Below are 46,796 nucleotides of genomic sequence, written 5' to 3' on the forward strand. Positions count from 1 at the left end.
TCAAGTACACTAACCCGTGCGATCGCGAGATCGCACAGAGCTCCACACGAACCAGGTGGAGCTCGGGAAAGTATGACTTCTGATCGGAAGAGGCCTTGCTTCTTCTGGATCAGATCAAGCGCGAAAAGGGCGTTTGGTGGATGCCTTGGCAGTAAGAGGCGATGAAGGACGTGATACTCTGCGATAAGCCATGGGGAGCTGAGAATAAGCTTTGATCCATGGATCTCCGAATGGGGCAACCCACCTGACAGTTTGTTATAATTGCCGCTTGCGGCAGCCTATAATGAGCTGAACCAGGTACTTCTCACCTGAATACATAGGGTTTGAAGAGCAAACCCGGGGAACTGAAACATCTAAGTACCCGGAGGAAAGGAAATCAACAGATACTCCGCTAGTAGTGGCGAGCGAACGCGGACCAGCCGAGCAATGAGAGTGACCGGAACATGTTGGAAAGCATGGCCACAGCGGGTGACAGCCCCGTACGGGAAGCTCGATTTGACGTATTAAGTAGGGCGGGACACGTGAAATCCTGTCTGAAGATCGGGGGACCACCCTCGAAGGCTAAGTACTCCTTACTGACCGATAGCGAACCAGTACCGTGAGGGAAAGGTGAAAAGCACCCCGACGAGGGGAGTGAAACAGTACCTGAAACCGAACGCCTACAATCAGTCGGAGGCTCCTTGCGAGCTGACGGCGTACCTTTTGTATAATGGGTCATCGACTTGGTCTCACGAGCAAGCTTAAGCCGTTAGGTGTAGGCGCAGCGAAAGCGAGTCTTAATAGGGCGCATGAGTTCGTGGGATCAGACCCGAAACCGAGTGATCTAGGCATGACCAGGATGAAGGTAAGGTAACACTTACTGGAGGTCCGAACCCACACCTGTTGAAAAAGGTCGGGATGAGTTGTGCCTAGGGGTGAAAGGCCAATCAAACTCGGAGATAGCTGGTTCTCCGCGAAATCTATTTAGGTAGAGCGTCATCCGAATACCCTCGGGGGTAGAGCACTGGATGGGTAATGGGGCCCCACAGGCTTACTGATCCTAACCAAACTCCGAATACCGAGGAGTACTAGATGGCAGACACACGGCGGGTGCTAACGTCCGTCGTGGAGAGGGAAACAACCCTGACCTACAGCTAAGGCCCCCAATTCGTGGCTAAGTGGGAAAGCAGGTGGGACGACCAAAACAACCAGGAGGTTGGCTTAGAAGCAGCCATCCTTTAAAGATAGCGTAACAGCTCACTGGTCTAAACAAGTTGTCCTGCGGCGAAGATGTAACGGGGCTCAAGCCACGAGCCGAAGCTTAGGATGTGCATAGCACATGGTAGCGGAGCGTAGTGTGACATAATTCCATGTCTCCTTACTGCCCTCGGGCAGATTGGAGACACGGAGTTTTCTGTGAAGCCGGGGCGTGAGCCATCCGGTGGAGAGATCACTAGCGAGAATGATGACATGAGTAGCGACAAACAGGGTGAGAGACCCTGTCGCCGAAAGTCCAAGGGTTCCTGCTTAAAGCTAATCTGAGCAGGGTGAGCCGACCCCTAAGGCGAGGCCGAAAGGCGTAGTCGATGGGAACCAGGTTAATATTCCTGGGCCAGGAGGATGTGACGGATCTCGACGGTAGTTCGTCCTTATCGGATTGAACGGGCTGCTTAGAGGTTCCTGGAAATAGCCCTCCATGAGATCGTACCCTAAACCGACACAGGTGGACTGGTAGAGAATACCAAGGCGCTTGAGAGAACGATGTTGAAGGAACTCGGCAAAATACCTCCGTAAGTTCGCGAGAAGGAGGCCCGGTTTTTACGCAAGTAGAGGCCGGGGGCACAAACCAGGGGGTGGCGACTGTTTACTAAAAACACAGGGCTCTGCGAAGTCGCAAGACGACGTATAGGGTCTGACGCCTGCCCGGTGCCGGAAGGTTAAAAGGAGAGGTGCAAGCCTTGAATTGAAGCCCCGGTAAACGGCGGCCGTAACTATAACGGTCCTAAGGTAGCGAAATTCCTTGTCGGGTAAGTTCCGACCTGCACGAATGGCGTAACGACTTCCCCGCTGTCTCCAACATCGACTCAGCGAAATTGAATTGCCGGTCAAGATGCCGGCTTCCCGCGGTTAGACGGAAAGACCCCATGAACCTTTACTATAGCTTCGCACTGGCATCAGGATTGCGATGTGCAGGATAGGTGGTAGGCTTTGAAGCAGTGACGCCAGTCGCTGTGGAGCCATCCTTGAGATACCACCCTTCGCACTCTTGATGTCTAACCGCGGCCCGTTATCCGGGTCCGGGACCCTGCGTGGTGGGTAGTTTGACTGGGGCGGTCGCCTCCCAAACAGTAACGGAGGCGCGCGAAGGTTGGCTCAGAGCGGTCGGAAATCGCTCGTTGAGTGCAATGGCAGAAGCCAGCCTGACTGCGAGACTGACAAGTCGAGCAGAGTCGAAAGACGGCCATAGTGATCCGGTGGTCCCGAGTGGAAGGGCCATCGCTCAACGGATAAAAGGTACTCTGGGGATAACAGGCTGATGGTGCCCAAGAGTCCATATCGACGGCACCGTTTGGCACCTCGATGTCGGCTCATCTCATCCTGGGGCTGAAGCAGGTCCCAAGGGTATGGCTGTTCGCCATTTAAAGAGGTACGTGAGCTGGGTTTAGAACGTCGTGAGACAGTTCGGTCCCTATCTGCCGTGGGTGTAGGATACTTGAGAGGAGTTGCCCCTAGTACGAGAGGACCGGGGTGAACGATCCACTGGTGGACCAGTTGTCGTGCCAACGGCAGTGCTGGGTAGCTATGATCGGAAAGGATAACCGCTGAAGGCATCTAAGCGGGAAGCCCCCCTCAAAACAAGGTATCCCTGAGGACCGTGGTAGACCACCACGTCGATAGGCCGGAGGTGTAAGCGCAGCAATGTGCTCAGCTGACCGGTACTAATGGTCCGATAGGCTTGATTTGATCCAGTAGAAGCAAGGTCGAAAGACCGACTGGACCAGAAGTCACACACACAACACGACCTGGACAATCCTGATGTTCGCACCCCCGCCCGAAAGGGCCGCGGGGTGTTCCTTTCTCGGTTTGGTGGTCATAGCACGAGCAAAACACCTGGCTCCATTCCGAACCCAGCCGTTAAGTGCCGTAGCGCTGATGGTACTGCGTCTTAAGACGTGGGAGAGTAAGTCACCGCCAAACCTAGCAAGGAACACCCGATCTCTCGACGATGATCAAACAAAGAAATTGGCGCGGGATGGAGCAGCCCGGTAGCTCGTCAGGCTCATAACCTGAAGGTCGTAGGTTCAAATCCTACTCCCGCAACCAAACACAAGCCGCAAAAACGCCGCCCAAAAAGGGCGGCGTTTTGCTGTGGGGGCCTCATGCCGCGAGCAGCGCCTCGGCGGTCGCTTCGTCCGTGATCAGCCCGTTCACCAGCCGGCCCAGCAGCGCCGCGCGGATGGCGGCGACCTTGGCGGGGCCGAGGGCGACGGCGATGACGCGCTGGCGCACCGGGTCGGGGAGCGGGGCGCTGGCGAGGCGGGCGGTGAAGGCGCTGTCGACCAGGCGGCCTCTGGCGTCGAAGATCCAGCCGATGATCTCGCCCGTCGCGCCCTTGGCGCTGACCTCCTGCCAATCGGCGTCGGTGAGGAAGCCGTCGGCGTAGACCGGGGCGGTGCGGTCGACGTGGCCGATGCCGACGAGCGCGACGTCCGCCTGCGCGCAGAGTTCGAGCGTGCTGCGGACCGCCTGCTGGCTGTGCATGTGCCGCAGGTCCTCGATGTCTTGCGCTAGGACCGGGAGCGGGAACGGGTAGTGCTGTGCGCCGACGCGGTCGGCCATGCGGATGGTGGCGTTGTAGGAGGTCGCCGAGCCGTCGGACATGATGTTGCCGAGCAGCGAGACCAGCTTGTGCTGCGGGCAGTCCATCCGCGGCATCTGCTCGACGCACGCCTTCAGCGCCCGCCCGGTGCCGAGCGCGATGACCTGCGGCGTCTCCCTCTTCAGCACCCGCTCGAGCTCGGCCGTGGCGGCGATGGCGACGCCGGTGAGCAGGTCGGGCGCGGCGGGATCGGAGGGGACGACGTCGCACTGGACCAGGGCGAATTGCTCCGTCAGGGCCCGGGCGAGGTCCATGCAGCGGCCGATCGGGTGGTCGATGCGCACCTTCACCAGCCGTTCCGACACCGCCAGCGACACCAGCCGCTGCGCGCGCTGGCGCGAGACGCCGAGCTTGCGGGCGATCTCGTCCTGCGTGTTGCCGGCGACGTAGTAGAGCCACCCGGCGCGGGCGGCGTCGTCGAGGCGCGTGTCGCCGGGGGTCACGCGGCCGATCCCCTGGCGGCGCGCAGCAGGGCCGGCGGGAAGTCGGCCCAGCTGTCGAGGGCGATCACGCCGGGCGGCAGGTCCATGTCGCCGCCGGCCGAATGGCTGCCGCCGCCATAGAGCATCGTGACCATGCCCGCGGCCCGCGCGGCGGCGAGGCCCGGGCGGCTGTCTTCGATGACGAGCGACCGCTCCGGCGCGGCGCCCATCTTGGCGGCGGCGAAGAGGAACAGGTCGGGCGCCGGCTTGCCGCGCGCGACCTGGCTGGCGGTGAAGACGCGGGGGCCGAAGTGACGGGCGAGGCCGGTGATCTCGAGCGAGCGCGCGACCCGGGGCGGGCTCGAGCTGGTGGCGACGCAGGCCGGGCGATCGAGCGCCGTCAGCACCGCCTCGATCCCGCGTGTCGTGCGCAGGTCCGTCTCGAAGCGCTCGAGCAGCGTCTCCCGGTAGCTCGCCTCGAAGCCTTGGGGCAGCGCCCGCCCGTAATCGGCGCGGATGGTGGCGGCGACGGTGGGGAAGCTGCGGCCGAGGAAGTGGCGGCGCACGTAATCCATGTCGAAGTCGATGCCGAGGGCGGCCGCGGCCTCGATCAGCACCGTGGCGCTGAGGACCTCGCTGTCGATGAGCACGCCGTCGCAATCGAAGATCACGAGGTCGATGGCCTCGGGGCCGATGTCTGCCAGCTGCACGGCCTGCCTCCTTTTTGCCGCCTATCAGGCACGGGCGCGCGCGGAGGCGTCAAGCCATTCCGCCGCACAGGCGCTACGCGGCGCGAAAGCGTTGGACATCGGCCGCGCCTGCCGTAGGTTTGCGCTCCATCAAGGAGGGGGCGGGCATGGCGCCGATCGTCAAAGTCGAAGACCTCACGAAGCGCTACGAGTCCGGGTTCACCGCGCTCGAGGGCGTCGACCTCGAGATCGAGGAAGGCGAGATCATCGCGCTTCTCGGCCCCAACGGCGCGGGCAAGACGACCCTGATCTCGACGATCTGCGGCATCACCATGCCGACCTCGGGCAGCGTCAGCGTCGGCGGGTACGACACGGTGCGCGACTTCCGCAAGGCGCGGCAGATGATCGGCCTCGTGCCACAGGAGATCAGCCTCGAGCCGTTCGAGAAGGTCGTCGCCACGGTGAACTTCTCGCGCGGGTTGTTCGGCATGAGCCCCAACCGGGGCTTCGTCGACGACCTGCTGCGCAAGCTGTCGCTGATCGACAAGCGCGACACCAAGGTCAAGGAGCTGTCGGGGGGCATGCGGCGGCGGGTGCTGATCGCCAAGGCGCTGGCCCACGAGCCGCGCGTGCTGTTCCTCGACGAGCCGACCGCCGGCGTCGACGTGGAGTTGCGCAAGGACATGTGGGACATCGTCGCCGAACTGAAGGCGCAGGGCGTGACGATCATCCTGACGACGCACTACATCGAGGAGGCCGAGGCCATCGCCGACCGTATCGCGGTGATCGACAAGGGGCGGATCCTGCTCGTCGAGAACAAGGCCGACCTGATGACCCGCCTCGGCGCCAAGGAGCTGCGCATCGAGCTGGCCGAGCCCGTCGACGCGATCCCCGACAGCCTCGCGCGCGAGGGCCTCGAGCTCGCGCCGGACGGGCGGGCGCTGATCTACATCTACGACACCCGCAGCGAGCGCACCGGGATCACCCGGCTGCTCGCCGACCTGCAGGCGGCGGGGCTTCAGCTCGCCGATCTGCAGACCAAGCAATCCTCGCTCGAGGAAATCTTCGTCGGTCTCGTCCACCAGGCCGATGCCGCGCCCGCGAAAGAGCCCGCCGCATGAACCACAACGCCATCGTCGCCATCTACCAGTACGAGATGGCCCGCTTCTTCCGGACCCTGCTGCAGAGCTTCATCTCGCCGGTGGTCTCCACCTCGCTCTACTTCGTCGTTTTCGGCGCGGCCATCGGCAGCCGCATCGAGGAGGTCGAGGGGGTGAGCTACGGGGCGTTCATCGTGCCCGGGCTGATCATGCTGTCGGTGATGCAGCAGGCGACGTCGAACGCCAGCTTCGGGATCTACTTCCCGAAGTTCATCGGCACCATCTACGAGCATCTGTCCGCGCCCATCGACTTCCTCGAGATCACCATCGGCTATGTCGGCGCGGCGGCGACGAAGGCGCTGTTCATCGGGGTGGTGATCCTGATCACGGCCGGCTTCTTCGTGGACCTGCAGATCCAGAACTGGCCGGCGATGATCGCCTTCCTGATCCTGACCTGCATCTCGTTCTCGCTGCTCGGCTTCATCATCGGCATCTGGGCGAAGAACTTCGAGCAATTGCAGCTGATCCCGCTGCTCGTCATCACGCCGCTCGTGTTCCTCGGGGGCTCGTTCTACTCGATCTCGATGCTGCCCCCGGCGTGGCAGACGGTCGCCTACTTCAACCCGGTGGTCTACCTCGTCTCGGGCTTCCGCTGGTCGTTCTTCGGCATGTCGGACGTGCCGGTCCTGATCAGCCTCGGGGCCATCGCCGGCTTCACCGCGCTCGGGCTTGCGGTGGTGGCCTGGATCTTCCGCACCGGCTGGCGGCTGCGGCAATAGCGCGGGTGACGCCGGGGCAGGGCGGCAACAGCGCGTGTATCGACCGGCGGCCACCTTGTCCGGCCTGCGGGCGGCGCATATGTCAGGCCGCATGAGCCGCCGTCTGCCCTTCCTGCCCGATATACCCAAGGTTTGCGTCGTCCAGCTCCAGGGCCCGATCGGCATCGGCCCCCGCGGACTGTCCGACGCGACCGTCGCGCCGCTGCTGGAGAAGGCGTTTCGCGCCAAGCCCGACGCGGTGGCGCTGCAGATCAGCTCGCCCGGCGGCTCGCCGGTGCAATCCTCGCTGATCGGCGGGCGCATCCGCAGGCTGGCCGACGAGCGCAAGGTGCCGGTCGTCGCCTTCGTCGAGGACGTCGCGGCCTCGGGCGGCTACTGGCTCGCCGCGGCGGCCGACGAGATCTACGCCGACGCCTCCTCGGTCGTCGGCTCCATCGGGGTCATCTCGGCGGGCTTCGGTGCGCAGGAGTTCATCGCGCGCCACGGCATCGAACGGCGCATCCACACGTCGGGGCGTTCGAAGAGCTTCCTCGACCCGTTCCGTCCGGAGAAGCCCGAGGACGTCGAGCGGCTCGAGCGGCTGCTCGAGGAGATCCACGAGCACTTCGTCGCCCACGTCACCAGCCGGCGCGGCGCGAAGCTGGCCGAGGGGGCGGACCTGTTCACCGGCGAGTTCTGGACCGGCGCGCGGGCGAAGGAGCTGGGGCTGGTCGACGGGATCGGCCACCTCGTCCCCGAGATGAAGCGCCGGTTCGGGCCGAAGACGAAGTTCCGCAAGTTCGGCCAGAAGCGCTCGCTGTTCCAGCGGCTCGGGGCGCATGCGGTGTCCGGCGTCTTCGCCGAGCTCGACGAGCGCGCCGCCTACGCAAGGTTCGGGCTCTGACGTGATCGTCAAGGTCGTCCTTCTCTTCCTCATCGGCATGGCCGTGCTGGCGATGTTCGGCCGGCTGCGCTTCCCGGGCCAGAAACGACTGCAAAGCGCGAAATGTCCGTCTTGCGGGCGCTTCCGCATCGGCAAGGGGCCGTGCCCTTGCAAGAAGGAGCTTTCATGATCTGGGACTGGCTCTATGTCGCCGTCGGGCTGGTGATCCTGCTGCTCGCGGGGGACGCGCTGGTGAAGGGCGCGGTCAACCTCGCGCTGCGCATCGGGATCCCCGCGCTGATCGTGTCGCTCACCATCGTCGCCTTCGGCACCTCCGCGCCGGAGCTGCTGATCGCGATCGGCGCGATCCTCGACGGGTATCCCGGCCTCGCGCTCGGAAACGTGGTGGGCTCCAACACCGCCAACATCCTGCTCGTCGTCGGCGTGCCCGCCATCATCGCGACGATGCACACGTCGCAATGCGACAGCCGCCACAGCTTCATCCAGATGATCTGCGCGACGGCCCTGTTCATCGTGCTGTGCTTCTTCCAGCCGATCACGTGGATCCACGGGCTGATCCTGCTGGCCGCCCTGGCCGCGATGCTGACCCATGCCGGCGTCACCGCCAAGCGGCACCGGGACGCGCAGGACGACGAGATCGAGGGCGTGGAGCCGGGCATCGGCTGGCCGAAGATCCTGTTCTACCTCGCGCTCGGCCTGATCGGCCTGCCGCTCGGGGCCGACCTGCTGGTCGAGGGATCGGTCAACATCGCCCGCACCTTCGGTGTTTCGGAAACCGTGATCGGCCTCACCCTCGTCGCCATCGGCACGTCGCTGCCCGAGCTCGCCACCACCGTCATGGCCGCGATCCGGCGGCAGGCCGACGTGGCGCTCGGCAACGTCATCGGCTCCAACATGTTCAACCTGCTCGGCATCACCGGCATCGCCGCGCTCGTCGGGCCGATCCCGGTCGAGCCGCGCTTCCTGCAGGTCGACCTGTGGATCATGCTGGCGGCCTCGCTTCTGCTCATCCCGTTCGTCTTCCTGCGGGCCGACGTGACGCGGCTCTGGGGCATCGGCCTCACCGGGCTCTATGCCGCCTACCTCGTGGTGATCCTGGCATGACGCGCGCGCTCGTCACCGGGGCCGGCAAGCGGCTCGGCCGGGCGATGGCGCTCTACCTCGCCGGGCGCGGCTTCGACGTGGCCGTGCATTATGCCAGCAGCGCCGAGGCCGCCGAGGACACCGCCGCCGAGATCCGCGCCCTCGGCCGGAGCGCGATCACGCTGCAGGCCGACCTGACGCGCGAGGCGGAGATGCAGGGGCTCGTGCCCGCCGCCGCGGAGGGGCTGGGCGGGGAGCTGACCTGCCTCGTCAACTCCGCCTCCGTCTTCGAGTACGACACGCTCTACTCCGCCACCCGCGAGAGCTGGGACAGGCACCTCGAGAGCAACCTGCGCGCGCCCTTCGTGCTGATCCAGGCGATGGCCGCGCAGGCCCCCGCGCCGGTGAACGACGCGCAGGGCGAGCCCGTCTCGCAGGCGCTCGTGGTCAACATGCTCGACGCCAAGGTGCGCAAGCTGACGCCCGGCCACATGAGCTACACGCTCGCCAAGACCGCCCTCTGGACCCTGACCCAGACGGCCGCGATGACGCTGGGCCCGAAGATGCGCGTCAACGCCATCGGCCCCGGCCCGACCCTGATCGGGGCCAACCAGCCCGAGGAGCACTTCGCCCGGATGCGCGAAGCCTGCATCCTCGGGCGCGGCTCCAATCCCGCCGACATCACCGCCGCCCTCGGCTACTTCCTCGACGCACCGGCCGTCACGGGGCAGCTGCTCTGCGTGGATGGCGGCCAGCACCTGATCTGGCAGACCCCCGACGAGCGACGCCACCGGATATGACGCTGCGGCGACTTGTGCACCGGGTGCCGCGTGGCTTCACGAAAACGTAACACTGGCAATGGCTTGACCGATCAACCCAAAAATTGTCGCGCAGAAACAGATACTTATAGCTGCGCCTAAAAAATAGGCAGACCGATCCGGACACGGAAATCATTGGGAAAATCCAGCCGGCCCAAGGTTCGCCAACAGACTTATCCCCAGTTTCGGTGGAAACCTTAACACTTGCCCCGCCCCCCGCCACATTGCAGTGGTCCTGAAGAATCGACGCGACCCCGCCCATGTCCGCCAAAACCGGTTACGCCTGCATCCGCGCCTACCTGAAGACGCTCGACTCCTCGCCGGGCGTCTACCGGATGCTCGACGACCAGTCCCGCGTCCTCTACGTCGGCAAGGCGCGCAACCTGAAGGCGCGGGTGTCGAACTATTCCCGCCCCTCGCCGCAGCACTCGGCCCGGATCGCCCGGATGATCCGCGAGACCGCGTCGATGATGTTCCTCACGACGCGCACCGAGACCGAGGCGCTGCTGCTCGAGCAGAACCTGATCAAGCAGCTGAAGCCGAAGTTCAACGTGCTGCTGCGCGACGACAAGTCGTTCCCCAACATCCTCGTCAGCCGCGAGCACGACTTCCCGCAGATCAAGAAGCACCGGGGCGCGAAGAAGGAGAAGGGGAGCTATTACGGCCCCTTCGCCAGCGCCGGCGCGGTCAACCGGACGCTGAACCAGCTGCAGAAGGTCTTCCTGCTGCGCAACTGCTCCGATTCCACCTTCGAGACCCGCACCCGCCCCTGCCTGCTCTACCAGATCAAGCGCTGCTCGGCCCCCTGCGTCGGCTACATCGACAAGGCCGGCTACGAGGCGCTGGTCGGCGACGCGCAGCGGTTCCTGTCGGGCAAGACGACGTCGGTGCAGAACCAGCTCGCCCAGCAGATGCAGGAGGCATCCGAGGCGATGGAGTTCGAGCGCGCCGCCGCCCTGCGCGACCGCATCCGTGCGCTCACGCAGGTGCAGTCCAGCCAGGGGATCAACCCGCAGACCACGTCCGAGGCCGACGTGATCGCGCTCCACGTCGACGGCGGGCAGGCCTGCGTTCAGGTTTTCTTCATCCGTTCGAACCAGAATTGGGGGAATCACGACTACTATCCCCGGATCTCGGGAGAGGAGGATCCCGCGGAGATCATCGAGGCCTTCGTCGGCCAGTTCTACGCCAACCGCGAGCCGCCCCGGCTGCTGCTGCTGAGCCACGGGCTCGACGAGCCCGACCTCATGGCGCAGGCGCTGTGCGAGCAGCGCGGCGGCAAGGTCGAGATCAGCGTCCCGCAGCGGGGCGAGAAGGCGGAGCTCGTGGGCTCGGCGCTGCGCAATGCCCGCGAGAGCCTCGGGCGCAAGATGAGCGAGACGGCGACCCAGGGCCGCCTGCTCAAGGGGCTGGCCGACGCTTTCGAACTGCCCGCCGTGCCGCAGCGGATCGAGGTCTACGACAACAGCCACATCCAGGGCGCCTACGCCGTGGGCGCGATGATCGTGGCGGGGCCGGAGGGGCTGGAGAAGAACCAGTACCGCAAGTTCAACATCCGCGGCGACGAACTCACGCCGGGCGACGATTTCGGCATGATGAAGGAGGTGCTCACCCGCCGCTTCAAGCGGCTGCTCAAGGAAGACCCGGACCGCCAGTCCGGCACCTGGCCCGACCTGCTGCTGATCGACGGCGGCGCCGGACAGGTCAGCGCGGTGCACGCGATCATGGCCGAGCTCGGCGTCGAGGACATACCCATGATCGGCGTCGCCAAGGGCGTCGACCGCGATCTGGGCAAGGAGGAATTTCACCGGACCGGGCGCACCGTGAAGGCGCTGCGCCACAACGACCCGGTGCTCTACTTCGTCCAGCGCCTGCGCGACGAGGCCCACCGCTTCGCCATCGGCACCCACCGCGCCAAGCGCGCCAAGGCGGTGAGCGCCAATCCGCTCGACGACATCGCCGGCGTCGGCGCCACCCGCAAGCGGGCGCTGCTGGCGCATTTCGGCTCGGCCAAGGCCGTCGGCCGCGCCGCGCTCGCCGATCTCAAGGCCGTCGACGGCATCTCCGAGACGCTGGCGGAGAAGATCTACGCCCACTTCCACGAGGGCGGCTGACCCTTCCCGCAGGGGCACAAGTGGACTAGATGAGGGCCATGAGATGGACCCTCCCCAACATCCTGACGATCGGCAGGCTGATCGCGGCCCCCGGCATCGCGATCATCTTCCTCTATTTCAACCGCCCCTTCGCGGACTGGTTCGCGCTGATCCTGTTCGGCTCGGTCGCCCTGACCGACTGGATCGACGGCCGCCTCGCCCGGGCCTGGGGAATGGAGACGCGCTTCGGTGCGGCGATGGACCCGATCGCCGACAAGGCGATGGTGCTGGTCGCCCTGCTGGTGATCGCGGGCTACTCGGCGATGAGCCCGTGGATCGTCATGCCGGCGACGCTGATCGTGTTCCGCGAGGTCTTCGTCAGCGGCCTGCGCGAGTATGTCGGGCCCGGCGCCAAGCTCGCGGTGACCAATCTCGCCAAGTACAAGACCACGGCGCAGATGCTCGCCATCGCGGTGCTGTTCAGCCAGGGCATCTTCCTGCACCACCTGATCGACCGCACCGTCGGCATGTCGCCCGAGCTGGTCGAGTCGATCCTCGCCGGCACCGCGCCCGACGAGGTCGGCCTGCGCGCCTTCGAGGCGGGGCACCTGTGGTCGGGCCGGATCGGCGTGGCGCTGCTCTGGATCGCGGCGATCCTGACGCTGGTGACGGGGTGGGACTACTTCAGGAAGTCGCTGCCCGCGCTGAGGGAGCCGGAATGATCGACGTGCTGTATTTCGCTTGGGTCCGCGAGCGGATCGGCCTTCCGAAGGAACGGCTCGACACCTCCGCCGCGACGGTGGCCGACCTCGTCGTCGAGCTCGCCGCGCGCGAGGAGCGCTACGCGCTGGCCTTCTCCGACACGAGCGCCCTGCGCGTCGCCGTAGACCAGGAGCTCGCCGACTTCGACGCGCCGCTCGACGGGGTGCGCGAGGTGGCGTTCTTCCCGCCGATGACGGGCGGCTGATGAGCGTCCGCGTCCAGCCCGAGCCGTTCGACGCGGGGGCGGAGCTGAACGCCTTCGCCGCGCGGGCCTCCGGCGCGGGAGCCGTCGTCACCTTCACCGGCCTCGTGCGCGACATCTCCGGCGGGCTCGCCCACATGGAGATCGAGCATTATCCGGGCATGACCGAGCGGGCGATCTCGTCCATCGTCGCGGAGGCCACCGAGCGCTTCGGCCTCGACGCGGCGCTCGTCATCCACCGCCACGGCCGCCTCGCGCCCGCCGAGCCGATCATGATGGTCGCCACCGCCGCCCGCCACCGCGGGTCGGCCTTCGAGGCGGCGGTGTTCCTGATGGACTACCTGAAGTCGCGGGCGCCGTTCTGGAAGAAGGAAGTGACCGCGGACGGCGCCGAGTGGGTGGCGGCGCGGGACGAGGACGAGGCGGCGCTGTCCCGCTGGTAGCGCCTGCGGGGCGGGCGGAGCCTCCGGCGGGGATATTTGCAGGACAGAGGCGGGTGAGGGTGCGCCCCGCTAGCCGAGGGCGGCGCAGGCGGCGTGGCGGGGGCAGGTGGTGACGTGGTCGTTCACCAGGCCGCAGGCCTGCATGAAGGCGTAGACGATGGTAGGGCCGCAGAAGCCGAAGCCGGCGCGCTTGAGGTCTTTCGAGACCTGCGCCGAGAGCGGTGTCCAGGCGGGCACCTCGCTTTCGTCGCGCCAGTGGTTCTGCAGCGGCGTGCCGTCGACGTAGGCCCAGAGCCACTTGTCGAACCCGCCCTGTTCCTCGAGCGCGAGCCAGGCGCGGGCGTTCTTCACGGTCGCCTCGATCTTGCCGCGGTGGCGCACGATGCCGGGGTCGGCGAGGCAGCGGGCGATGTCGGCCTCGCCCCAGCGGGCGACGCGGGCGGGCTCGAAGCCGTCGAAGGCGGCGCGGAAGTTGTCGCGCTTCTTCAGGATGGTGATCCAGGACAGGCCGGCCTGGAAGCCGTCGAGGACGAGCTTCTCCCAGAGCGCGCGCGAGTCCCGCTCGGGCACGCCCCACTCGGTGTCGTGGTAAGCGACGTAGAGCGGGTCGGTCCCGGCCCAGGTGCAGCGCTGCATTCTTTTTCTCCCGAGGGCGGACATTAACGCCATGTTATGCCGCGCCGGTGCAGGCTGCCAGCGATGAGACAGCTCGACACGACACTGCACGCGCAGCAGGTGCGCACGCCGCTCGACTACGCGATGTCGGCGCGCGACCGCGACACGCCGGCGATGGTGGCGCAGGCGCTGCGCGCCGGGGCCTGCGCGCTGGCGTTGCAGCCGGTGGTCACGGCGCCGGGGCGGGAGGTGGCGTTTCACGAGGGGCTGATCCGGCTGACCGATCCGGGCGGGCGGGTGCTGCCGGCGGCGGCCTTCATGGGCGCGGTGGAGGAGACGGCGACCGGGCGCGATCTCGACGCCGCCAGCCTCGGCCTCGCGCTCGGGCTGCTGCGGGCGCGGCCAGGGATGCGGCTGTCGGTCAACGTTTCGGCGCGCTCGCTCGGCGACAGCGCCTTTCGCGCGGTGCTGGCGGAGCTCGTCGCGGACGATGGCACGCTGGGCGAGCGGCTGATCCTCGAGATCTGCGAGCGTTCGGCGATGCTGCTGCCCGAGATCGTCGCGCGGTTCATGGAAGAGCTGCAGCCGCAGGGCGTCGCCTTCGCGCTCGACGATTTCGGCGGCGGCTTCCTGTCGTTCCGGCACTTGCGGCGGTTCTTCTTCGATCTCGTGAAGATCGACCGGGGCTTCATCTCGGGCATCGACGGCGACGCCGACAACCAGGTTCTGGTGCGCGCGCTGCTCGGGGTGGCGCACCAGTTCGACGCCTTCGTCGTGGCGCCGGGGGTGGAGCGGGCGGAGGAGGCGGCGTGGCTCGAGGCGGCCGGGGTCGATTGCCTGCAGGGGTACTTCTTCGGCGCGCCGAAGGTGACGCGGTGAGCGCCTCGTCCCGGGCCCGCGCGCCGCCCGAAAGGCGTTGTTCCGGCGCGGTGAACCTCCTAGACATTGAGCAGATGGCGGGAGGCGGTCCCCCCGCGCTGGCGGCGCGGAGCGGGGGCGCGTCCCGCGGCCAGCCAGTGAGGAGACCTCCATGACCAACGTCGTCATCGCGTCCGCCGCCCGCACCGCCGTGGGCTCGTTCCTGGGCAGCTTTGCCAACACGCCCGCCCACGAGCTCGGCACCGCGGTGCTCGAGGCGCTCGTGGAGCGCGCCGGGGTCGACAAGGGCGAGGTCTCGGAGACGATCCTCGGTCAGGTTCTCACGGCCGCGCAGGGGCAGAACCCGGCGCGCCAGGCGCACATCAATGCCGGCCTTCCCAAGGAAGCCGCCGCCTGGGGCATCAACCAGGTCTGCGGCTCCGGCCTGCGGGCGGTGGCGCTCGGGGCGCAGCACATCATGCTCGGCGACGCCAGCATCGTCTGCGCCGGCGGCCAGGAGAACATGTCGATGGCGCCGCACGCCGCGAACCTGCGGCAGGGCCACAAGATGGGCGACGTCACCTACATCGACACGATGATCCGCGACGGCCTGTGGGACGCGTTCAACGGCTACCACATGGGCTCGACCGCCGAGAACGTGGCCGAGCAGTGGCAGATCGGGCGCGAGCAGCAGGACGAGTTCGCGCTGGCCAGCCAGAACAAGGCCGAGGCGGCGCAGAAGGCGGGCAAGTTCGACGACGAGGTGATCCCCTACACGATCAAGACCCGCAAGGGCGAGACGGTCGTCGACAAGGACGAGTACATCCGCCACGGCGCCACCCTCGAGGGCATGCAGAAGCTGCGCCCCGCCTTCGCCCGCGACGGCTCCGTCACCGCCGGCAACGCCAGCGGGCTCAACGACGGCGCCGCCGGAGCGCTCTTGATGAGCGCGGACGAGGCCGAGCGTCGGGGCATCGAGCCGCTGGCGCGGATCGCCAGCTACGCCACCGCCGGGCTCGACCCGTCGATCATGGGCGTCGGCCCGGTCTACGCGTCGCGCAAGGCGCTGGAGAAGGCCGGCTGGAAGGTCGAGGACCTCGACCTCGTCGAGGCCAACGAGGCCTTCGCCGCGCAGGCCTGCGCGGTCAACAAGGACATGGGCTGGGACCCGTCGATCGTGAACGTCAACGGTGGCGCCATCGCCATCGGCCACCCGATCGGCGCGTCGGGTGCGCGCGTGCTCAACACGCTGCTCTACGAGATGAAGCGGCGCGACGCCAAGAAGGGCCTCGCCACGCTCTGCATCGGCGGCGGCATGGGCGTCGCGATGTGCATCGAGCGCGACTGACGCCTGACAAGTCCGCGGAATCGTGTGACTGTGAGCGCTAGCGGGTCCGGGAGAGGCCCGCTGGCGAGCAAGGACGGGAGGACAGCCATGGGACGTGTTGCAGTGGTCACGGGCGGCAGCCGGGGTATCGGCGCGGCGATCGCGAAGGCGCTGAAGGCGGAGGGCTGCGACGTCGCGGCGACCTATGCCGGCAACGACGAGAAGGCGCGCGCCTTCACCGAGGAGACCGGCATCAAGACCTACAAGTGGGACGTCTGCGACTACGACGCCTGCAAGGCCGGGATCGCGCAGATCGAGTCCGATCTCGGGCCGGTCGAGGTGCTGGTGAACAACGCCGGCATCACCCGCGACGCGCCGTTCCACAAGATGAGCCCGGAGCAGTGGCGGCAGGTGATCGACACCAATCTCAGCGGCCTGTTCAACATGACCCACAACGTCTGGGGCGGGATGCGCGAGCGCAAGTTCGGGCGGGTGGTCAACATCTCGTCGATCAACGGCCAGAAGGGCCAGTTCGCGCAGGCCAACTACGCCGCCGCCAAGGCCGGCGACATCGGCTTCACCAAGGCGCTGGCGCAGGAGGGTGCGCGGGCCGGGATCACGGTCAACGTGGTGGCGCCAGGCTACATCAACACCGAGATGATGAGCACCATTCCCGACAAGGTGATGAACGAGGTGATCCTGCCGCAGATCCCGGTCGGGCGGCTCGGCGAGGCGGAGGAGATCGCGCGCTGCGTGGTGTTCCTGGCCTCCGACGACGCGGCCTTCATCACCGGCTCGACCTTGTCGGCCAACGGCGGCCAGTACCTGATCTGAAACGACCAGGGCCGGCCCTTGGCGGGCCGGCCCCTCATCGGCGCGGTCGCGTCAGCGGCGGCGGAAGAGCCGGGCGACGGCGTTGCGGACGGCGTCTCCCCGCGCGGCGTGTGCGGCATGGATGGCGTCGCGGACCCGCGGGTCGGTGTTGGCTTCGAACATCATTCGTCTCCTGTGAGGCGTGGCCTCCCTGAAACGAAGATGGGGGATGCGGGGGCGCGGCACAAACGCCGTTCGTGCATTGCCATCATGCACCGGGCGCAGCCCTGCCGCGAAGGCGAAAGGCTCACCGCGGAGCGCGTGGAGGGGCGCCCCGGGTGAGCGAGAAGACAGTGGTTGTCAGTGGGGCTGGAGCCGCTCGATCTGTTCTTTCAGAAGAAGCTTCTTCTTCTTCATCTCGGCGATCTCGTGATCGCTCGTTGCGGGGCTGCGTTGGGCGGCTTCGACGGCTGCCGAGAGATCCTGGTGCTTTTTCCTCAGTTCCTGAACGTGCGAATCCAGGCTCATTGGCGTCTCCTTCTCTCTGTGTCTCGTCCCGTCCGGACAGTGCAGCACAGTTTCATCTTTCTGTCACGTCGGACGTGCGGCACCTCGCCGACCGCCGCAAGCATAGGCGCAAGATCTTGCCAATAAGCTAACGCAGCAGGTTCAATCCTGCCGCGTCGCGCACGATGGCGGAAATTTCCGGCAAGTAATCATCCCCGTCGCGCTCGTGCCGGGGGGCGGCGTGGAGGCGGATCGGGTCGGTGAGGCGGAACGGGGTGCGCCCGCCCTTCCTGGCCTGCAGCAGGAACAGGTGCGGCGCGCGGCCGCGGCGGGCGGCGAGGGGGGCGACGACGAGGCTGCCGACGCGCCCGTCGCAGCCCGACAGGATCTCGGGCAGCCGCTCGATGCGCTGGATCAGCGTCAGCCGGCCGCGCGGCGCCAGGCGGCGGATGGCGACGTCGAGCCAGTCGGCCATCGCCGTCTCGCCGCGCAGGGCGGTGTCGCGGCCCGGATCGGCCGAGCCGGTGCCGGCGCCGGGCGCGAAGTAGGGCGGGTTCATCAGCACGTGGTCGAAGCTCCGCGACCGCACCCCGGGCGGCAGGGCGCGCAGGTCGGCCTCCACCACCTCGAGCGGCAGGTCGTTGGCGTCGGCGTTGGCGCGGGCGAGGGCGGCGTAGGCCGGCTGCAGCTCCACCCCCGTCACCCGCACCCCCGGCGCCCGGCGGGCGAGGCAGAGCGCCGCGACGCCGACGCCGCAGCCGAGTTCGAGCGCCGTCTCCCCCGCCCGCGCCGGCACCGCGGCGGCGAGCAGCACCGGGTCGATCCCGGCCCGGTAGCCGACCTTCGGCTGCGCGACGGTCAGCCGTCCGCCGAGGAAGGCGTCGCGCGTGGTGTCAGAGGCCGAGGTCGATGTCATTGTCGCGGCAGACGCGCAACGCGGCCGTGTGATCGTCCGTCCGCACCATGAGCCGGCGCGGCAATATGCCGATGGATCCCTCGAGGATGCTCATATTTACGTCCATCTCGAAGCAGTCTATACCCTCGCCGCCAAGCAGGGCCTTGGCGAAGGCGATCACGGTCGGGTCGGTGCTGCGCAAGAGCTCTTTCATCCGTCCGACCTAGGGTGCCGCAGTCACGATGTCTATCGCAGGGATCACCATGAGCCTGGACGCTGCCGTAACCAAGCCGCACGAGCGGCTCGCCGAGGCGCTGTCGGACGATCTGGCCGCCGTCAACGCGCTGATACGCGAGCGGATGCAGTCGGAGCACGCGCCGCGGATCCCCGAGGTCACGGCGCATCTCGTCGAGGCCGGCGGCAAGCGGCTGCGGCCGATGCTCACCCTCGCCGCGGCCCGGCTCTGCGGCTACGACGGCCCTTACCACGTCCACCTCGCCGCGACGGTCGAATTCATCCACACCGCGACGCTGCTGCACGACGACGTCGTCGACGAGAGCGCCCAGCGGCGCGGCCGGCCGACGGCCAACCTGCTCTGGGACAACCAGTCGTCGGTGCTGGTCGGCGACTACCTGTTCGCGAAGTCGTTCCTGCTGATGGTCGACACCGGCAACCTCGACGTGCTGCGCATCCTGAGCCAGGCCTCGGCGACGATCGCCGAGGGCGAGGTGCTGCAGCTCACCGCCTCGCGCAGCCTCGCCACCGACGAGGCCGTCTACATGAAGGTGATCCGCGGCAAGACGGCGGCGCTGTTCTCGGCGGCGACGGAGGTCGGCGGGGTGATCGCCGGGCAGGGGCCGGAGGTGTGCCGGGCGCTGTTCGACTACGGCGACGCGCTGGGCATCGCCTTCCAGATCGTCGACGATCTGCTCGACTACGAGGGCACCGAGGCGACGGGCAAGAACGTCGGCGACGACTTTCGCGAACGCAAGCTGACGCTGCCGGTCATCAAGGCCGTCGCGCGGGCCGACGCCGAGGAGCGCGCCTTCTGGCAGCGCACCATCGAGAAGGGCCGGCAGGAGGAGGGCGATCTCGAGACGGCGCTGGGCCTGCTCGCCCGGCACGGCGCGCTCGACGAGACCCGCGCCGCCGCCATCGAGTGGGCCGCGCGGGCCAAGGCGGCGCTGGCGCCGCTGCCTGATAGCGCGCTGACGGAGATGCTCGCCGATCTCGCCGACTACGTGGTCGCCCGGATCAGCTGAGCACCGGCGCCGGGGCGACCCACCAGCTCATCTCGGCCACCTGCATCGCCCGCGCGGCGCGGCGGGCGTGATCCATGTCCTTGACGACACCGACGCAGGTCGCCCCCGAGCCTGACATCGTGGCGTACTTCACCAGCGGCTGGCGGCGCAGCCGCTCCAGCGCGGTGCCGATCTCGGGCGCGATGCCGATGGCGGCCTCGGTCATGTCGTTGCGCTGGCCGTCGAGCCACTCGCAGAAGCCGGCGAAGTCGAGCCCGTGGGGCACGTCGTCCATCGGCGCGTTGTTGCGCTTGTCCATCGCCTCGAACACCTGCGCGGTGGGCACGGCGACGCGCGGGTTGACCACCACGAGCGCGAAGTCGGGCAGCTTGGGCAGGTAGGACAGCCGGTCGCCGATGCCGCTCATCCGCAGCGGCGCGGGGCCGGCGTAGCAGACGGGGACGTCGGCGCCGAGCGCGGCGAGGATCGGGTCGCCGTGCTCGAGCGGCGGAACCGACCACAGCTTGGCGAGCAGTTGCAGCGTCGCGGCGGCGTCGGACGAGCCGCTGCCGAGCCCGGCGGCGTGGGGCAGCGCCTTCTCCAGCGTCAGCGCCGCGCCGACGGACACCCCGTGGCGCTCCTGCAGCGCGGAGGCGGCCTGAAGGATCAGGTTGCTGCCGTCGCTCGGCACGCCCTGGGCGAACTGCCCGGTCACGCTGAGGCTGAGCTCGGTCGAGGGGCGCGCGAGGATCTGGTCGCCGACGCCGGCGAAGACGACGAGGCTGTCGAGATCGTGGTAGCCGCCGGCGCGCTGGCCGGTGACGTGGAGGGTGAGGTTGACCTTCGCCGGCGCGGTGACGCGCAGCGGTTCGCCGGGCCTAGAGGCCGTCTTCATGTGCCACCTGGATTGGTTCGTCTTCGGAAATGCGGGCCGTCTCCAGCCCGTGTTCGAGCTTGTCGCGCAGCTGCACCGCCAGCGCCTCCTCGGGCCCGAACGACAGCGCGCGACGCCACTGGAACCGCGCCTCGGTGCGGCGGCCGACGGCCCAGTAGGCGTCGCCGAGATGGTTGACGATGACCGCGCGCGTCGGGTCGAGCTCGGCGGCGCGTTCGAGGTGCGCGACGGCCTCGGCGTAATGGCCGAGCCGGAACAGCGCCCAGCCGAGGCTGTCGACGATGGAGCCGTTCTCCGGACGTGCCGCCGCGGCGGTCCGGATCATCCCGAGCGCCTCCTCGAGGTTGCTGTCGAGCTCGACGAGCGAGTAGCCGAGGTAGTTGAGCACCTGCGGCTGGTCGGGCTCCAGCGCCAGCGCGGCGCGGAAGTCGGCTTCGGCGCTGTCCCAGTCGCCGAGCTTCTGGAAGGTGATGCCGCGGGTGTAGTGGATGAACCAGCGCGTGCGGTCGGCGGCGTCGCCGATCTCGAGCGCACGGCTGTAGGCGGCGTTGGCCGCGCCGTGCTCCCCGAGCTGGCGCAGCACGTCGCCGAGGGAGGCCTGCACCGTCGCTGTCTCGTGCGCCGCGACGAGCGCGCGCAGCACCTCCGCCGCCTCCGCCTTTGCCCCGGCCTTGCGCAGCGCGCCCGCGCGGCCGAGCTCGGCGGCGATGTAGGCGGGGCTGTCGGGGGAGACGGCCCGGTAGGCGTCGCTGGCGAGGTGGAAGCGCTCGAGCGATTCGAGCAGCTCGCCCGACATCAGCGTCGCCGCGTCGTTGCCGGGCGCGAGATGCTCGCTCAGGCGGCTGTAGAGGAGGGTGTAGCTGTCGGCCGTCTCCCCCTGCACCGCGTCGGCGACCGAGAAGAAGGCCTCCGCCAGCCCTTCGCGGGCCGACCCGGCGATCGTCGGGGGCAGCGGTGCGCCCGTCTCCAGCGCGGCGCGCAGCGCGGTGAGGCGGTGGTCGAGCGGGGGCGGGAAGCTGGTGTCGATCAGCCGCGCGGCCTCGGCGGCGCGTCCGAGCCGGCTGAGCACCTCGGCGCGCAGGACGAGCACGCGGCGGGTCCGCAGCAGGCCGTCTTCCGGGGGCAGCGACAGGATCGCCTCGGCGCCGGCGAGGTCGCCCAGCACCGCGCGCCCGAGCGCCTTGTGGTAGAGCCCGAAGAAGGTCAGCCCCGGCGTCTCGATCACCGCGTCGAAGGCGGCCTCGGCCCGGTGCGCATCCTCCAGCCCCACGAAGGCCCAGGCCTGCGCCAGCCCGTCGACGAGCGGGCCGACGCTAAGCCCGGCCTCCAGGTCGTTGAACACCCGCCGCCAGTCGCCCTGCTCGGCGGCGGCGCCGAAGGAGACCATGTTGGCGACCTGGCTGCGCACGCCGAGCACGTGGGCCTGCTCGGCCAGCTCCGCGGCGCGCTCCATGTCGTGGACCGCCACGAGCGCCGCGATGGCGTTCTCGAGCAGGTAGCCGTTGGCCCTGTCGCGCGCGTGCGCCTGCTGGAAGAACTCGGCGGCGGCGCGGAAGTCGCCCGCCTGCGAGGCTTGCCGGGCGGCCAGGTAGACCCCGGCATTGCCCGGCCGGGAGGTGTTCTGGGCGTGCGCCACGCCGGCTGTGCCGGCCGTGACGATGCCGAGGCCGGCCGCCAGGGCCAGCCTTCTGAAGCTGCTCGTGTCCACGTCACTGTCCCGTTTCTTGTCCTGTGACGGGAAGCCTAGACCATCGTCCGCAATTGCGGCAATCCGCGCGCGGATCACAATGCGGGCTTTCGCCGGCGGGCGCGTAATCCCGCCGATGCGGGCGATCCGACGCTACATGTTGGGGTAGTTGGGCCCGTCACCGCCCTGCGGAGTGGTCCAGACGATGTTCTGCAGCGGGTCCTTGATGTCGCAGGTCTTGCAGTGCACGCAGTTCTGGAAATTGATCCGGAATTGCGTCTTGCCCGCCTCCTCGACGAATTCGTAGACCCCCGCCGGGCAATAGCGCGCCGACGGCCCGGCATAGATCGGCAGGTTCTTCTCGACCGGCAGCGAGGGGTCGCGCAGCTTGAGGTGGCAGGGCTGGCTCTCCTCGTGGTTGGTCATCGAGAAGCTGACGTTGGTCAGGCGATCGAAGGACAGCACGCCGTCGGGCTTGGGGTACTCGATCGGCTTGTGGTTCGCCGCCGGCTCGGTCGCCTCGGCGTCGGTCTTGCCGTGCCCGAGCGTGCCGAGCAGCGACAGGCCGAACAGGTTGTTCGTCCACATGTCGAACCCGCCCAGCCCCAGCGACGCGGTGAACCCGTAGCGCGACCAGAGCGGCTTGACGTTGCGCACCGGCTTGAGGTCCTTCGCCACCGGCCCCGCCTTCAGCGCCGCGTCGTACTCGGCCAGCGTGTCGCCCGCGCGGCCCGCCTTGATGGCGGCGGCGGCGGCCTCGGCGGCGTGGATGCCGGAATGGACCGCGTTGTGGCTGCCCTTGATGCGCGGCACGTTGACCAGCCCCGCCGAGCAGCCGAGCAGCACCCCGCCCGGGAACGCCGTCTGTGGGATCGACTGCCAGCCACCCTCGGTGATCGCGCGTGCCCCGTAGGCGACCCGCTTGCCGCCCTCGAGCAGCTCGGCGACCATCGGGTGGTGCTTGAAGCGCTGGAACTCCATGTAGGGGAACAGGTACGGGTTGGCGTAGTTCAGGTGCACCACGAAGCCGACCAGCACCTGGTTGTTGTCGAGGTGGTAGATGAACGAGCCGCCGCCCGCGTTCTTGCCGAGCGGCCAGCCGCTGGTGTGGGTGACGGTGCCCTGGCGATGCTTGGCCGGGTCGATCTCCCAGATCTCCTTCATCCCGAGCCCGTACTTCTGCGGCTCGCTATCCTTGGCCAGCGCGAAGGTCTGGATCGCCTGCTTCGAGAGGCTGCCGCGCGCGCCCTCGGCGAGGAAGACGTACTTGCCGTGCAGCTCCATCCCCGGCTCGTAGCCCGGCCCGGGCGTGCCGTCGGACTGGAGGCCGAACTCGCCCGCGACGACGCCCTTCACGCCGCCGCCCTCGGCCATCACCAGCTCGGAGCAGGCCATGCCGGGGAACACCTCGACACCGAGCGCCTCGGCCTGCTCCGCCATCCAGCGGCACAGGTTGCCGAGCGAGCCGATGTAGTTGCCGTGGTTGCTCATCAGCGGCGGCATGATCGCGTTGGGGATCCGCATCCCGCCGCCCTCGCCGAGAACGTAGAACTCGTCGCGCTCGACCGGCACGGTGAGCGGCGCGCCCTTCTCCTTCCAGTCGGGGATCAGCTGCGACAGGCCCGAAGGATCGATGACCGCGCCCGACAGGATGTGCGCCCCGACCTCGGAGCCCTTCTCGAGCACGACCACCGACAGGTCCGGGTCGATCTGCTTCAGCCGGATCGCCGCTGACAGCCCCGCCGGTCCGGCGCCCACCACGACGACGTCGTACTCCATGGATTCACGTTCGATCTCGGCCATCGCTCGGTGCTCCTGTCAGCCAGCCGGGCAGACGCCCGGCATGTCGGAGCAAAGAGTTAACGGAGCCCGCCAACAGGAGCAATCGCCACTCGGCGTCGCATCGCCGCCGGCAGCGACAGGGGCCGGCGCAGCAGCGCCCAGGCGGCGGTGACGAGCACGATGCTGACATAGCCGTCGACGGCATAGTGGTAGCCCGAGTAGATCGAGAAGAAGAGGATCGCGAGCAGGAACAGCACGCCCGGCACCACGAGGGCCCGATGCCGTTCGGCCAGGTACAGCGCCGTGACCGTCGCCGTGGCGACGTGCACGCTCGGGAAGGCGCTGATACCGCTGCCGGGCGAGGTGTTGCCGGCGAGGTGATCGCGCCAGAGCAGGGACTGGATGGACCCGAGGCCGCTGTCGGCGAGCCCGCTCGCGGCGAGGGCCGCCGTCAGCCCGGCGAAGCGCTCGGTGTCGAGCAGGCGGTCGTAGAAGACCGGCCCGACGGAGAGCCCGGCCAGCGCGACGACGTTGCCGAGCACGGGCCACGCGAAGAGGTAGAGCAGCAGGAAGCGCCGGATCCGCGCCGCGTCGCGGTCGAAGGCGGCGAGCAGGATCGGCAGGCCCATCGCCGGCAGCGCCCAGACCGCGAGGTAGAAGCCGTGCATTCGGGGCCCCGGCAGCCCGACCCGCGCCGCCCAGTCGTGCAGGAGCGCGTAGGGGTCGTGGCCCCCGTGCAGCGCCCGGTCGACGGCCGCGAGCGCCGGATCGGCCCAGAACGGCAGCAGCGCCGGCATCGTCGTCTTCACCAGCGAGAACGCCGTCAGCATCAGGACCACCGCCAGCGTCGCCCCGGCCACGACCCGCGCCCGCGCCGCGACCCGGTGCGCGCCGAACACCCACAGCGCCACCGCCAGCGCGAGCGCCAGCACGGTGGCCCAACTGCCGAGCACGTAGGACAGGAAGCCGAGCATCATCCGCATCTGCCCGAACAGCAGGCCGGGCTGGCCCCGCACCAGGCTCGCCAGCAGCACGGCGAAGGCGAGGTAGCCGACGGTGAACCACATCAGCCGCCGCAGCGGAGCGGCGCCGGCGGGCTCGGCCGAAATCGGAGACGGGACGCTTGACACCGGACTGCCCTCATTGATCAAAGTGCAGATCGTCGCTACCTCGCAGGCAAGCGCATTTCAGGCCGGGAAGAAGGCAAAAACATGGACAAGATACCGCTCACCCGTGCGGGCTTCGACAAGCTCGACGCCGAGCTGAAGCACCTGAAGTCGGTCGAGCGCCCCGCGATCATCCGCGCGATCTCGGAGGCGCGCGAGCACGGCGACCTCAGCGAGAACGCCGAGTATCACTCCGCGAAGGAGAAGCAGAGCTTCATCGAGGGCCGCATCAAGGAGCTCGAGGGGGTGATCTCGCTCGCCGAGGTGATCGACCCGACGCGGATGTCGGGCGCGATCAAGTTCGGCGCGACGGTCGAGCTGGTCGACGAGGATACCGACGAGGAGAAGAGCTACCAGATCGTCGGCGAGTACGAGGCCGACATCGAGCGTGGAAAGCTCAACATGAAGTCGCCGCTGGCCCGCGCCCTGATCGGCAAGGAAGAGGGCGACAGCGTCGAGGTGAAGACGCCGGGCGGCGACAAGGCCTACGAGGTCGTGAAAGTGTCCTACGTCTGACGGCCCGGGAGGGCGGCATGGCCGAGACCGACCAGATCGACCGGCACCCGCCCGGCCGCCCGCGCGCCGAAAGCGCGGCGATGGCGCTCAGCGCGCTGTGGGTGGTGGGCACGGTGCTGCTGTTGCTGCTGATGCCCGGTGATCCCGAGGCCGGGGCCGACCCGCTGCGGCTGGTGCTGGGGATGTTGGCGGTGCTGCTGCCGGTCGCGGTGCTCTGGGGCGCGGTGAGCTCCGCCCGCACCCAGCGGCTGGTGCGCGAGGAGACGGCGCGGCTCGCCGCCGCCGTCGCCGCCCTGCAGGCCGGGGGCCGGGGCGACGGCCCCGCCGCGCCCGATCCCGCCCTCGCGCGCCGCCTCGACGAGCTCGCCGCCGCCGCCAGGCGGACCGAATCGGCCCTCGCCCGGCTCTCCGCCACCCGGCCCGCGCCCGCGCCGCCGCGCAATCCGCCCGCCGCGCGGCCCGCCGCCAAGCCCGCCGCCGCCAGGTCGCAGGCCGCGCCCGACGAACAGCCCAGCCTCGCGCTCGGCGCGCAGGCCGAGGACGACGCGCCGCCGCTGGCCGCCACCGACCTGATCCGCGCGCTGAACTTCCCCGACAGCGAGTCCGACGACGAAGGCTTCGCCGCCCTGCGCCGCGCGCTGCAGGACCGCGTCGCGCGGCAGGTGATCCAGGCGAGCCAGGACGTGCTGACGCTGCTGAGCCAGGACGGCATCTACATGGACGACCTCGCCCCCGACCTCGCCCGCCCCGAGGTGTGGCGGCGCTTCGCGGGGGGCGAGCGGGGCCGGGCCGTGGCGGCGCTGGGCGGCATCCGCGACCGCTCGAGCCTCGCGCTGACGGCCGCGCGGATGCGCGAGGACGCGATCTTCCGCGACGCCGCGCACCACTTCCTGCGCCGCTTCGACCAGATGCTCGTCGCCTTCGAGCCGCGCGCCACCGACGAGCAGATCGTCGCCATGTCCGACACCCGCACCGCCCGCGCCTTCATGCTGCTCGGCCGCGTGACGGGGACGTTCGACTAACAGCCCCGCGCCCCTTCATCTGGCCAAAAATATGCACGGCCCGACGCCGCGGCCGGGCGGGCCGTCTCAGTAGCTGTAGTCGGCGTAGATCCGGCTCAGATCGCCGTTCCAGGGCCCGTGGTACATCTCGAGCAGCTCGTCCGCCGGCGTCTGCCCGGTCTCGAGGCTGTCCTCGAGCGCGTGCAGGAAGTGACGTTCGTCGGCGACCATGCCGCCGAGGCCGGGGCGGGCGCGCGACTTGAGCCCGCCGCGCGCGATGGCGACGACCTCGCCGGCGAGGTCGCGCATCGTCCTGCCGTTCACCTCGGCCGCGAGCCCGCCGACCGACGCCTCCACGCGCCACGCCTCCCGGGTCTCGGCGTCCCAGTCCTTCACCAGGTCCCACGCCGCATCCAGCGCGCCCTGCTCGTACATCAGCCCGACCCAGAGCGCGGGCAGGGCGCAGAGCCGCCGCCACGGGCCGCCGTCGGCGCCGCGCATCTCGATGAACTTCTTCACGCGCGCCTCGGGGAAGATCGTCGTCAGGTGGTCGGCCCAGTCCGACAGGGTCGGCACCTCGCCGGGCAGGGCGGGCAGCTCGCCCCTGAGGAAGTCGCGGAAGGACTGGCCGAGCGCGTCGATGTACTTGCCGTCGCGATAGACGAAGTACATTGGCACATCGAGCGCGTAGTCGACCCAGCGCTCGAAGCCCATGCCCTCCTCGAAGACGAAGGGCAGCATGCCGGTGCGGGCGTCGTCGAGCCCGCGCCAGACGCGCGAGCGCCAGCTCTTGTGCCCGTTGGGCTTCCCCTCGAAGAACGGCGAGTTGGCGAACAGCGCGGTGGCAACGGGCTGCAGCGCCAGCGCCACGCGGAGCTTCCGGACCATGTCGGCCTCGGAGCCGAAGTCGAGGTTCACCTGCACGGTACAGGTGCGGTACATCATCTGCGTGCCGTGGGTGCCGACGCGGCCCATGTAGTCGGTCATCAGCTTGTAGCGGCCCTTGGGCATGCGGGGCATGTCCTCGTGGGTCCAGATCGGCGCGGCGCCGAGGCCGATGAAGCCGACGCCGATCGCGTCGGCGACGTCGCGCACCTCGCGCAGGTGGGCGTTCACCTCGTCGCAGGTCTGGTGGATCGTCTCGAGCGGCGCGCCCGACAGCTCCAGCTGCCCGCCCGGTTCGAGGCTGACATTGGCGCCGTCCTTCTCCAGCCCGATGATGTTGTCGCCCTCGAGGACGGGCGTCCACCCGTAGCGGTCGCGCAGGCCCTCGAGCATGGCGCGGATCGAGCGGTCGCCCTCGTAGGGCAGCGGCTTGAGCGTGTCGCGGCAATAGCCGAACTTCTCGTGCTCGGTGCCGATGCGCCAGTCTTCCTTGGGCTTGCAGCCCTCTTCGAGGTAGGCGGCGAGCTGGTCGCGGTGCTCGATCGGGCCGCCGCCGGACTGGGGTATGGACATGATCGGCTCCGCTCGTCGTCAGGGAAGATACAGGTGTCGCGAAGCGCGATGGGTGTCAATCCACGGTAGGTGTGCGCGCCTGCTTGGCAATGGCCGGCGCCGTCGCGCTGCGCTGCCACAGGATCGTGCGCCCCGTCGGCGGCGTCTCGACGCGCGACACGAGGGTGCCCGGCGACAGGCCCGGCAGCGCGGCGAACAGGTCGAACAGCCCGTCCGCGCCCTCGGCGTCGACGGGGATCGCGAGCTGCTCGCCGTCCTCGCTTGTGAGGATCCAGTGCGCCGGGTGCGCCTGCGGGTCGAGTTCGAGCCGCAGCAGTGCGTCGAGGTCGGCGACGCCGCCGGTGAGCGGGCCGTAATAGACCACCCGGCGCTCGTCGATGGTGACGATGCCGACGCCGCCGCCGCCGCGCGCGAAGCGCAGCCGTTGCAGCGCCGCGTAGCCGAGCGCGACCCCTCCGGCGGCGAGCAGCCAGCCGATCCAGCCGAGGATGCCGAAGCTCGTCAGTCCCAGCCACAGCCCCGCCGCGAACAGCGCGGCGGCGATCATCACCTCGCGCCAGCGCGCCAGGGCGGCGACGGCCTCGGGGCGCAGGAAGTCAGCCAACGGGCCGCACCGGCTGGTGGCCCTTGAACAGGCACAGCGTGTAGTGCCCGATCTGCTCGAAGCCGAGCGCGGTATAGGCACGTACCGCCGGCGCGTTGGCGGCGAACAGGGTCGCGCGGGAGGCGCCCCTGTCCCGCGCCTGGGCGAGGTGCAGCGCCACGGCGCGCCGGGCGTGGTGGCGGCCGCGCGAGGCGGGGGGCGTGTAGACGCCGCCGACCTGCACGATGTCGGGCAGCGTGGCGTTGAAGCCGGTCATCGCGAGCGGCACGTCGCCGTCCATCAGCATCACGTGGCTGCCGCTCTCGGTGTAGGCGACGTGGCGCTGCTCGGCTTCGTCGCGCGCATCTTCCCGGTCCATCCCGAGCGTCGTGCGGTTGTAGTCGGTCATCCACTCGATGAAGGTATCGCGCGGCGCTTCGGCAAGGGGGCGCAGCCGGCCCGGCCCCTCGGGCACCACCAGCCGCTCGAGCGCGAGGTCGAAGTGCGGCTCGTCCGAGGCCAGCATCGTCGGCGCATTGTCCAGCCCGAGCGCGGCGCGCATCCCCGCCGCCTGCTCGGTCGGCCCGATCACCGCCATCACCTCGGCGCCCGCCAGCGTCGCGGCGGCCTCGGCGTAGCGGTGCGAGGGCAGGATCGGCAGCACCGCGCTCTCCTCGGTCATGCCCAGCACGTCGCTGACCTCGCCGTCCGTCTCGCTCAGCCAGAAGCGCATCGCGCGCGGGTGGGCGCCGGCCATGCCGTGGCGCACGAGGTTGGCGAGCGGGAACATCGCCCGCACGAGGTGGCGGCGCAGGAACGCCTCGATCTTCACCCGTTCGCCGGGCCGCGCACGCCGCATCACCAGTCTCCGAGCTGTGTCTGCCAAAGCGTCAGCGCGGCGACGGCGGCGGTGTCGGCGCGCAGGATGCGCGGGCCGAGCGCGACGGGGCGGGTGAAGGGCAGGGCGGCGAGCCGCGCCCGCTCTGCGTCGGAGAAGCCGCCCTCGGGGCCGATCAGGATCGCCCACGGCCCCGGCTCGGCGGGCAGGGCGGCGTCGTCTCCGGCGCGGGTCTCGTCGCAGAGCATGATCCGGCGGCTCGGGTCCCAGCCGTCGAGCAGCCGGTCGAGCCGGGCGAGGTCGGCCACCTCGGGCACGGTGGTGGCGCCGCATTGCTCGGCGGCCTCGACGGCGTGGGCCTGCAGGCGGTCGCGGCGGATGCGCTCGGAGTTGGTGAACTCTGTCTGCACCGGGCAGAGCCGCGCCGCGCCCATCTCGACGGCCTTCTCGACGATGAAGTCGGTGCGCGCCTTCTTGACCGGCGCGAACAGCAGCCAAAGGTCGGGTGGCGGGGCCAGCGGCCGCGTCTGCGCCGCGCAGGCGAGCGTGCCGCCGCGCTTGCCCGCCTCGGCGACGCGCGCCGACCACTCGCCGTCGCGCCCGTTGAACAGCAGCACCTCCGCGCCCTCGCCGAGGCGCATCACCCCGAACAGGTAATGCGCCTGCTCGCGGATGAGGGGAACGGTTTGCCCCGCGCCGAGCGGGTGGTCTACATAGAGCCTGATCCGAGACATGGAGCGGACCTTATGACCGACCACCACGCGACGCCAGAGCCCACTGGACAGGTGGCCGACGCGGTGCGCGGCAACTGGGTCGACCACCGCGCCCCGGCCCGCCCGCGCCCCTACCTGAGGCTGAGCCGCATCGACCGCCCGATCGGCACCTGGCTGCTTCTGCTGCCCTGCTGGTGGGGCCTCGCGCTGGGCTCGCTGTCCAAGGGGGCGTTCACACTGCACGACCTCTGGATCGGGATCGGCTGCGGCATCGGCGCGGTGCTGATGCGCGGCGCGGGCTGCACCTGGAACGACATCACCGACCGCGACATCGACGGCTCCGTCTCGCGCACGGCGCTGCGGCCGATCCCGTCGGGCGCGGTCAGCGTGAAGCAGGCGCTGGGCTGGATGGCGGTGCAGGCGCTGGTGGCTTTGGCGATCCTGCTGACCTTCAACACCAACGCGATCCTGCTCGGCCTGCTGTCGCTGCTGCCGGTCGCGATCTATCCCTTCGCCAAGCGCTTCACCTGGTGGCCGCAGATCTTCCTCGGCCTCGCCTTCAACTGGGGCGCGCTGCTGGCCTGGACGGCGACCACCGGAAGCCTCGCGTGGCCGGCGTTCGTGCTCTACCTCGGCGGCATCTTCTGGACGCTGTTCTACGACACGATCTACGCCCACCAGGACGCCGAGGACGACGCGCTGATCGGCGTGAAATCGACGGCGCGGCTGTTCGGCGACAGCTCGCCGCGCTGGCTGCGCGGGTTCCTGATGGGCACCGTGCTGCTGGTGGGATTCGCCGCGCTGCTGGCGGCGCTCGAGCGCTCGGTGCTGAGCCTGGTACTCGCCTCGGGCGGTGCCTGGGCGATGGGCTGGCACCTCGCCTGGCAGCTCACCCGGTTCGACCCGGACGACAACGCGTTGCTTTTGCGGCTGTTTCGCTCCAACCGCGACGCCGGCCTGATCCCGCTGCTGTTTTTCGCCGCCGCCGGATTAGCCTGATTGCGCGGGCCCGGCGCGCACCATAGACATGCCGGGTCGTGACATAACCACGGATTCCCCCTCCCGATGCGTTCTTTCCTGGTCCCGCTCCTGGCCTTCGTGCTCGCCGCACTCCTCTCCGTCTTCGGCGCGCGCGCCGCGGTCGGCGTCGTGGAGGACCGCTCCGTCGTGGCGGTGCGCGAGGCGATGGCGGCGGAAGGGCAGGACTGGGTCTCGGTGATCGGCGACGGGCTGCAGGTGATCCTCGAGGGGGAGGCGCCCTCGGAGGCGGTGCGATTCCGCACCATGACCATCGCCGGCACCCAGGTCGACGCGAGCCGGGTGATCGACAACATGTCCGTCGCTGACAGCTCGGGCATCGAGCCGCCGGCCTTCGGGGTGGAGATCCTGCGCAACGACGCGGGCGTGTCGCTGATCGGGCTGATCCCGGCGAGCGCCGACCGCGCGCGGATCCAGGCGCGCGTCGCCGAGATCGCCGACGGGCTGCCGGTCACCGACCTGCTCGAGACGGCCGATCACGCGACGCCCGCCGACTGGGAGCCGGCGATGACCTTCGCGCTCTCGGCGCTGCGGACGCTGCCGCGCGCCAAGGTCTCCGTCTCGCCCGGCGCGGTCGACGTCATCGCCATGGCCGAGAGCCCCGAGGCGAAGGAGCGGCTCGAGGCCGACCTGGCGCAGCGGGTGCCGGAGGACGTCGCGCTGGCCGTCGAGGTGAGCGCGCCGCGGCCGGTCATCACGCCCTTCGTCACCCGGTTCATCCTCGACGGCGAGGGCCCGCGCTTCTCCGCCTGCGCCGCCGATACCGAGGCGGCGGCGGCGCTGATCGCCGAGGCGGCGCAGGCGGCAGGCTACGGCCGCCCGCTCGATTGCCCGCTCGGTCTCGGCGTGCCGGCGCTGACCTGGGGCGAGGCGGTGGCCGACGCCATTGCGGCGATCGACGCGCTTGGCGGCGGCACCGTCACCGTCTCGGACGCCGACGTCAGCCTCGTCGCCGCCCTCGGCACCGAGCAGGAGGCGTTCGACCGGGTGGTCGGCGAGCTCGAGAACAGCCTGCCCGACCTGTTCGCCCTCGAGGCGGTGCTGCCCCAGCCGCCCGAGGAGGGCGACGACGGCCCCGTCGAGTTTACCGCCACCCGCAGCCCCGAGGGCGGCGTGCAGCTGCGCGGGCAGGTGGGCGACGACCTCGTCAACACCACCGCCGAGAACTTCGCCCGCGCCAAGTTCGCCGACAGCGACATCACCATGGGCACCCGCCTCGCCGAAGACCTGCCGCAGGGCTGGTCGGTGCGGGTGCTGGCCGGGCTCGAGGCGTTGTCCAAGCTCGAGCACGGCGCCGTCACCGTCACCCCCGACCGGGTCGACGTGCGCGGCGTCAGCGGCCTGCGCGACGCGTCGGGCGAGATCTCGCGGCTGCTGATCGGCAAGTTCGGTGAGAGCGCCGACTTCGAGATTGACGTGACCTACGAGGAAGCCTTCGACCCGCTCGCCGCGCTGCCCACGCCCGAGGAGTGCCTCGCCAAGATCAAGGCGATCAGCGACACCCGCAAGATCACCTTCGATCCCGGCTCGGCCGATATCGACGGCGACAGCCAGCGGGTCGTCGACGACATCGCCGAGGTCCTGCGCCAGTGCACGGACCTCGAGATCGAGGTCGCGGGCTACACCGACAGCCAGGGCCGCGAGGAGATGAACCAGCGCCTCAGCCAGCAGCGCGCCGAGGCCGTGCTGGCGGCGCTGCGGCTGCGCCGCGTGCCCGTCGGCGCTTTTCGCGCCGTGGGCTATGGCGAAGCGGAGCCGATTGCGGATAATGACACCGCCGAGGGCCGCGAGGCGAACCGGCGGATCGAGTTTCGCCTGATCGAACCGGTGGCGGAAGAGGTGGCGGAGACCGACGGGGCCGCGGCCGCAGGCGAAGACGGGGACGATGAACAGAACTGAATTCATTCTGGCCACCGCGGTCATTCTTTTCGTCGCCTTCTGCCTCGGCTGGTTCGCGTCGTGGCTGGTGAACCGCTTCACCCGTGTCACCCGCGCCGACATCGGCGAGCTCGACCGCATGGCGCAGGCGCTGCACGAGGCGGAGGAGACCCGCGATCAGGCGATCGCCTATCTCCAGCAGCGCGAGTCCGACATCACCAACCAGCTGCACCAGACCGAGGCCGAGCTGCGCGCCGCCATGGAGGGCCTGCGCGAGGCCCGGCACGAGGCGGACGAGCTGCGCGCCTATATCGAGCGCTACAACGTCGGCGCCTGATCCAACCGCGCGGCGCGGGCGATCGGCGGCGGAGTTTGCATATTTTCAGCCAGATGAAGGCTCGTCACGCGGGGCGGCGGCGCGGCGGAGGCGGTCGTTGATCGCGCGGCCGAGGCCGTGGGCGGGGATCGGCGCGACGGCGATGCGCCGGGCGCCGGCGGCGTCGAGCGCGTGCAGCGCCGCGAACAGGCGGGCGGCGGCCTCCACGAGATCGCCGGACGGGGACAGGTTGAGCGCACCGGGGCTGGCGGGGCCGAAGCCGAGGTAGGTCTCTCCCGGCGCGGGCGCGTCGGCGTCGAGCCGCAGGGTGCCGCGCGGGGCGTAGTGCGAGGCGAGCTGGCCCGGCGCGGTGATCTCGCCGCCGCCATGCGCGGCGAGCGGCGCGCCGAGGCAGGCCTCCAGCGCCTCGGTCGGCAGTCCGCCGGCACGCAGCAGCGTCGGTTCGGGCAGCAGGGCGACGATGGTGGATTCGAGCCCGACGGGGCAGGGGCCGGCGTCGAGCACCGCGTCGATGCGTCCGTCGAGCCCGGCGAGGACGTGGTCGGCACTGGTGGGGCTGATCCGGCCCGAGGGATTGGCGGACGGGCCGGCGAGCGGCCCGGTCCGCGCCAGCAGGGCGCGGGCGGCGGGGTGGTCGGGCAGGCGCACCGCGAGGGTGTCGCGCCCGTCGGTGACCAGCGGCGACACCGGCGCGTCGGGGCGCAGCGGCAGCACCAGCGTCAGCGGCCCCGGCCAGAAGGTGGCGGCGAGCCGGCCGGCGCCGGGGGGCAGGGTGCAGAGGGTCTCGACCGTGGCGAGGTCGGGGCAATGGACGATCAGCGGGTTGAAGGCCGGCCGCCCCTTCGCCTCGAATACGCGCGCCACGGCCCGGTCGTCGCAGGCGCGGGCGCCGAGGCCGTAGACCGTCTCGGTCGGGAAGGCGACGATGCCGCCCTCGGTGCGCAGCAGCCGCGCGGCCTCGGCGAGACCGGCATCGTCAAGGGCAAGGCGCAGGGTCATCGGCAGGGCTCCCGTCTGGCTGGCGGGGCCGGCATACGCCGCCGCCCGGCCGCTGCCAAGCCGGGGGCGATGACGTGGCGTTCCGGTTTGACGGCTCCGGGGGGCTGTCTAGCGTGGACGCGATTGTTTTCATGGAGTCCACCCGATGCCCTACCGCGCGCCGGTGTCCGAGATCCAGTTCCTGCTCGAGCACGTCATCGACTTCGCCGGCATCGCCGCGACCGACCGGTTCGCCGAGGCGACGCCCGACACGGTGGCCGCGATCCTCGGCGAGGCCGGGCGGCTCTGCGACGAGGTGCTCGCGCCGCTGCAGCGGGTGGGGGACATCGAGCGGGCGCGGCTGGAGAACGGCGTCGTGCGCACGCCGACGGGCTATGGCGACGGCTACCGCGCCGTCGCCGAGGGCGGCTGGATCGGCATCGCCGCCGACCCGGAGCACGGCGGCATGGGCCTGCCGCTGACGCTGGCGAGCGGGGTCAACGACATGATGGCCGGCGCGTGCCTGTCGCTGCAGCTCGGCCCGCTGATGAGCCAGGGCGCGATCGAGGCGCTGTCGCACCACGCCGCGCCCGAGCTGCAGGCGCTCTACCTGCCCAGGCTCGTCTCGGGCGAGTGGTGCGGGACGATGAACCTCACCGAGCCGCAGGCCGGCTCGGACGTCGGCGCGCTGCGCACCCGCGCCGAGCCGGCGGACGACGGCACCTACCGGATCACCGGCGAGAAGATCTACATCACCTGGGCCGACAACGACTTCACCGAGAACGTCTGCCACCTCGTCCTCGCGCGGCTGCCCGACGCCGCGCCGGGCTCGAAGGGGATCAGCCTGTTCCTCGTCCCCAAGCGCCTGCCCGACGCCGACGGCCGCCCGGGCGCGGCCAATGCGCTGCGGGTGGTGAGCCTCGAGCACAAGCTGGGGCTGCACGGCTCGCCGACGGCGGTGATGGCCTACGAGGGTGCGACGAGCTGGCTCGTCGGGCCGCCGCATGGCGGGCTGGCGGCGATGTTCACGATGATGAACAACGCCCGGCTCGGCGTCGGGCTGCAGGGCATCGGCGTCGCCGAGGCGGCGCTGCAGCTGGCGCTGGGCCACGCCTCGGAGCGGCGGCAGGGGCGCGCGGGCGGCGAGGGGACGATCATCGAGCATGCCGACGTGCGGCGGATGCTGGCCCAGATGAAGGCCGAGACCTTCGCCGCGCGCGCCATCGCGCTCGACTGCGCCCGCGCCATCGACATGGAGACCGCGACGGGCGCGCCCGAATGGTCGGCGCGGGCGGCGCTGCTGACGCCGGTGGCCAAGGCGTTCGGGACCGACACCGGCTTCGACGTCGCCTCGACGGGGGTGCAGGTCCACGGCGGCATGGGCTTCATCGAGGAGACCGGCGCGGCGCAGTACCTGCGCGACGTGCGGGTGACGTCGATCTACGAGGGCACCAACGGCATCCAGGCGATGGACCTGGTGGGCCGCAAACTCGCCGACGGCGGCGCGGCGATGCTGGCGCTGATCGACGAGGTGGCCGAGGCGGCGCGCGGGGCCGAGCTGTCCGAGCTCGCCGCGCCGGTGGCGCAGGCGGCCGAGGCGTTGCGGGGCGCGACCGAGGCGCTGGTCGCCGCGCCGCCCGAGGCGCGCTTTGCCGGCGCCGTGCCCTACCTGCGGGCCGTGGCGCGGGTGCTGGGCGGGCATTACCACCTGCGCGCGGCCCGAAGCGGGGTGCCGGCGCGAGTGAAGCTGGCGCGGTTCTACGTCGCGCGGCTGCTGCCCGAACACGCCGCCCTGCTCGCCGGGATCGGCGACGCGGACGCGGTGCTCGATCTCGCGCCGGAGGAGCTGCGGGCGTGAGCCGCGAGACGACCCGGATCGTCACGCCCTGGCCCGAGCCGCCCGAGGACGGGACGGCGCGGGAGGTGGCGGAGGGCGTGCTCTGGGTGCGGCTCGCGCTGCCGATGGCGCTCGATCACGTCAACGCCTACGCGCTCGACGACGGCGACGGCTGGACCTTGCTCGACCCGGGCCTGCACGACGCCCGCACCGTCGGCCACTGGGAGGCGCTGCTGGCGGGGCCGCTGGCGGGCAGGCCGGTGTGGCGGGTGGTCGTGACGCACCATCATCCCGACCACATCGGCATGGCCGGCTGGTTCCAGCGGCGCGGGGCGGAGCTCTGGACCACGCGCACCGCCTACGTCACCGCGCGGATGCTGGTGCTCGACGAGCAGGAGAGCTGGCCCGACGAGACCGTCGCCCACTATCGCGGCGCGGGGATGGACGCGGCGGTGCTGGCCGAGCGGCTGGCGCAGCGGCCGTTCAACTTCGCCGACAGCGTCGCGCCGCTGCGGCTCGGCTACCGTCGGCTCGTGGAGGGCGAGAGGGTGCGCCTCGGCGGGCGCGACTGGGACGTGCGGATGGGCGACGGCCACGCCCCCGAGCATGCGACCTTCTGGAGCCGCGACGACGACCTCGTGCTCGGCGGCGACCAGCTGCTCGGCAGCATCACGCCCAACATCGGCGTCTACCCGACCGAGCCGCTGGCCGATCCGCTCGCCGAGTGGATCGCCGCCTGCCGCCGGCTCGCGCCGCACGCGCGCGCCGACCAGCTCGTGCTGCCGGGCCACCGGCTGCCCTTCCGGGGCCTGCCCGACCGGCTCGCGCAGTTCGAGGCGCACCACGAGCGCGCCCTCGCGCGGCTCCACGCCCACCTTGCCGAGCCGCGCACGGCGGCCGAGTGCTTCCCGCCGCTGTTCCGCCGCAGGATCGGGGCGGGCGAGTACGGGCTGGCGCTGGGCGAGGCGCTCGCCCACTGCCACCGGCTCTGGTACGCGGGCCGGGCGACGCGCGAGCGGCGCGGCGACGCGTGGGTCTTCGCCGCCCGTTGAGCCCTTGCCAGCGCACGCCCCGCATGCTCCGCTCCGGCCCATGACTGACAGCACCATCGCCACCGCCGCCGAGGCCGAGGAGGCCGACGCCCTGCCCCGCGTCCACGAAGTCCACGCCGACCCGGAGACCGGGCAGATCAAGGTGCCCGAGGGGCTCGGCCGCAAAGCGCCCAAGCGCAGCCCGGCGCGCTGGGCCTACGAGCGGCTGATTCTCTACATCCAGAACTTCGAGAAGCAGCTCGACGCCGACCACGAGGTGGCGATGGGCTTCACCGGCGGCGACGCCGGCGTGATCCGGATCGAGGGCATGGGTTACTTCGACCCCGACATCGTCACCTTCTACGGCCGCGACCCGGGCGGCGCGAAGACGCAGATGATCCAGCACGTCTCGCAGCTCAACGTGCTGCTGCGGGCCCTGCCCAAGCACATCGACCAGCCCAAGCCCAACCGCATCGGCTTCCGGCTGGCGCGCGACCTGGAGGAGGTGGAGGAGGACGACGAGGCCGATCCGCCACCTGCGGCAAGCTGACGCCCTCGTGATCGTGACACGGGCGGCGGGATCAAGTAATCGCACCGGCAAGGCAAGCAAACGAGGACGATACGGCATGGCCGACCAGCACAAGCACAAGCATGGCGAGATGGACATCACGGTCCAGGAGCAGACGTTCGACGCCTTCATCAAGTTCGTCACCCGCGGCACGATCCTCATCATCGTCAGCCTCGTGCTGCTCGCGCTGGTGAACGGCTGAGCCACATGCATCGCCGGACGTTCCTTCTCGCGGCGCCCGCGCTGGCGCTGACCGGCTGCGGCGCGGCCGAGCCCGTCTGGGCGCCCGACGCGTTCGTCGCGGCCAATACCTACGTCCATCCCGGCCCGCCGATGCTGACGCTGTTCACGATGAAGAACACCGGCTCCGACAACGGCGCGCATACCGGGCTTATGATCAACGCCAGCCAGCGGGTCATCTTCGATCCGGCCGGCACCTTCGGCCACGAGACCATCCCCGAGCGCAACGACGTCCATTTCGGCATCACCCCGCGCGTCGAGGAATATTACCAGACCTACCACGCCCGGATGACCTACTACCTGCTGCGCCAGGACCTGCAGGTCAGCCCGGCCACCGCCGAGGCGGCGCTGCGCGGCGTGATGGCCTACGGCGCGGTGCCGAAGGCCAAGTGCACCATCGCCACCTCCGAGATCCTCGGCACCCTGCCCGAGCTCGGCGGTATCCGCACGGTGCTGTTCCCCGACAAGCTCTCCGACCAGTTCGGCCGCATCCCCGGCGTGGTCGAGTCGGTGCGGCGCGAGAACGACAGCGACGACAAGAGCCTCGCCGAGCAGGCCTATACCGAGCAGCTGCAGGCCGCCGCGGCCACCGGTGGCTGAGGCGGCCCCGCCTCAGCCGAGCAGGCCCATCCCGTAGAACACGGCCACCCCGGCGAGGATCGCGATCAGCAGGTTCTTCGTCAGCAGCCCCGCCACCAGCGTCGCCAGCGCCGCCGACAGGCGGGCCGGATCGGGCGCGCCGCCGGTGGCGGCGGGCCACAGGATCAGCGGCGCGATCATGCCCGGGATCACCGCGACGGGCGTGTAGCGCAGCAGCCGCAGCACCAGCGGCGGCAGCGTCCGGTCGCCGATCAGGCCCAGGAACGAGAAGCGGATCAGGAACGTCCCGATCCCGAGCAGCAGGATGAGCAGCCAGATCCCCTCGATCATGCCGCCACCCGCCGCCGCTCGCACAGCGTCTCCACCAGCGCCCCCGCCACCATCGCGCAGGCCGCCGCCAAGAGCAGCCCGACGCCCGGCGGCAGGTCGTGGAGCAGCAGCGCCACGATCACCGACGTCACCGCCGCCGCCACATGCGCGAGGGTGCGCAGCATCGGCGCGACCACGGCGAGGAAGGTGATCGGCAGCGCGAAGTCGAGCGCCCACTCGTCGGGGATCGTCGCGCCCACCGCCGCGCCGATGATCGTCCCGCCGACCCAGATCGGCATCACCAGCATCGCCACCCCGAAAAAGTAGGCCACGCGCGCCGGGACCGTCATTCCCGGCTCGGTCTCGTACTGCGCCACCGCCATCGCGTAGGTCTGGTCGAACAGCAGGTAGCTCACCAGCGTGCGCTGCCAGAGCGGCGCGCGGCCCAGATAGGGCGCGAGCGCGGCGGAGTACATCGCCATCCGCAGGTTCACCGCGAGCGCCCCGGCGAGCGCCATCCAGATGCCGGCGCCCTCCACCAGCAGCTGCAGCGCCGTCAGCTGCGAGGCCCCGGCGACGACGAGCAGGGTCATCGACATCGTCTCGACCAGCCGCAGCCCGGCCTCGGTGGCCACCACGCCGAACAGCAGCCCGAAGGGTCCGACCACGAGGGCGAACGGGATGCCGTGCCGGGCGCCCTTCCAGAAGGCGGAATTGCTGGTGGAGGTGGCCATGTGCCTGTTCTAGTCTTAAGCGTCCCGCGTGGGTAGCGGGGCGCAGGAGGATTGGCAATTGGCCCGGATCGACGATCTCTCGGGATACCTCGTCGCCCCCGATCCGGACGGGCCGCGCCTGACGCGCGCGCTCACCGGGCACGACGAGACCGGCCGCGCCGTCGAGGCGCGGGTGATCGAGGAGCGGCCGCTCACGATCTTCCTCAACGGTCGCGAGATCGTCACCGCGATGACGATCGGCGACTATCCGGAGTACCTCGCGCTCGGTTTCCTGAAGAACCAGGGGATGCTCGCCAGCGGCACCGCGATCACCGGCGTCGAGTTCGACGAGGAACTCGAAACGGTGGTGGTGCGCACCGCCGCCGAGACCGATTTCGAGGCGAAGCTGCAGAAGAAGACCCGCACCAGCGGCTGCGCCGTCGGCACGGTGTTCGGCGACATGATGGAGGGGCTCGAGGGCCTGACCCTGCCGCCGCTCGAGGTGCGCACCTCCGAGCTCTACGCGCTGTCGCAGCGGATCAACCGCACGCCGTCGCTCTACCTCGAGGCCGGGGCGATCCACGGCACGGTGCTGTGCCGGGGTGCGCGGCCGCTCGTCTACATGGAGGATGTCGGCCGTCACAACGCCGTCGACAAGGTCGCGGGCTGGATGCTCTCCGAGGGCGTGGGCGCGGCCGACAAGCTGCTCTACACGACGGGCCGGCTGACCTCCGAGATGGTCATCAAGTGCGCGCTGATGGGCATCCCGGCGCTGGCCTCGCGCTCGGGCTTCACCGCGTGGGGCGTCGAGATCGCGCGGCAGGTGGGGCTGACGCTGGTGGGGCGGCTGAAGGGGCGGCGGTTCCTGTGCCTGTCGGGCGAGGAACGGCTGGTGCGCGACAGCGACCTCGCCTCCGTGGCCGACGACGACCCGCACCCGCGCAAGGGCGCGCGGGCATGAGGGCGCCGGTCGGGGTGATCCTCGCCGGGGGGCTGGCGACGCGGATGGGCGGCGGCGACAAGGGGCGGCTGCCGCTCGGGGGCGGCACGATCCTCGGCCACGTCATCGCCCGGCTCTCGCCGCAGGTCGACGCCCTCGCGCTCAACGCCAACGGCGATCCGGCACGGTTCGCCGATCTCGCCCTGCCGGTCCTTCCCGACGGCATCGACGGCCATCCCGGCCCCCTCGCCGGCGTGCTCGCCGGGCTCGACTGGGCGGCGGGCCGGGGCGCGAGCCACGTGGTCAGCGCCGCCGCCGACACGCCGTTCCTGCCCTGCGATCTCGTCCCGCGGTTGCTCCTCGCCGCCGACGACGCCGGCGCGCCGATCGCGCTCGCCGCCTCGCCGGGAGGGCGTCAGCCGACCTTCGGCCTCTGGCCCGTCGCGCTGCGCGACGACCTGCGCGCGGCGCTGGGCGCGGGCGTGCGCAAGGTGGTGCAGTGGACCGACCGCCACGGCGCGGCGACCGCGCGCTTCCCCGACGACGCTGCCTTCTTCAACGTCAACACCCCCGACGACCTCGCCGCCGCGGAGGCGATGCTTTGAAGGTGTTCGGCATCGCGGGCTTCAAGAACGCGGGCAAGACGGGGCTGATGGAGCGGCTCGTCGCCGAGATCTCCGGGCGCGGCCTCGCCGTCTCGACGCTCAAGCACGCCCACCACAGCTTTGACGTCGACCGCCCCGGCAAGGACAGCCGCCGCCACCGCGACGCCGGCGCGCGGCAGGTGCTGATCGCCTCCGACCGGCGCTGGGCGCTGATGAGCGAGACCGACGAGCCCGCGCCGCTCGAGGCGCTGCTGGCGCGGCTCGATCCGGTGGACCTCGTGCTCGTCGAGGGCTGGAAGCGCGCCGGGATCCCGAAGGTCGAGGCGTGGCGCGAGGCGGCGGGGCATCCGCTGATGGCGCCCGACGATCCGTGGGTGCGCGCCGTCGCCTCCGACGTGCCGGTGCCCGTCGCCTGCCCGCGCTTCGAGCTCGACGACACGGCGGCGATTGCCGATTTCCTGCTGCGGGAGGCGGAGCTTTGAAGGCCGACGCCGTGCTCATGGTGGACTGGTCCGCCCGGTCCGCGCCGTCCCCGGCGCGTCCCGTGGCCGACGCCATCTGGATCGGCGAGGCCGACGGGCAGGCGGTCACCGACAGCTACCACCGCACCCGTCACGCGGCGATGGCGGCGCTCGAGGCGCGTGTTTCTCTCGCGCTCGGGCGGGGGGAGCGGCTGCTCATCGGGTTCGACTTCCCCTTCGCCTATCCCGCCGGCTTCGCCCGCACCCTCACCGGCACGGACGACCCGCTTGCCCTCTGGGATTGGCTGGCGGAGCGGATCGAGGACGGGCCGGACAACGGCAACAACCGGTTCGAGGTCGCTGCCGCGATCAATCGCACCCTGACCGGGATCGGCCCGTTCTGGGGCCGGCCCGCGCACTTGGACCTGGCCGACCTGCCGACACACGGCAGCACCCGCACCTGTACCCTCTTCGCCGAGCGGCGCGAGGTGGAGCAGAGGCTGAAGAGCACCCAGCCTTGCTGGAAGCTCTACACGACCGGATCGGTCGGCTCCCAAGCCCTGCTCGGCCTGCCGCGCCTGGCGGCCCTGCGCCGCCGCTTTTCCGGACAGATCGCGGTGAGCCCTTTCGAGCCGGCGGACGCGCCGATCGTGCTTGCCGAGATCTTCCCCACGCTGCTCGACAAGGTCGTGCGGGCGCGAACAGGCTCCGACGACATCCGCGACCGGGTCCAGGTTCGCACCCTCGCCGAGGCCTTCCGGGCGCTGCCGCCCCGCCGACTGGGCGAGATGCTCGGCGAGGGCGATCCGGTCGAGGGCTGGATCCTCGGTATCGGCCACACCGACGAGCTCGACGCCGCGCTGGCCGAGTCCGCCCCCGGCCCGCTCGCGCCGCCGCCGCTGAGCGACGACTGCTTCGCCCTGCCGCGCGGCACCGACTGGACGCCCGTCGACACCGCCCTCGCCGAGCTGCGCGCGCGCATCCGTCCCGTCACCGGCACCGGGGACATCGCCGTCGCCGAGGCCGAGGGCCGGGTGCTGGCGCGCGATGCCGTTGCCCGTCGCGCCCATCCGCCCGGGGCCAATGCCGCCGTCGACGGCTACGGCTTCGCCCACGCCGCGACGGGCGCGGGGCCGCAGGAGCTGCCGCTGCTCGCCGGGCGCGCCGCCGCCGGGGCGCCCTTTGGCGGGCGGGTGCCGGAGGGCTGCGCGCTGCGGATCCTGACGGGCGCGCTGCTGCCCGAGGGGGTCGACACGGTGATCCTCGAGGAGGACACCGCGAGCGACGGCGAGCGCATCGCCTTCCACGGCCCGCTCCGGCGCGGGGCCAACACCCGGCGCGCGGGCGAGGACATCGCCCCCGCAGACACCGTCCTGCCTGCCGGCCGCCGCCTCACGCCGGCCGACCTCGCCACCCTGTCCGCCGCCGGGCTGGGGCGGGTGACGGTGCACCGCCCGCTGCGCGTCGCGGTGCTCTCGACGGGCGACGAGCTTGCCGAGGGCGGCGACGCCGACAGCCCGGCGCAGACCGTGGACGCCAACCGCCCGATGCTGCTCGCCACGCTGGCGCGCTGGGGGATGGTGCCGCTCGACCTCGGCATCGTGCCCGACGACCCCGACGCCGTCCGCGCCGCCCTCGACCGCGCCGCCGGCGAAGCGGACGCGATCCTCACGTCGGGCGGCGCGTCGGCGGGCGACGAGGACCACATGAGCCGGCTGCTGTCGGAGACCGGCTCGATGGCGACGTGGCGCGTGGCGCTGAAGCCGGGCCGGCCGCTGGCGCTCGGCATGTGGGGCGGGGTGCCGGTGTTCGGCCTGCCGGGCAATCCGGTCGCCGCCTTCGTCTGCACCCTGATCTTCGCGCGCCCCGCGCTGCTGCGCCTCGCCGGGGCGGACTGGGCCGCGCCGGAGGGCTTCGACCTCCCGGCCGCCTTCGCCAAGCGCAAGAAACCGGGGCGGCGGGAGTACCTGCGCGCGCGCCTGCGCGACGGGCGGGCGGAGGTGTTCGCGTCGGAAGGCTCGGGGCGGATCACGTCGCTGAGCTGGGCCGAGGGGCTGGTGGAGCTGCCCGACGGCGCGGCGGAGATCGCCGAGGGCGATCCGGTGCGCTTCCTGCCCTACGGGAGCTTCGGGCTGTGAACGTGCGCCACGGGTTCCGGCCACAGGACCGGGGCGAACTGGCGCGGCTCTACTGGCAGGCCTTCGGCGGCAAGCTCGGCCGGGTGCTCGGCCCGGAGCCGCTGGCGCTCGCCTTCATCGCCCGCGTCGCGAGCCCGGCCCACGCGCTCTGCGCCTACGACACCGACGAGACGCTGCTCGGCGTCGCGGGCTTCCATGCCGAGGGCGGCGCGCTGGTGGGCGGCGGCGTGCGGGAGCTGCGCGCGGTCTACGGGATCGGCGGGGCGCTGTGGCGGGCGGCCTGCCTCGGGCTGCTGGTGCGGCCGGTGGCGGGGGACCAGCTGCTGGTCGACGGCATCTTCGTCACCGAGGGCGCGCGCGGGCGCGGCGTCGGCACCGCGCTGATCGAGGCGCTGGCCCGCGAGGCGGCGCGGCGCTCCTGCCCGGAGGTGCGGCTCGACGTGATCGAGGGCAACGAGCGCGCCCGCCAGCTCTACGAGCGGCGCGGCTTCGTCGCGGTGGGGCGGCGGCACAGCGGCGCGCTGCTGCGGGTGCTGTTCGGGTTCGGCTCCGCGACGACGATGGTGCGGCGGGTGGTATGAGGGGCCGAGGGCCCGCCGGTCAGCGCTCGGCGGCCTCTTCCTCCGACATCGGGAAGCGGACGACCTGGAAGTCGCCGTCGAAGGCGACCATCGCCTGCACGCAGGGCGCGGCGCCGTAATCGTCGCAGGTGGAGCCGTGGCGCGACAGCAGGATCACCCGCGTGCCGTGGAAGTCGACCACGTCCCAGGTGAAGCCCCACCACCGCTCCGACGTCTGCCCGTCGATCACGAAGTGGATCGGCGCGCCGCCGGTGCCGTGCCAGGCGCTCATGTTCCACTGGCAGAAGATGTGCTCGAAATCGACCACCTGGTCATCGGCCTTGCCGTCGCCGTCGAGATCGACGCGGGTGACGCCCTCCGGCGCCACCTCGAGCGACCCGGCGTCGAGCGCGGCGCACTCGTTGGCGGCCTCGGTCAGGATCGCCTGCACCCGCGGCGCGAAGTCCTGCGCGGCGGCGGGGGGCGCGGCGAGCGCGAGGAGGAGGGGAAGCGCGCGTCTCATGCCTTGCCCTCGAGCTTCTGGCCGATCTTCGGCTCGGTGCCCGCGCGCAGGCGGGCGATGTTGCTCCAGTGCCGCCCGTAGACGAGGAGCGCGAGGACGATGGTCAGCAGGACCAGATCGCCGTGCCCCAGCAGCGCCGCCCAGAGCGGCGCCAGCCCGGCGGCGAGCAGCGCGGCGAGGGAGGAATAGCGCAGCAGGGCGGCGGCGGCGAGCCACGTCGCGGCCGCGGCGAGGCCGACGGGCCAGGCCAGCGCGAGCAGCAGGCCGAAGAACGTCGCCACGCCCTTGCCGCCCCGGAAGTTGAGCCAGACCGGGAAGCAATGTCCGACGAACGCCGCGAGCCCCGCCGCCTGCGCCGCGTCGGGCCCGCTCAGCGCGCGCGCCAGCAGCACCGCCACCGCCGCCTTGCTGCCGTCGAGCAGCAGCGTCGCCGCCGCGGCGCGCTTGTCGCCGGTGCGCAGCACGTTGGTCGCGCCGATGTTGCCCGAGCCGATGGCGCGCAGGTCGCCGAGCCCGAGGCGGCGGGTGATGAGCAGCCCGAACGGCACCGAGCCGAGCAGGTAGCCGAGCAGCGTCCAGAGCGCGAGCAGGGCGGCGGCTGTGGTCATGTCGGGTATCCTCGTCCTCTCGTTGTCCCCGCGGGGGCTAGCCGTGGACTCGCCGGCCCCCGACCCATGTGCCGACCACCTTGCCCTGCATTCGCGCGCCGTCGAAGGGGGTATTCTTCGATTTCGACTTCAGCGCGAACCGATCGAGCAGGAACGGGGCGTCGGGATCGAACAGCACGAGGTCCGCCGGCGCGCCCTCGGCGAGCCGGCCCGTCTCCAGGCCGAGCCGGCGCGAGGGATTGAGCGACATGGCCGCGAACAGCCTGGGCAGCGAGATGTGGCCGGCATGGACCAGCCGCATCGCGGCGGGCAGCAGCGTCTCGAGCGCCACGGCGCCACTCGCCGCCTCCTCGAAGGGCAGGCGCTTGGATTCCTCGTCCTGCGGCGTGTGCATCGAGCAGACGATGTCGATCAGCCCCGAGGCCACCGCCTCGACCACCGCGAGCCGGTCGTCCTCGGCCCGGAGCGGCGGCTTGACCTTGAAGAAGGTGCGGTAGTCGGCGACGTCGAACTCGTTGAGCGTCAGGTGGTGGATCGACACCCCGGCGGTGATGTCGAGGCCGTTGCGCTTGGCCCGCTCGAGCGGTGGCAGGGCGCGGGCGGTGGTGACCTGGTCGATGTGGAGCCGCGCTCCGGTCATCTCGGCGAGGCCGATCTCGCGGTCGAGGCCCATCCGCTCGGCCATCGGCGAGACCGCGGGCAGGCCGCGCAGCGAGGCGAACTTGCCCGACGTGGCGCAGGCCCCGTCCGACAGGCGCGGCTCCTGGGCGTGCGCCACGACGAGCGCGCTGAGGGAGCGGGCGTAGGCGAGGGCGCGGCCGTAGACCTTGGTGTCGGCCACGACGCGGTCGCAGTCGGAGAAGGCGACCGCGCCGGCGTCGAGCAGAAAGCCGATCTCGGTCATCTCGCGCCCGGCCCGGCCCTTCGTCAGCGCCGCCATCGGCAGCACCCGGACGACGGAGTCGGCGCTGGCGCGGCGGGCGACGAATTCCAGCGTCTCGGGCGTGTCGATGGCCGGAGCCGTGTCGGGGCGGGTGACCATGGTGGTGACGCCGCCGGCCGCGGCGGCGCGGCCGGCCGAGGCGAAGCTCTCCTTGTGGCGCTCGCCGGGCTCGGAGACCTTCACGCCGAGATCGACGATCCCCGGCGCGAGGCACGCGCCCCGGCAGTCGAGCGCGCCCTCGGGCACCTCCGGCCCCTCGATCAGCGCCGCGATCCGCCCGTCGACGATCCGCAGGCCGCCGGCGCGCTCGCTCCCCGCCTCGGGGTCGATCAGACGGGCATTGGCGAGGACGGTGTCGGTCATGCGGGCGGCTCCTTCGTTGCGGCACGTTTAACGGAGGGAGCGGGGGAGGTGTAGGGGCGGCAGGGGGCTGCGGCGGCGCGTGGAGGCGGGTGGAGCCG

General features: G+C 70.5%; 49 protein-coding genes, 1 tRNA gene and 2 rRNA genes. 32 read left to right on the forward strand and 20 right to left on the reverse strand.

Features of this window, described 5'->3' with window-relative positions; translation table 11 throughout:
* Positions 1-112: 112 nt before the first annotated feature.
* The 3 genes from OG2516_RS15680 (at position 113) to OG2516_RS15690 (ending at position 3,303) form a co-directional block, all read left to right on the forward strand.
* Positions 113-2,943: ribosomal RNA gene (locus tag OG2516_RS15680) — 23S ribosomal RNA — on the forward strand.
* 119 nt (positions 2,944-3,062) lie between these two features.
* A 5S ribosomal RNA gene (gene rrf, locus OG2516_RS15685) occupies positions 3,063-3,177 on the forward strand.
* 49 nt (positions 3,178-3,226) lie between these two features.
* Positions 3,227-3,303, forward strand: a tRNA-Met gene (locus OG2516_RS15690).
* Positions 3,304-3,357: 54 nt separating this feature from the next.
* On the opposite strand, the gene OG2516_RS15695 is transcribed toward OG2516_RS15690, so the two are convergent.
* Positions 3,358-4,302, reverse strand: coding sequence for a sugar-binding transcriptional regulator (locus tag OG2516_RS15695; protein WP_007256858.1), 945 nt, complete (start codon positions 4,300-4,302; stop codon positions 3,358-3,360).
* On the reverse strand, positions 4,299-4,991 hold the full coding sequence (locus OG2516_RS15700) for an HAD family hydrolase (RefSeq protein WP_007256859.1): 693 nt from the start codon (positions 4,989-4,991) through the stop codon (positions 4,299-4,301). The genes OG2516_RS15695 and OG2516_RS15700 overlap by 4 nt, the downstream gene beginning before the upstream one ends.
* A gap of 146 nt (positions 4,992-5,137) precedes the next feature.
* Here OG2516_RS15700 and OG2516_RS15705 point away from each other — a divergent pair, with 146 nt between their 5' ends.
* The 10 genes from OG2516_RS15705 (at position 5,138) to OG2516_RS15745 (ending at position 13,133) form a co-directional block, all read left to right on the forward strand.
* Positions 5,138-6,091: an ABC transporter ATP-binding protein gene (locus tag OG2516_RS15705; RefSeq protein ID WP_007256860.1), complete on the forward strand. Its 954-nt coding sequence runs from the start codon at positions 5,138-5,140 to the stop codon at positions 6,089-6,091.
* Positions 6,088-6,849: an ABC transporter permease gene (locus OG2516_RS15710; protein ID WP_007256861.1), complete on the forward strand. Its 762-nt coding sequence runs from the start codon at positions 6,088-6,090 to the stop codon at positions 6,847-6,849. Before OG2516_RS15705 ends, OG2516_RS15710 begins: the two co-directional genes overlap by 4 nt.
* Positions 6,850-6,940: 91 nt before the next feature.
* Positions 6,941-7,732 carry a S49 family peptidase gene (locus OG2516_RS15715; RefSeq protein WP_007256862.1) on the forward strand — a complete coding sequence of 264 codons (792 nt, stop codon included), beginning with the start codon at positions 6,941-6,943 and terminating at the stop codon, positions 7,730-7,732.
* Between the two features lies 1 nt (position 7,733).
* The gene (locus tag OG2516_RS20050) at positions 7,734-7,901 is read left to right on the forward strand and encodes a hypothetical protein (RefSeq protein ID WP_156799406.1); all 168 of its coding nucleotides are present in this window, start codon (positions 7,734-7,736) and stop codon (positions 7,899-7,901) included.
* Positions 7,898-8,836, forward strand: a complete 939-nt coding sequence (locus OG2516_RS15720) for a calcium/sodium antiporter (RefSeq protein WP_007256863.1) — start codon at positions 7,898-7,900, stop codon at positions 8,834-8,836. Before OG2516_RS20050 ends, OG2516_RS15720 begins: the two co-directional genes overlap by 4 nt.
* Entirely contained in the window at positions 8,833-9,615 is a 783-nt protein-coding gene (locus OG2516_RS15725; protein ID WP_007256864.1) for an SDR family oxidoreductase, read from the forward strand. Before OG2516_RS15720 ends, OG2516_RS15725 begins: the two co-directional genes overlap by 4 nt.
* Before the next feature lie 278 nt (positions 9,616-9,893).
* Positions 9,894-11,747: an excinuclease ABC subunit UvrC gene (gene uvrC / locus OG2516_RS15730; protein WP_007256865.1), complete on the forward strand. Its 1,854-nt coding sequence runs from the start codon at positions 9,894-9,896 to the stop codon at positions 11,745-11,747.
* A gap of 38 nt (positions 11,748-11,785) precedes the next feature.
* Positions 11,786-12,448 carry a CDP-diacylglycerol--glycerol-3-phosphate 3-phosphatidyltransferase gene (gene pgsA, locus OG2516_RS15735; protein ID WP_007256866.1) on the forward strand — a complete coding sequence of 221 codons (663 nt, stop codon included), beginning with the start codon at positions 11,786-11,788 and terminating at the stop codon, positions 12,446-12,448.
* Complete coding sequence (moaD, locus tag OG2516_RS15740; RefSeq protein WP_007256867.1) at positions 12,445-12,693, forward strand: molybdopterin converting factor subunit 1; 249 nt, start codon at positions 12,445-12,447, stop codon at positions 12,691-12,693. Before pgsA ends, moaD begins: the two co-directional genes overlap by 4 nt.
* Complete coding sequence (locus OG2516_RS15745) at positions 12,693-13,133, forward strand: molybdenum cofactor biosynthesis protein MoaE (RefSeq protein ID WP_007256868.1); 441 nt, start codon at positions 12,693-12,695, stop codon at positions 13,131-13,133. Before moaD ends, OG2516_RS15745 begins: the two co-directional genes overlap by 1 nt.
* Before the next feature lie 69 nt (positions 13,134-13,202).
* On the opposite strand, the gene OG2516_RS15750 is transcribed toward OG2516_RS15745, so the two are convergent.
* Complete coding sequence (locus OG2516_RS15750; RefSeq protein ID WP_007256869.1) at positions 13,203-13,769, reverse strand: DNA-3-methyladenine glycosylase I; 567 nt, start codon at positions 13,767-13,769, stop codon at positions 13,203-13,205.
* A 63-nt stretch (positions 13,770-13,832) separates the two neighbouring features.
* On the opposite strand from OG2516_RS15750, the gene OG2516_RS15755 reads away from it, so the two are divergent.
* From OG2516_RS15755 to phbB, 3 genes are all read left to right on the forward strand, one after another.
* Complete coding sequence (locus tag OG2516_RS15755; RefSeq protein WP_007256870.1) at positions 13,833-14,627, forward strand: EAL domain-containing protein; 795 nt, start codon at positions 13,833-13,835, stop codon at positions 14,625-14,627.
* A gap of 151 nt (positions 14,628-14,778) precedes the next feature.
* On the forward strand, positions 14,779-15,954 hold the full coding sequence (locus OG2516_RS15760) for an acetyl-CoA C-acetyltransferase (protein ID WP_007256871.1): 1,176 nt from the start codon (positions 14,779-14,781) through the stop codon (positions 15,952-15,954).
* Positions 15,955-16,041: 87 nt separating this feature from the next.
* Positions 16,042-16,767, forward strand: coding sequence for an acetoacetyl-CoA reductase (phbB, locus tag OG2516_RS15765; protein ID WP_040616136.1), 726 nt, complete (start codon positions 16,042-16,044; stop codon positions 16,765-16,767).
* 339 nt (positions 16,768-17,106) lie between these two features.
* Here phbB and OG2516_RS19735 read toward each other — a convergent pair whose 3' ends face one another.
* The 3 genes from OG2516_RS19735 to OG2516_RS15775 form a co-directional block, all read right to left on the reverse strand.
* Entirely contained in the window at positions 17,107-17,274 is a 168-nt protein-coding gene (locus OG2516_RS19735) for a YdcH family protein (protein WP_007256874.1), read from the reverse strand.
* Between the two features lie 127 nt (positions 17,275-17,401).
* Positions 17,402-18,169 carry a tRNA1(Val) (adenine(37)-N6)-methyltransferase gene (locus OG2516_RS15770; protein WP_007256875.1) on the reverse strand — a complete coding sequence of 256 codons (768 nt, stop codon included), beginning with the start codon at positions 18,167-18,169 and terminating at the stop codon, positions 17,402-17,404.
* Positions 18,147-18,362, reverse strand: a complete 216-nt coding sequence (locus OG2516_RS15775; RefSeq protein WP_007256876.1) for a putative signal transducing protein — start codon at positions 18,360-18,362, stop codon at positions 18,147-18,149. Before OG2516_RS15775 ends, OG2516_RS15770 begins: the two co-directional genes overlap by 23 nt.
* Before the next feature lie 49 nt (positions 18,363-18,411).
* Between OG2516_RS15775 and OG2516_RS15780 the strand changes: the two genes are divergently transcribed.
* On the forward strand, positions 18,412-19,410 hold the full coding sequence (locus OG2516_RS15780; RefSeq protein WP_007256877.1) for a polyprenyl synthetase family protein: 999 nt from the start codon (positions 18,412-18,414) through the stop codon (positions 19,408-19,410).
* On the opposite strand, the gene OG2516_RS15785 is transcribed toward OG2516_RS15780, so the two are convergent.
* From OG2516_RS15785 to OG2516_RS15800, 4 genes are all read right to left on the reverse strand, one after another.
* Complete coding sequence (locus tag OG2516_RS15785; RefSeq protein ID WP_007256878.1) at positions 19,403-20,284, reverse strand: 4-(cytidine 5'-diphospho)-2-C-methyl-D-erythritol kinase; 882 nt, start codon at positions 20,282-20,284, stop codon at positions 19,403-19,405. The two genes, OG2516_RS15780 and OG2516_RS15785, sit on opposite strands and share 8 nt — an antisense overlap.
* Complete coding sequence (locus OG2516_RS15790) at positions 20,268-21,992, reverse strand: tetratricopeptide repeat protein (protein WP_007256879.1); 1,725 nt, start codon at positions 21,990-21,992, stop codon at positions 20,268-20,270. The genes OG2516_RS15785 and OG2516_RS15790 overlap by 17 nt, the downstream gene beginning before the upstream one ends.
* Positions 21,993-22,124: 132 nt before the next feature.
* On the reverse strand, positions 22,125-23,774 hold the full coding sequence (locus tag OG2516_RS15795) for an electron transfer flavoprotein-ubiquinone oxidoreductase (protein WP_007256880.1): 1,650 nt from the start codon (positions 23,772-23,774) through the stop codon (positions 22,125-22,127).
* A 56-nt stretch (positions 23,775-23,830) separates the two neighbouring features.
* The gene (locus OG2516_RS15800) at positions 23,831-24,883 is read right to left on the reverse strand and encodes a phosphatase PAP2 family protein (protein WP_007256881.1); all 1,053 of its coding nucleotides are present in this window, start codon (positions 24,881-24,883) and stop codon (positions 23,831-23,833) included.
* An 81-nt stretch (positions 24,884-24,964) separates the two neighbouring features.
* On the opposite strand from OG2516_RS15800, the gene greA reads away from it, so the two are divergent.
* Positions 24,965-25,435: a transcription elongation factor GreA gene (gene greA, locus OG2516_RS15810; RefSeq protein ID WP_007256882.1), complete on the forward strand. Its 471-nt coding sequence runs from the start codon at positions 24,965-24,967 to the stop codon at positions 25,433-25,435.
* 17 nt (positions 25,436-25,452) lie between these two features.
* The gene (locus OG2516_RS15815; RefSeq protein WP_007256883.1) at positions 25,453-26,457 is read left to right on the forward strand and encodes a hypothetical protein; all 1,005 of its coding nucleotides are present in this window, start codon (positions 25,453-25,455) and stop codon (positions 26,455-26,457) included.
* A gap of 66 nt (positions 26,458-26,523) precedes the next feature.
* Here OG2516_RS15815 and OG2516_RS15820 read toward each other — a convergent pair whose 3' ends face one another.
* Genes OG2516_RS15820 through OG2516_RS15835 form a run of 4 tightly spaced genes read right to left on the reverse strand, consistent with a single transcriptional unit; the run spans position 26,524 to position 30,049 of the window.
* The gene (locus tag OG2516_RS15820) at positions 26,524-27,894 is read right to left on the reverse strand and encodes a glutamate--cysteine ligase (RefSeq protein WP_007256884.1); all 1,371 of its coding nucleotides are present in this window, start codon (positions 27,892-27,894) and stop codon (positions 26,524-26,526) included.
* Positions 27,895-27,949: 55 nt separating this feature from the next.
* Entirely contained in the window at positions 27,950-28,498 is a 549-nt protein-coding gene (locus OG2516_RS15825; RefSeq protein ID WP_007256885.1) for a hypothetical protein, read from the reverse strand.
* Positions 28,491-29,336, reverse strand: a complete 846-nt coding sequence (locus tag OG2516_RS15830) for a GNAT family N-acetyltransferase (RefSeq protein ID WP_007256886.1) — start codon at positions 29,334-29,336, stop codon at positions 28,491-28,493. The genes OG2516_RS15825 and OG2516_RS15830 overlap by 8 nt, the downstream gene beginning before the upstream one ends.
* Positions 29,336-30,049, reverse strand: a complete 714-nt coding sequence (locus OG2516_RS15835) for a 16S rRNA (uracil(1498)-N(3))-methyltransferase (RefSeq protein ID WP_007256887.1) — start codon at positions 30,047-30,049, stop codon at positions 29,336-29,338. The genes OG2516_RS15830 and OG2516_RS15835 overlap by 1 nt, the downstream gene beginning before the upstream one ends.
* Before the next feature lie 12 nt (positions 30,050-30,061).
* Between OG2516_RS15835 and ubiA the strand changes: the two genes are divergently transcribed.
* The 3 genes from ubiA to OG2516_RS15850 all read left to right on the forward strand — a co-directional run bounded on the left by ubiA (position 30,062) and on the right by OG2516_RS15850 (position 33,281).
* Positions 30,062-31,027 carry a 4-hydroxybenzoate octaprenyltransferase gene (ubiA, locus tag OG2516_RS15840; protein WP_007256888.1) on the forward strand — a complete coding sequence of 322 codons (966 nt, stop codon included), beginning with the start codon at positions 30,062-30,064 and terminating at the stop codon, positions 31,025-31,027.
* 66 nt (positions 31,028-31,093) lie between these two features.
* Positions 31,094-32,965: an OmpA family protein gene (locus OG2516_RS15845; protein ID WP_007256889.1), complete on the forward strand. Its 1,872-nt coding sequence runs from the start codon at positions 31,094-31,096 to the stop codon at positions 32,963-32,965.
* On the forward strand, positions 32,952-33,281 hold the full coding sequence (locus tag OG2516_RS15850) for a prefoldin domain-containing protein (protein WP_007256890.1): 330 nt from the start codon (positions 32,952-32,954) through the stop codon (positions 33,279-33,281). Before OG2516_RS15845 ends, OG2516_RS15850 begins: the two co-directional genes overlap by 14 nt.
* 45 nt (positions 33,282-33,326) lie before the next feature.
* On the opposite strand, the gene OG2516_RS15855 is transcribed toward OG2516_RS15850, so the two are convergent.
* Positions 33,327-34,280 (reverse strand): L-threonylcarbamoyladenylate synthase, encoded by a 954-nt coding sequence (locus OG2516_RS15855; RefSeq protein ID WP_007256891.1) that lies wholly within the window; start codon positions 34,278-34,280, stop codon positions 33,327-33,329.
* A gap of 145 nt (positions 34,281-34,425) precedes the next feature.
* Between OG2516_RS15855 and OG2516_RS15860 the strand changes: the two genes are divergently transcribed.
* The 5 genes from OG2516_RS15860 (at position 34,426) to OG2516_RS15880 (ending at position 38,535) form a co-directional block, all read left to right on the forward strand.
* Positions 34,426-36,117: an acyl-CoA dehydrogenase gene (locus tag OG2516_RS15860; RefSeq protein WP_007256892.1), complete on the forward strand. Its 1,692-nt coding sequence runs from the start codon at positions 34,426-34,428 to the stop codon at positions 36,115-36,117.
* A complete protein-coding gene (locus OG2516_RS15865) occupies positions 36,114-37,148 on the forward strand; it encodes an MBL fold metallo-hydrolase (RefSeq protein ID WP_007256893.1) in 1,035 nt (344 codons plus the stop codon). The genes OG2516_RS15860 and OG2516_RS15865 overlap by 4 nt, the downstream gene beginning before the upstream one ends.
* 40 nt (positions 37,149-37,188) lie before the next feature.
* Positions 37,189-37,677, forward strand: a complete 489-nt coding sequence (locus OG2516_RS15870) for a DUF6173 family protein (protein ID WP_007256894.1) — start codon at positions 37,189-37,191, stop codon at positions 37,675-37,677.
* 76 nt (positions 37,678-37,753) lie between these two features.
* Positions 37,754-37,897: an aa3-type cytochrome c oxidase subunit IV gene (locus tag OG2516_RS15875; protein ID WP_007256895.1), complete on the forward strand. Its 144-nt coding sequence runs from the start codon at positions 37,754-37,756 to the stop codon at positions 37,895-37,897.
* Positions 37,898-37,902: 5 nt separating this feature from the next.
* Positions 37,903-38,535 carry a hypothetical protein gene (locus OG2516_RS15880; RefSeq protein WP_007256896.1) on the forward strand — a complete coding sequence of 211 codons (633 nt, stop codon included), beginning with the start codon at positions 37,903-37,905 and terminating at the stop codon, positions 38,533-38,535.
* Positions 38,536-38,547: 12 nt separating this feature from the next.
* Here the strand turns inward: OG2516_RS15880 and OG2516_RS15885 are convergent, their stop codons facing one another.
* Complete coding sequence (locus OG2516_RS15885; RefSeq protein ID WP_007256897.1) at positions 38,548-38,865, reverse strand: AzlD domain-containing protein; 318 nt, start codon at positions 38,863-38,865, stop codon at positions 38,548-38,550.
* Positions 38,862-39,578, reverse strand: coding sequence for an AzlC family ABC transporter permease (locus OG2516_RS15890; RefSeq protein WP_007256898.1), 717 nt, complete (start codon positions 39,576-39,578; stop codon positions 38,862-38,864). Before OG2516_RS15890 ends, OG2516_RS15885 begins: the two co-directional genes overlap by 4 nt.
* 58 nt (positions 39,579-39,636) lie before the next feature.
* Here OG2516_RS15890 and OG2516_RS15895 point away from each other — a divergent pair, with 58 nt between their 5' ends.
* The 5 genes from OG2516_RS15895 to OG2516_RS15915 are packed head-to-tail and all read left to right on the forward strand — an operon-like array spanning position 39,637 to position 44,282.
* The gene (locus OG2516_RS15895; protein WP_007256899.1) at positions 39,637-40,518 is read left to right on the forward strand and encodes a formate dehydrogenase accessory sulfurtransferase FdhD; all 882 of its coding nucleotides are present in this window, start codon (positions 39,637-39,639) and stop codon (positions 40,516-40,518) included.
* Positions 40,515-41,102 carry a molybdenum cofactor guanylyltransferase MobA gene (gene mobA, locus OG2516_RS15900; RefSeq protein WP_007256900.1) on the forward strand — a complete coding sequence of 196 codons (588 nt, stop codon included), beginning with the start codon at positions 40,515-40,517 and terminating at the stop codon, positions 41,100-41,102. Before OG2516_RS15895 ends, mobA begins: the two co-directional genes overlap by 4 nt.
* On the forward strand, positions 41,099-41,584 hold the full coding sequence (gene mobB / locus OG2516_RS15905; protein WP_007256901.1) for a molybdopterin-guanine dinucleotide biosynthesis protein B: 486 nt from the start codon (positions 41,099-41,101) through the stop codon (positions 41,582-41,584). Before mobA ends, mobB begins: the two co-directional genes overlap by 4 nt.
* 17 nt (positions 41,585-41,601) lie before the next feature.
* On the forward strand, positions 41,602-43,701 hold the full coding sequence (locus OG2516_RS15910; protein WP_040616200.1) for a molybdopterin-binding protein: 2,100 nt from the start codon (positions 41,602-41,604) through the stop codon (positions 43,699-43,701).
* A complete protein-coding gene (locus OG2516_RS15915) occupies positions 43,698-44,282 on the forward strand; it encodes a GNAT family N-acetyltransferase (RefSeq protein WP_007256903.1) in 585 nt (194 codons plus the stop codon). Before OG2516_RS15910 ends, OG2516_RS15915 begins: the two co-directional genes overlap by 4 nt.
* Positions 44,283-44,301: 19 nt before the next feature.
* On the opposite strand, the gene OG2516_RS15920 is transcribed toward OG2516_RS15915, so the two are convergent.
* The 3 genes from OG2516_RS15920 to pyrC are packed head-to-tail and all read right to left on the reverse strand — an operon-like array spanning position 44,302 to position 46,698.
* Positions 44,302-44,784, reverse strand: coding sequence for a hypothetical protein (locus tag OG2516_RS15920; RefSeq protein ID WP_007256904.1), 483 nt, complete (start codon positions 44,782-44,784; stop codon positions 44,302-44,304).
* Positions 44,781-45,392 carry a glycerol-3-phosphate 1-O-acyltransferase PlsY gene (gene plsY, locus OG2516_RS15925; protein WP_007256905.1) on the reverse strand — a complete coding sequence of 204 codons (612 nt, stop codon included), beginning with the start codon at positions 45,390-45,392 and terminating at the stop codon, positions 44,781-44,783. The genes OG2516_RS15920 and plsY overlap by 4 nt, the downstream gene beginning before the upstream one ends.
* A gap of 37 nt (positions 45,393-45,429) precedes the next feature.
* Positions 45,430-46,698: a dihydroorotase gene (gene pyrC / locus OG2516_RS15930; RefSeq protein WP_007256906.1), complete on the reverse strand. Its 1,269-nt coding sequence runs from the start codon at positions 46,696-46,698 to the stop codon at positions 45,430-45,432.
* Between the last annotated feature and the right edge of the window lie 98 nt (positions 46,699-46,796).

Source organism: Oceanicola granulosus HTCC2516 (assembly GCF_000153305.1).
Lineage (GTDB): Bacteria > Pseudomonadota > Alphaproteobacteria > Rhodobacterales > Rhodobacteraceae > Oceanicola > Oceanicola granulosus.

Coding starts and splice junctions, on each gene's coding strand:
- OG2516_RS15705 (WP_007256860.1), top strand. CDS start 5,138: ATGGCGCCGATCGTCAAAGTCGAAGACCTCACGAAGCGCTACGAGTCC.
- OG2516_RS15710 (WP_007256861.1), top strand. CDS start 6,088: ATGAACCACAACGCCATCGTCGCCATCTACCAGTACGAGATGGCCCGC.
- OG2516_RS15715 (WP_007256862.1), top strand. CDS start 6,941: ATGAGCCGCCGTCTGCCCTTCCTGCCCGATATACCCAAGGTTTGCGTC.
- OG2516_RS15720 (WP_007256863.1), top strand. CDS start 7,898: ATGATCTGGGACTGGCTCTATGTCGCCGTCGGGCTGGTGATCCTGCTG.
- OG2516_RS15725 (WP_007256864.1), top strand. CDS start 8,833: ATGACGCGCGCGCTCGTCACCGGGGCCGGCAAGCGGCTCGGCCGGGCG.
- uvrC (WP_007256865.1), top strand. CDS start 9,894: ATGTCCGCCAAAACCGGTTACGCCTGCATCCGCGCCTACCTGAAGACG.
- pgsA (WP_007256866.1), top strand. CDS start 11,786: ATGAGATGGACCCTCCCCAACATCCTGACGATCGGCAGGCTGATCGCG.
- moaD (WP_007256867.1), top strand. CDS start 12,445: ATGATCGACGTGCTGTATTTCGCTTGGGTCCGCGAGCGGATCGGCCTT.
- OG2516_RS15745 (WP_007256868.1), top strand. CDS start 12,693: ATGAGCGTCCGCGTCCAGCCCGAGCCGTTCGACGCGGGGGCGGAGCTG.
- OG2516_RS15750 (WP_007256869.1), bottom strand. CDS start 13,769: ATGCAGCGCTGCACCTGGGCCGGGACCGACCCGCTCTACGTCGCTTAC.
- OG2516_RS15755 (WP_007256870.1), top strand. CDS start 13,833: ATGAGACAGCTCGACACGACACTGCACGCGCAGCAGGTGCGCACGCCG.
- OG2516_RS15760 (WP_007256871.1), top strand. CDS start 14,779: ATGACCAACGTCGTCATCGCGTCCGCCGCCCGCACCGCCGTGGGCTCG.
- phbB (WP_040616136.1), top strand. CDS start 16,042: ATGGGACGTGTTGCAGTGGTCACGGGCGGCAGCCGGGGTATCGGCGCG.
- OG2516_RS19735 (WP_007256874.1), bottom strand. CDS start 17,274: ATGAGCCTGGATTCGCACGTTCAGGAACTGAGGAAAAAGCACCAGGAT.
- OG2516_RS15770 (WP_007256875.1), bottom strand. CDS start 18,169: ATGACATCGACCTCGGCCTCTGACACCACGCGCGACGCCTTCCTCGGC.
- OG2516_RS15775 (WP_007256876.1), bottom strand. CDS start 18,362: ATGAAAGAGCTCTTGCGCAGCACCGACCCGACCGTGATCGCCTTCGCC.
- OG2516_RS15780 (WP_007256877.1), top strand. CDS start 18,412: ATGAGCCTGGACGCTGCCGTAACCAAGCCGCACGAGCGGCTCGCCGAG.
- OG2516_RS15785 (WP_007256878.1), bottom strand. CDS start 20,284: ATGAAGACGGCCTCTAGGCCCGGCGAACCGCTGCGCGTCACCGCGCCG.
- OG2516_RS15795 (WP_007256880.1), bottom strand. CDS start 23,774: ATGGCCGAGATCGAACGTGAATCCATGGAGTACGACGTCGTCGTGGTG.
- greA (WP_007256882.1), top strand. CDS start 24,965: ATGGACAAGATACCGCTCACCCGTGCGGGCTTCGACAAGCTCGACGCC.
- OG2516_RS15815 (WP_007256883.1), top strand. CDS start 25,453: ATGGCCGAGACCGACCAGATCGACCGGCACCCGCCCGGCCGCCCGCGC.
- OG2516_RS15820 (WP_007256884.1), bottom strand. CDS start 27,894: ATGTCCATACCCCAGTCCGGCGGCGGCCCGATCGAGCACCGCGACCAG.
- OG2516_RS15830 (WP_007256886.1), bottom strand. CDS start 29,336: ATGCGGCGTGCGCGGCCCGGCGAACGGGTGAAGATCGAGGCGTTCCTG.
- OG2516_RS15835 (WP_007256887.1), bottom strand. CDS start 30,049: ATGTCTCGGATCAGGCTCTATGTAGACCACCCGCTCGGCGCGGGGCAA.
- ubiA (WP_007256888.1), top strand. CDS start 30,062: ATGACCGACCACCACGCGACGCCAGAGCCCACTGGACAGGTGGCCGAC.
- OG2516_RS15845 (WP_007256889.1), top strand. CDS start 31,094: ATGCGTTCTTTCCTGGTCCCGCTCCTGGCCTTCGTGCTCGCCGCACTC.
- OG2516_RS15850 (WP_007256890.1), top strand. CDS start 32,952: ATGAACAGAACTGAATTCATTCTGGCCACCGCGGTCATTCTTTTCGTC.
- OG2516_RS15855 (WP_007256891.1), bottom strand. CDS start 34,280: ATGACCCTGCGCCTTGCCCTTGACGATGCCGGTCTCGCCGAGGCCGCG.
- OG2516_RS15860 (WP_007256892.1), top strand. CDS start 34,426: ATGCCCTACCGCGCGCCGGTGTCCGAGATCCAGTTCCTGCTCGAGCAC.
- OG2516_RS15870 (WP_007256894.1), top strand. CDS start 37,189: ATGACTGACAGCACCATCGCCACCGCCGCCGAGGCCGAGGAGGCCGAC.
- OG2516_RS15875 (WP_007256895.1), top strand. CDS start 37,754: ATGGCCGACCAGCACAAGCACAAGCATGGCGAGATGGACATCACGGTC.
- OG2516_RS15880 (WP_007256896.1), top strand. CDS start 37,903: ATGCATCGCCGGACGTTCCTTCTCGCGGCGCCCGCGCTGGCGCTGACC.
- OG2516_RS15885 (WP_007256897.1), bottom strand. CDS start 38,865: ATGATCGAGGGGATCTGGCTGCTCATCCTGCTGCTCGGGATCGGGACG.
- OG2516_RS15890 (WP_007256898.1), bottom strand. CDS start 39,578: ATGGCCACCTCCACCAGCAATTCCGCCTTCTGGAAGGGCGCCCGGCAC.
- mobA (WP_007256900.1), top strand. CDS start 40,515: ATGAGGGCGCCGGTCGGGGTGATCCTCGCCGGGGGGCTGGCGACGCGG.
- OG2516_RS15910 (WP_040616200.1), top strand. CDS start 41,602: ATGGTGGACTGGTCCGCCCGGTCCGCGCCGTCCCCGGCGCGTCCCGTG.
- OG2516_RS15920 (WP_007256904.1), bottom strand. CDS start 44,784: ATGAGACGCGCGCTTCCCCTCCTCCTCGCGCTCGCCGCGCCCCCCGCC.
- plsY (WP_007256905.1), bottom strand. CDS start 45,392: ATGACCACAGCCGCCGCCCTGCTCGCGCTCTGGACGCTGCTCGGCTAC.
- pyrC (WP_007256906.1), bottom strand. CDS start 46,698: ATGACCGACACCGTCCTCGCCAATGCCCGTCTGATCGACCCCGAGGCG.